This window comes from Clostridium thailandense (assembly GCF_019207025.1).
GTDB lineage: Bacteria > Bacillota > Clostridia > Clostridiales > Clostridiaceae > Clostridium_AM > Clostridium_AM thailandense.
In genome coordinates this window covers 1-57,671 of the sequence record NZ_JAEEGC010000039.1, presented here as the reverse complement: position 1 = coordinate 57,671, position 57,671 = coordinate 1, and the positions used below count along the sequence as shown (strand labels likewise).

The following is a 57,671-nucleotide window of genomic DNA, read 5'->3' as shown; positions in this document are numbered from 1 at the left end:
CCACGCAGAGTAACAATAAATTTAGCATATACTCCTAAGGAACGACGTAATAGCTTCATGTGTGTATCAAGAGTTCTATCATCACCAAAGTAATCATATCCCCATACCTCACTAAGAAGTCTTTCTCTAGGAATTACTATATTTTTATTTCGGATAAGACAAAAAAGCAACTCATACTCTTTTGGAGCCATATCGATAAGCACCCTATCAATTAATACCTTATATGCTGTCATATCTACTTCAAGACCTTCTTTTTTGAAAGTAACACGATCTTCATCAATTTCAGGTTGTATATTCTTCTTCACTCTTCTGAGAATTGCATTAACGCGCAGCATAACCTCTTTTGAGGAAAATGGCTTAACTACGTAGTCATCAATACCAATTTCAAAGCCATGAATTTTATCATACTCTTCTCCACGAGCAGACAACATAATAACTGGTACATCATATATTTTCTTTATTTCTTTAACTGCTGAAAAGCCATCAAGCTCTGGCATCATAATATCCATAATAATAATATTAAACTTTTCCTTACGACAAGCTTCCACAGCTTCCATACCATCACTGGCCTCCATCACTTCATGGCCCTCAAAAACAGCATATCTTTTAAGTACGGCTCTTAATCCGCTTTCGTCATCACATATCAGTATTTTTGCCATCAAGACTCACCTCCGTCTTTATTATAGCATTATAGATAACCCAAACAGAAAGTTAACTTATAAAAAATATTTATTGGTAACAGTTAACACAAATTAAATATTTTTTTAGAGGACAGAGGACAATTGACATAGGACAGTGAACGGAGGATTTTTCTCCGCTGCACTACGAAAAACCTTTAGTTCATCAGATATATTAATTCTACTTCAATGGAGTAAGATTACCACCATCAGATAATGTGATTGTCTTACCACCAATCCAACTGTTAGCACTGTTTGTTGCATCGTAATAAATAGTGTGTCCATTTGACTGGATGTTTGCCAAAGAAGAATCAGAGTCAGCTAAAGCCTGTACATAAGAATCTGAATTTACAACCCACTTGCTTGTAGCATCAAGATTAATTGTTACTTTTGCCAGTTTGTTATCAGTGTTGATACTGCCTGTAAAGGTAGTATTATTCTTTAAAGTCATTGAAACTGAACTAATTTTATCACAAATAACCTTACCACTTAAAGTTTCAGTATCTGCTGTAAAGTTAAACTTTCCGCCATTCTTTCCACTAGTACCCCATCTTTCTGTAGCACCTGCAGAGATAAGAGTGTCAGTAGTATTTGTAACTGCAACATTTTTAATATTTGCAACTGCATCAGTATTCGTTATGAAGAATAGTGCACCCGCTTTCGAAGATAATGAACCTCCTGTCATTGTAAAGGAAGCCGTTCCTGTTTCAGCATCCCCAGAAAAACTTTGATAAAGCATTACACCATTTGTCTTTTCACCTGAGATATTTACATTATTCAATGTAATGGAGTTTTTCCCTTCTACAACTGCTGCCTCTGAACCAGTTGCTTTGATTGTTGCATCAGCTACTGTGATTTTACCTGTGGAATAGATACCAGGGGAATCTTTACCTGTAGTTGCCATAGAACCACCCTTAACATTGATTGTTCCATTTCCTCTATCCGTGGCAATTGAAGCACAGTGTGTACCAGCTGTATTGATTGTCACATTAGTAGCATTTACTGTGCCATTCATCGTAGCATCAAGTCCACGTGAAGAATTCTTTGTGGTATTAATAGTAGTATCTGAAACATTGATAACAGAGCCATCACCTGTAGCAAAAATACCGTTGGAACCCTCAGCAGAAGTATTGATTTTGCTTCCACTTATAATAACTTTACTTCCTGCCTTGGCAACCAAACCTGCATTCAATCCATAAAAATTACTTTCATCCTCACTAGTAGTATCTCCACCTGTTTTATTTATTGTAGCATTTGACAGTGTCAAATTACCACTTTTGTTTGCCATAACTCCGGATTGGTTAGCACTTGTAGCAGTATAGGTTTCACCAGATTTTGAAGCTGTTTCACCGCTAACTGAGTAGGCAGCTGTTCCTGTAATAGTCGGTCCATTGCTGCCTATTCCACCACCTGGAGGTGTATCTTTTTGAGCACTATTTGTTGTTGTATTTGATGCTGTACTATTTGAACTCGAAGATAAAGCGCATCCAACAAAGGTCATTACACTTAAACATGCAGAAAGAATTAATATCATCATTTTCTTTTTTATCATTTTAAACACACTCTCTTTCATCAAGGTTTTACATTCATTTACTATGTTTTAAGTATACGATCCCTTTGTGTCTTTTAATTGTGCTCAAGCTGAACTTTATCTGAACTTTTATTTAATACAACATTACTTAAAATAAAAACCAGTATTTTTATGTCATCTAAATTGATAACATAAAAATACTGGTTGTTTATACCATTCTTTTATTAATCTAACATATGGGTATAATTTCTTTTCTTCTTTGATATAGTAAGACATCAAATATCCAATCTCCATAGACTTTGTTACGAATATAAAGCTAATGTCTTTAATAAGGTTTCTGTATTGATAGGTTTTCTAATGTAACTTCTAGCACCCAGGGCTATGCACTCATCTTTCACTTGTTGGTGTCCTACTGCTGACATAACGATTACAACTGCTTCAGGATCAATTTTCATTATATCCGTCAATACATGAATACCATCCATCTTAAGCTCAGACATATTCAAATCTAAAATTACAATATCTGGTTTTGCAAATTTGAAGGTCTCTATTGCGTCTTCTTTGTCTGAAGCTTCAAATATGTTATAAATGCCTTTTTTTTCAATAATCTTTTTTACAAACATTCTCATATATGATGAATTATCAACTATTAATACCTTTTTCATATTAAAAACTCCCTTATACACCTGATTTTTTAATATATTCTAGTGAAACAGATCTTTTATTTCATCAAAAAGTCTAACACATTCATCTGTTTCTTTTTTTGAAGCTGCCTCTTCTAGCTTTACTGCTAATTTATAAATAGAAACTACTCTCAGAGTTCCAGAAGAACCTTTCAGTTCATGAGTCAAATCCACTAATTTATCAAAGTCATTGTTGTCAATAGACTCTTTAATACCTCTTAATAAGTCAGGTAGATATTTTATATATTCTTCAAGTAGTTCTTTAGCATCATCTTTTTCAAGTCCTGTGCCTTCAATTAAGTAATGAATGTTATTATCTATCATGTTATTATAACCATCTACAAGCCCTCTATCTTTGGTATTCGCTTCTATCATACTAAACATAATGTCAAAATTAATAGGCTTACTGATATAATCGTCCATTCCCGATTCAATACATTTCTCTAAATCACCTTCCATGGCATTAGCAGTCATTGCAATAATTATAGTATGCTTTTTATCTCCTTCTAAGAGCCTTATTTTAGATGTACATTCGTATCCATCCATAATAGGCATCTGGCAATCCATAAAAACAATATCATAATCTTTTTCTGACACTGCTTTTAATGCTTCACAGCCATCCACTGCCACATCACAAGTCATATTATGGGTTTTAAGCATACTTATAACGATCTTACTATTCATTACATTGTCTTCAACCAACAAAATCCTTGGTTTCAATGTATTTTTAATTTCCTTAACTATGTGTTTCGTTATAACTTGCTTTTCTTCTTTGTCTTCTTTTTTAAGCCCCAATACTATAGCAATACACCCAAGTAAATCATCTCTTCTTACTGGCTTGCCCAAATACGATGAAAATCCATGCTCTTTTGCAATCCTAGCATCTCCTTTTTGAGTTAGAGAGGCCAAGAGTATTAATTTAATATCTTTTGTGAACGGCATTGTTTTTAATGTAGTTGCAAGTTCATAAGCATTCATATCTGGCATTTTATAATCTATAATAGCAATACTTATTTTGTTTTTAGTATTTGCATTTGAAAGAATTGTGGTAATGGCACTGGCAGCATCCTTTGCCTCAAATATCTTAAATCCAGTTCCTTGAAGATATGAACTAACAATTTTTCTATTATTTGTATTATCATCGACTACTAAAATATTTACACCATCAAGCTTTTCAAAGGCAAATTTCTCCTGTGAGGCTCCTTTTACAACTTTTAGTTTTACATCAAATTCAAATGTAGACCCTTTCCCCAATGTACTTTTAACACGAATTTCTCCGCCCATCATTTTGACTAATTCACTAGATATGGCTAGGCCAAGTCCTGTTCCTCCATACTTTCTAGTTGTAGAAGCATCTGCTTGAATGAAAGATTGAAAAATCTTGTTAATATTCCCCTTATGAATTCCAATCCCAGTATCCATTACTTCAAAATTAAGTACTGCTAGTCCATTTTCTTCTCCTAAATAATCAGCTGTAATAGAAATCTCTCCATGCTTAGTAAATTTTACTGCATTGCTTATAAGGTTATTTAATATTTGTCTCAGTCTTGATGGATCTCCGACGACTTCTTCAGGTACACCTGCTTTGATCATAGTATAAAGTTCAAGGCCCTTCTCTGCCGCCTTAGGGACAAGGAGTGAAACAGCATCTTCAATGGTATTTCTCAAATTGAACCCAATCTTTTCCATAGTTAGTTTCCCAGCTTCAATCTTTGAAAAATCCAATATATCATTAATAATATGTAATAATACCTCCGAAGCAGATTTTGCTTCACGTATAAACTCTTTTTGTTCTAAAGATAGATTGGTAGATTCCAATAACTCAAGAAATCCAAATATCCCGTTCATTGGTGTCCTTATTTCGTGAGACATATTTGCAAGAAATTGACCTTTAGCGATACTTGCTGCTTCTGCTTGCTCTTTTGCCTTATATAGTTCAGTTTCAGCAAGCCTCTGTTCTGTAATATCATCGGCAGTACATACAAGATACTTAATGTTACCACTCTCATCCCTCTCAGGCTTACTTTTGATTTTAAGCAACCTATTTTCACCTTGAAAGTTTTTAATCTCAAGCTCTTTTTCTCCTGGCTCATTCTTTTGAAATAATTCCCAATTGTTTTCAGAAAACTTATTTGCAGTTTCTATATCAAATATATCGTATAAGTCCTGATATTCTAAATCACTTTTCTTCTTTCCAAAAAACTTTGCATGAGCTTCATTGGCAGTTACATAAGAAGTAACATTACTTAAAGCCCATATCTGTGATTCTGAATTATTAAGTAAAATAGCCTGTCCATTAATTATCGCCTCATATGACTTTTCCTTTAAAATCTTTGATCTTGTATATGAAAAAGCCTTCGAAATATCTCTTAATACCTCGATTTCATCCTCTTCCCATGCCACAGATTTTGACAAACTTTCATATCCTACAAATCCAGTCAACTTATTTTCACTTCTTAATGGAATTATAAGAAAAGCCTTTACTCCTTCTTTTAAAAAAGCTTCAACTTCAAATATTGCTTCAGCAGGAAATTCCTCTAAATTGTTTATTGCAACAAAATTATTACTCTTAATCTTGCGAATTAACCATGGAAGAGTATAAACTACCTCTTCCTCTTGAGTTTCTCTTTTAGGACTTATACCTATCTTATTCCATTGAGATTCTATTTGCATAAAAGTAGGGTCTTTAGAAAAATAATAGATATAAATTCTATCCAGATCAAAAAATGAGCCGATTTCTTCCAATGATTTTTCTAGCTCAATCTGATAATTAATACTATCTAAATCTAAAAGCTTCTGGAAAGTATTGTTAATTAATTTCAGACAATCATTGGAATACTTAATATTTGTGCAATTGTCTTCACTCCCCATAAAATCCTCCCTAATTTTAAAGTTCACAGGTTTCTGTAATAAAAATAGTTAGTTCTTTTAACAAATCAATTTCATAAGGCTCTAAAAGTAACTTTCCATCCTTATCATATATAACTTTTACCACAGGTCTCGTTGGCATTGAATTGTTTTGCTTTACTACTAAACACTTTTCATTTGAACTTAGAATAACTCCGCTCCCTGTTGGAAAAGCAGCTATGTTCATAGTGAACTTTTTAACTATTTCCGCATCAAAATAAATGTTACTCATACCTATAAGATATTCAATAACTTCATGTACAGGTTTACTTTTTGACCTATTTCTACCTGATATCAAGTTATCAAACACATCACATATAGACACTATCTTTGCAATTTTGTTTATTTCATCACCTTGTAATTTTAAAGGATATCCACTGCCATCACTTCTTTCATGATGCATTAACGCAACTACCTTAACAGACGCATTCCAAATATACTGGTCTCCTAAAAAGTCATAGCCAACCTTTGGATGCATCAGCCTAGCGTATTCATCTAACTCTTCCTTATTTTTAAACTTTTCTAAAAGCTTCTTATCATTCGTAATTTTTATTTTACCTATATCATGTAGTAATGCGCCTGCTGCTATGTCTTTAAGCTTTAACATACTATATCCCATATGGGTTCCTATTATTGTAGACAATACGCAGACATTTACCGAGTGGGAATATATATTATTATCACTTGCACTTATTTCTGCAACATTTATCAAAACATTTTTGTTTGATAATACATCCTCAATCACTGAGTTCACCGACTTCATAACACTACTATTATCAGTTTTTCCTTCACGACAATGACTCTCTATCATTTCCTTAACAGCATGTTTGCTCATCTGTCTTGTCTTGTCAGAAATACTTTCTTCAATAATTACATTTTTTGATATATCATCATCAACATATACTGAACTAATTCCCAATTCTTTAATTTTATCAATATAATATGGTTTTAATTTTACTCCAACATTAAGTAAAACTCTACCTAATTCGTCGTAAATCTGCTTTCCAAGGATTTCATCTCCCTTTAGGTTTGAGACACTAATAACTCTCATATATACCTCCAAGTGAAATAATTAATTCTTTACTGGTTGGCCAAAGATTCTTATAAAAATAAAAATCTTCTGCACTAAAATATAGCATCTCTTTATCTACTAAAACTTAAAAGAAAAATAACATTAGTAACGATTATTATCTAAATATATTAGCACAATCTTATGCTTTTGACCACATAAAGAAACGTATAATCTGTATCACTTAGCAGCAAATTAACTTGAATACAATTAATACTCAATAAAATTTAGGATTTGAACTAAATAGATAATAAAGAAATCGTTTTTACTATGATTAGTTAACATTGACATTAACGTTAATGTTAATTAATATATAGAATGTAATTTAGGAGGCATGATAATGGACGTGAAGTATTATCAAATTGATGAAGTAGCAAAAATCACTGAACTTACTAAAAGGACTATTAGATATTATGAGGACATGGAATTATATACTACCATCAGAACTGATTCAGGTTATAGGCTATACACTGAAAAAGAAATTAATACTATAAAAGAAATTAAGGATTTGCGAATTAAACTGGGATTAAATTTAGCTGAAGTTAAACGAATAATAAAATTAAAAAAAGCTTTAAATGATATTTTTGAAGGTAAACAGACAGATATTGACGATATAAAAGATTCAATGTCAAAAATCATTGAGTTGGTCAACCTTGTAAAAGAAAGAGAACAAATATTAAAAAGAGTTGAAGAAAAATGTAATGATCACTTAGTAAAATTAAATTCAATACTGAACCAAATACAGGAGGAATAAGAATGAACAATAGTAGATACAAATGGATTGCATTAAGTTGCACTACCTTAGGTGCCTTGCTATCCGTTATGAGCGGTAGTACTTTAGTTATAGCTCTACCAATTATGATGAAAGATTTAAATGCAGGCATGGGAATAGTTACATGGATCCTTATGGGATATTTATTAATACTCACTATACTTGTACCATCAATAGGAAGAGCTGCAGATATAATAGGGAGAAAGAAATTGTATGTTAGTGGATTTGCTATTTTTACTATAGCATCTTTTTTATGCTCTCTATCACATACAGGTATGCAATTATTAATTTACAGATTAGTTCAAGGTATTGGCGGTTCATTAATGGTAGCAAATAGTACTGCAATAGTTACTGATGCGTTTCCAAAAAACGAATTAGGAAAAGCTCTTGGTATCAATAGTATGGTTATTAGTGTAGCTAATGTCATCGGACCTATTTTAGGTGGTTTCTTAGTTAACTTTGGTTGGAGGAGCATTTTCTATGTAAATATTCCAATTGGAATTTTAGGAACTCTATGGGCTGCAATTCAACTGAAAGAATTAACTAAGTTACCTGAAAAACAAAAATTTGATTGTCTTGGCACTTTTGTTTTCACTATTGGAATAATGTCATTATTAGTTTCTCTAACACTAGGCAGTTTCTTAGGATGGTTAAATGTTGTGGTCATTGGCCTGCTAATAGCTGCAATAATTCTTATGTTTATATTTGTTAAAGTTGAAAGAAAAGCAGAGTATCCAATGATCGATTTAAGACTTTTAAATACGAGAATACTAGCTTTTGCAAATGCAAGTAATTTCTTTAATGGTGTAGCAAGAGGAGCAGTCACCTTCTTACTTGTATTCTATCTACAAGGAATTAAAGACATGGATCCAATTTTAGCAGGAATATACTTAACTCCATTAGCTATTTCTATGGTTATTATTTCTCCAATAAGCGGAATACTTTCTGATAAATATGGATCAAGAACCTTAAGTTCCATAGGACTACTTATTTCAGCTGTTGGACTTATAGGCTTTATGACTATAAACTCAAATACTTCAATTACACTGCTTATTATATATATGCTAATTATGGGACTTGGTTCGGGATTATTCTTTTCACCTAATACTAATGCAATTATGGGAGCTGTACCAGCAGATAAAAGAGGTGTTGCCGCAGGGGTCAGAACTATGTTAAATACTTCTGGAAGCGTAATAAGCATAGCTCTCTCTATGGCTATAATATCTTCCAGTGTTACTCCAGAAGCAATGCAAGCTTTATTTGTAGGAACTCAGGTTGGTGCCCAAGGTATTGCTATAGGAAAGTTTATTGGTGGTCTTAGACTAGCCTTCGGTATCTCATTTGGTTTTAGTGTACTAGCTGCTATTCTATCCTATTTAAGAGGTCCAGAGCCAAAGTGGGATTCAGAATCAGAATTAGTGTCAGCATAGCTGATTAAATCAAAAGTATCTTCATTATTTTTAGAAGATACTTTTTTTGATAACATAAAAACTTATTATCTGTACAAAATAATTTAAGAGGTGGTGATTATAAAATGGATAATAAAAACATTGACTTTGATTCAGAGAAAAAAAATGATTTTTCAAGTTCTACCAATCAGAGTAAATTCCCTATCTCTAGTAAATATAAAAATGTTGAACCTCTTCCAGAATCATCACGCCCAAGACGTGATGGCCCTGGAGGAGAAGATGGAGAGTAATTTGTACTAAGTTAAATAAACAAGTGGCGATGTGTATAGTTACTCACGATCGCCACTTGTTTATTTAATTTTTGTCCTGATTTAATTTTCTCTATAACATCATTAATTCCTTTAAAGTTACATTAGCAACAATTCTAAAAGCTTTCTGAACTGTTTAATGTATTTGAATTTGTTTTTTTATCAAATTTAATTGATGCATTAATTAGGCATCCTATTATTATAGCAATTGTTAAAAAGTATATACTTACATTAGAATTTACAGCAACAGTTAACCATCCTACAAAATATGGTCCTACGAATCCGCCTAAATTTCCTAATGCATTTATAAATCCACGTGCACCGCCAGCTTCATCTGAACTAAAAATAAGAGGAGGCATCGACCAAAAACTACTGTTATATCCTTGTAAGAAAAATCCACATAGTATCAAAAATGTATATGAAACCCACATGTTGCTTTTAAATTGAACAGATAAAAATAATGATATTGCTAATCCAAGCATAGGTAATGCTGTAAAGAGCTTACGATTCATAGTCTTATCTGATAAAACTGAGAAAATCCATATTCCAAAAAGTGTTCCAATATAAGGAAAAGCAGATAAAATACCTATTTTACTTATTCCCGAATTTGTAAGCTGTTTTATCAATGTTGGAAGCCATAAAAAGAAGCCATATATTCCTACTTGATAACAGAAATAACTTGAAGTAAGTTTCCACAATTCTAAATTTGAATAAATACTATTGCCATTGTTAGAAGTCTTATTACTACTTTTTATTCTAGATTGTTCTTCTTTTAAGCTATTTATAATCCAATCTTTTTCTTCTTCAGATATCCACTTTGCATTCTCAGGACGATCACTTATTAATGGATACCATATTAGTATAAGTATAAGCGCTAAACATCCCTCAATTATAAACACCCATCTCCAACTTGAAAACGATATAATCCAGCCCGATATAGGTCCTGTAATAATAGATGCTATAGCAAAATTCATCATAAAAAATCCGTTTGCTCTTCCACGTTCTTTATTTGGAAACCAGTGAGAAATGATAACAAGAACTGCCGGCCATACTCCTCCTTCTCCAACTCCAAGTAAGAATCTTAAAACCAAAAGTTGCCAGGTTGAAGTTACAAATCCACTTGCTACTGAAAGCACCGCCCATGCAATAAGCGATATGCTTATAAATTTTTTCGCACTTTTCTTCTCAGCATAATTTCCGCCAGGAATTTGAAGTATCATATATCCAACGAAAAATATTCCCGAAGCTAATCCAGCTATAGTTGAAGTCATACCTAAAGCTTTGTCCATTCCTCCGGCTATTGCAAAACTTATGTTGGTACGATCCATAAATGCAACTATATATACAAGAATACATGGTGGAATAATATGTTTCCATCGTTCATTTGGAATCTTTTTATCATTAATATAACTCATAATTAATTTACGTCCTCCCTCATAACTTTTCTCAAGGAAAACCATAAAGAAGGTTCTCCTTAAGTTTTAAATATAATCATGATATAAATTGAATATTTCAACTTTTAACGTATAGGCTCCTATTATAATCTGTTGTACTCTTCAATTACATTGTCTAAAAGCCTCTCTGCCTTTTTATATGTTTCTTCTTGTATCTGATCAAATGGAAAAATAGCCCTTGTGGAAATCCCTATTCCACGATGCACCATTAACTTTTTAAATAAAAGAGAAAAATTTGAATCCATATCATAAAGTGGCATAAGCTTATGAATCAAATGAGACAAGCGTAATGATCTATCAAAGTCCTTATTATTAGTAGATTTAACCAAATCACTCCATATCTCTGGAACAATATTAGAAAGACCTCCAATACATCCATTACCACCAGATGAAATATTGTAAAGGAATTGATCGTCAAATCCAGAATACGCAGTAAATGCATGTCCTTCTGCTTCAAGACAAATCAAATTTGTATGATTTGGCTCTGAAACAGAATCTTTTATTCCAACAATATTGTTGTTTTCTTCTAAAAGCTTTCTAACTGTTTGCGGTGTAATAGAATGTCCTGTTCTAGCAGGAAAATTATAAATATATAATTCTCCATTCAATGCTTTAGCCAAAGTATTATAAAAAATAAATATTTTCTCCTGATCTAATCCATAATAATATGGTCCGATAACCATAGCTGCAGTATATCCCATAGAATGTATTTCATTAGATAATTCTACTGTATCCTCAAAATTCATACACCCTGTACCTGCATATAATTCAACACGTCCATTAGTATATTCTGAATAAAACTTAAAAAAGTCACCTTTTTCCTTCTTCGTTAGGCCTGTGAATTCTCCAGTTGAACCAAGGACAAGAATACCATCTACACCTCCTTCAATTAAAAAATCAATAACTTTTTTATTTGCCTCATAATCTGGATTTTCATGTTCATCAAAGATTGTTACCACAGGGGTAATTATTTTATACATATTAAAATATCCTTTCTTGATTATTAAATTATATATAGCTAATTAAAATTCTGAATTTCTCTATTAGCACAAAATTTGTGCTAATTATCTTTCAGAATTATTAGACATAAATTCTAAAGCATAAATTGCCTTAAAGGTCATCATATTTCATGATTGCTCCCTCAGAACCCGATGCTGCAATCTTACAATATAATCCTAAATATCCTCTCTTGAATTTTGGTTCTGGGCGTTTCCACTCTTTTAATCTACTAATTATTTCTTCTTCACCTACCATTAGATCTAAACTACGTTTTTCAACATCAATTTCTATTTTATCTCCATCTTTTATAATTGCTATTGGACCACCTTCTGCTGCTTCTGGAGATATATGACCAACAAAACACCCATTGTTCGTTCCACTAAAACGTCCATCTGTTATTAATGCTGTAGATTTTGACAATCCACGACCATATAAATATTTCATTGCTTTATACATTTCACGCATACCAGGTCCACCCTTCGGTCCTTCATAACGAATTACAACTACATGACCTGGATGTATTTTACCTTCTAAAATTGCTTCTTCTGCCTCTTCTTCTGAATTAAAGCAAATAGCTTCTCCTATGAAATGATGTAAACTCTTGTCGAATGCTCCTGGTTTTGTAATCCCAGTATCAGGTGCAATATTTCCACGAAGTACAGCAACTCCACCTTCATATCCGAATGGTTCCTGCATGGTTTTGATTATATTTGGATTTTCTGGATATTGATATATATGTTCTTTGATATTTTCCGATACCGTATGGCATGTCACAGTCATTTGGTTAGTATCAATAATTGTCCTCATTTCTTCCATTAACTTTATAACTCCACCTGCTTGATAAAAATCAATCATATTATATTCAGATGCAGGATTAATTTTGGCAAGCTGAGGTGTTGTCTTTGATAACTTATCAAATTCATCTAGTACATTAATGTCTAATTCAGCCTCATGAGCAATAGCTGTAAGATGCATTACAGCGTTTGTACTACCACTCATTGAAAGGCATATCTTAATTGCATTTCTCACGCTTTCTTCTGTAATAATGTTACGAGCTGTAATTCCTCTCTCTACCAAGTCAACAATCTTAATGCCTGTTTTTTCTGCAATAGCAAGACGTGCTGCAGATGCTGCCGGTATTATACCTCCATCTGGTAATGTCATACCCAATGCTTCAGATAATGAGCACATTGTATTTGCAGTTCCCAAATACGAGCATGAACCACAAGTAGGACACGCAAGGTTTTCTAAAGATACATATTCTTTCTCTGTAATTTTATTAGCAGTTAGCATCCCATAAGCTTCCGTACTTGAAGTTTGATCCGACTTACGTCCATCAAATACAATACCGCCTTCCATAGGACCTCCTGGTAACAATATACACGGTATATTAAGTCTTGCTGCTGCCATCAACATTCCTGGTACAATCTTGTCACAAGAACCTAATAACACAATACCATCGAATAAATTAATTTGAGCCATAGACTCAACTGAGTTTGCAATAAGTTCTCTTGACGGAAGAATATAATGCATTCCATCATGCCCTTGTCCCATACCATCACATCCGCCGATCACTCCAAACTCAACTGGTGTCGCACCTGCACGATATATGCCATCTTTCACTCGTTGTGCAACTTGACGCAAATTAAAATGACCAGGAACACATTCACTCCATGCATTGGCAATTCCTATCATAGGTCTTTTTAAATCATCTGTTGAGAATCCCATTGATTTCCACGTAGCCCTGTAATATTGGTTCTGTAATCCACAAAGAATTTTCTTACTTCTCTCCACAGTCTTACTCCTCCTCATCTAATGTGATACATTTTCAAATTTGTCTAAGCAATTTTCTTAAATAATTCTATTAGTTTTTCTTTACTGAAAAATACTGGATTTGCACCAGCACAAGCATCTTTCATAGCATTTTCAGCTAATGTATCAAAGTCTGGATTAGAAACACCAACTTCTCTTAATGATTTTGGGATTCCAACTTCTTCAGATAAGTTCTTAATACGTTTTATTACGTAGTCTACACATTCTTCGTCTGTTTTATTATTTAAATCATATCCTATTGTTTCAGCTATAATCCTAAATTTCTTAGGCGCTCCTTTGGCATTTTCTTCCTCAACTACTGGTAAAAGAATTGCATTACAAACACCATGAGGTAAATCATACAATCCTCCAAGCTGATGCGCCATTGCATGAACATTACCTAAGCCTGCATTACTAAATGCGATACCATTTAAATAACATGCATAACACATTTGTTCTCTAGCTTCGATATCTTGTCCATTTTTTACTGCTCTAGGTAAAAACTCAAATATTTCCTTAATCGAATATAGTGCTGTAGCATCCGTTACATCATTAGCACCATTTGCAACAACTGCCTCAACAGCATGTGTCAACGCATCCATACCAGTAGCAGCAGTTAGAGCTGGCGGCATGCTTACCATAAGTTCTGGATCATTTATAGTCATAACTGCTAAAGCATTGTTATCTACCATTATCATCTTGACATGACGTTCTTCATCTGTAATAACATAATTGATTGTAACTTCAGCGGAAGTCCCTGCAGTAGTTGCAATTGCCACGATCGGCAAAGATTTTTTAGAAGTTTTATTTATTCCTTCATAGTCGTTTATCTTTCCACCATTTGTTGCTAATACGGCAATTGCTTTTCCACAATCTTGTGGCGAACCACCTCCAATGCTTATTACAATATCACAATTCTCTTTTTTTAAAATTTTCAGGCCATCTTCAACGTTTTTTACTGTAGGATTTGGTTTTGCTTCATTATAGACAACATAATCAACTCCAACATCCTCAAGTATTTTTGTTACTTTTTCTACAGTTCCATTCTTAGTTAAAAATTTGTCAGTTGAAATGAAAGCTTTTTTGCATCCCATTCCCTTAATCTGATTCCCAGCATCACTTAAACTTCCTTTTCCAATTAAATTAATTGGCGGTACATAATAAATCATAACTTTCCTCCACTCATTATTAAATTTTTCATAGAAATAGTATTTGCATTATAACGCATGTACTTTAATTTTCTTTACATTTTGTGCGTATTTACGTACTCGGTTTGTAAATAAGTACTATCATGATTAAAATTACCACTTTTTTATGTTTATGTCAATCTCTATTTTGACTTTAATGCAAAATTTGTTATAAATATGAGTAATCAATTTTTAACTTGTTTAAGTTAGTAAAATAGACTAAAATACATATTATAGAAATATTATTTTCATTTTGATATAATATTAATAAAAAATATATGGATAAATAGGTGAATAATTATGACATCTACTGAACATAGACCAACAGAACGTGTACTAGATATACTTGAACTTCTATCTACAAATAGTGAGGGAATGACATTAACAGAGTTATCAAAAGCACTAGGTGCTCCTAAAAGTAGCATCATGCCATTGTTACATACTATGGCATCAAGAAAGTTTATTTATATGCAAAAGGAAACTTCAAAATATTTCATTGGTATTGCTACTTTTTCAGTTGGATCATCATATAGTAAACATATGAATACTTTAGAATTAATAAAAATAGAAATGAAATATATAGTTTCCATGAGTAATGAGACATGTCAGCTTGGTATACAAACTAGAAGCAATTTACTTTATATTGCAAAAGAAGATTCATCTGAACCAATTCGTCTTGTATCTTATGTTGGCAAACAGCTTCCACTATACTGTACTGCAATAGGTCGCGCTATACTTGCAGAAAAGTCAAGAGAAGAAATATATAGATTATATCCAAAAGGCCTGACAGCTATTACACCAAATACTATTACTGATTTTGATAAATTATTTAAAGAATTAGATGACACTCGCGCTAGAGGATATGCAATAGAACATGAAGAATCGACTCCACTTGTAAACTGTGTTGGAATATCTTTATGTAATAAAGAACAAATTATCGCTGCTTTAAGTGTATGCATTCCAACCTTTCGTTTTTCAGAAGAAAAACTGCAGAATATAATCGAACTGTTAAAATCATCAAAACAAAAATTAGAAGCATATTTTCATGACTATGATATTGATTCAAGTAACTTATCATGATTGAATTTTATTAATATTCATTGAGACTGCTTTATTAAGGATCTCTTTCACTTAGATAACCAAAACATAAAGTTGATTTATACGAAAATATGTATTTCCAAAGTGTTGAGCTTTAGATTGACAAAAGTTTTTATAGTGCCGAAAGCTTGGAAACATATCCCGGAGTGTAAATCAACTTTATGTTTTGGGTCTCTATATTTTAAAATCTCCAAAAAGTATTAAAATCCCTTGAAATTAAGGGATTTCTATTGTATAAATATTATATTTAATTCTTAACCAAGATTATTCTCATTGATTTTATAAAGAAGGGCTCTTCGTGAGATCTGAAGAAGTTTTGCCGCATGTGTATGATTTCCACCTGCCCGCTGTATAGCTTCAGATATATGACGTTTTTCAGCTTCTAACAATACTTCTCTCAAAGGTTTGAAGTAACCAGTCTCTTCAGGCATCTCAGTATTTTCTTCTATTTCTTCTATCTTTATACTAGGTGGAAGATGCTCTGGCAAAATAACGGGCGTACTGCTCATTATAATAGCGTGCTCCACTGCATTTTCTAGTTCTCTTATATTTCCTGGCCAAGAATAATTTCGAAAAACATCCAAAACTTCTGGTGCAAAAAACATTCCAATTCTCCCTATTTCTGCCGAGAAACGTTTTAAAAAGTAATCAGATAACAAGATTATGTCTTCTCCTCTTTCACAAAGTGAAGGAAGACATATTGAAACTACATTTAACCTATAATACAAATCTTTTCTAAAGTGATTTTCTGATATTTCTTTAGTGAGATCACGATTAGTTGCTGCAATAATGCGTACATTGGTGTGAAATGTTTTTGTTCCCCCAACACGTTCAAATTCTTTTTCTTGTAAAACTCGAAGAAGTTTCACCTGAAGGCTTGGACTCATTTCTCCAATCTCATCTAAAAAAAGAGTTCCTCCTTCTGCTAATTCAAATTTACCTGGCTTTTGAAAAAGAGCACCTGTAAACGCCCCTTTCTCGTGACCAAATATTTCACTTTCTAGCAATCCTTCTGGAATTGATCCACAATTTACTTGAATAAAGGGATTATCCCGCCTATCACTAGCATAATGAATTGTTTTAGCAATCATACCTTTACCTGTTCCACTTTCCCCAGTTATCAATACAGTAGCTTTCGAATTAGCAACTCTGCCTATAACCTTATATATTTCTTGAATCTTTGGACTTTCTCCAACAATTTTTTCTGGAACAGCCGGCATCATGTTTTTTTCTCTTACTTCTTGTTCAAGATATATTACCTCTCTTGTTAACTGCTGCATACGAATCGCTCTATTCACAATAATTTTAACCTCTTCAAGATTAAAAGGCTTTAATATATAATCGTAAGCTCCCTGTTTCATTGCATCAACTGCAATTTCAGAACTTCCGAATGCAGTCATAAAAATAATTGGCAGATTAGGTCTAATCTTGTGAATTTCGTAAAAGGCCTGTAACCCATCCATCTCTGGCATACGTATGTCAAGAATAGCTAAATCATAATTATTTTCCTTAGACATATCGAGCGCCTCTTTCCCATTTTGAGCGGTATCCACTTGGTATCCAACTTTACTTAAAGCTGTTTGGAGTACCATTCTCAAACTTATCTCATCGTCAGCTATTAAAATACGCCCGTTTTCTGACATGTTGTGCTTCCCCCTTTCTTATATTGCAATTTTTCATATGGTAGATAAATTGCAAATGTACTTCCAACACCAACGATACTCTCAGCACGAATATATCCATGGTGAATCTCTATAATTTTATTGCTTACAGCAAGTCCTAATCCAGTTCCTGTATCCTTAGTAGTAAAGAAAGGGTCGAAAATTTTAGGTAGACTTTCTTGATCTATTCCTTTTCCTGTATCTTCTACTATGATCTCAAGTCCATCAGATCTTTTTTGAGTTTTAACTGTAATTTTTCCTCCTTTTGTTGGAAGAGCTTGTACTGCATTAAGCAGTAAATTAACCAAAACTTGTTTTATAAGCTGAGCATCAACAAGAATGTCATCAATTGATAAATCTAAGTATTTTTCTAATATAACAATATCTTTTTTTAAACTTGGATTAAGTAAAGAAAGTGCATCTGAAACAAGTTCGTTTATGTTTACACGCGTTACACACTGTTTTGAAGGTTTAGCGAAATACAATAGATCTTCAATTATAACATTAAGTCTTTCAACTTCTTTCAATGCAATATCTCCAAATGCTCTTGAAGAATGTTCCTTTGGCAATTCATCTGCTAAGATTTGTACAATACCTAAAATAGCAGATAAAGGATTACGGATTTCATGCGCAACACCAGCTGCTAATTCACCAACTGCCGCAAGACGATCGACTCTTCTTACTCTGTCCTCAAAAGCTTTATGTTCTGATAAATCTTTAAAGACCACAACTACACCTAATACATTTTTATTATTATGCAACATGGAAGTGCTAACGCTAATAGGTACTATAGTTCCATCGCAGCGTGCAAATTCAACTTCATAACCAATAAAATTTTGGCCTGTTGTTAAAGTCTCTAAAAGTATATTGAAAACATCTTCATTGCTAGAAAAAAGATTGGTATAGTCAACACCAATTACATCTTCATTTAATCTCATAATAGATTTGGCAGCATTATTTATAGCCATTACTTTCTTATCATAGTCAATGGTAATAATTCCGTCTACCATACTCTCAATAATAATTTCTGTATGCGAACGAGTATTCATTAAACTTTGAGCCATTCCATTAATAGCAGAAGCAATCTCTCCAAATTCTCCATCAGTTTCTGGCAATCTATATCCTAAATCAGTACGAAGACTAAGTAATCCTTGAATAATGCCATGAACAGAGTTAGAAACTCTATTTGCTAAAGGCATACTGATACTGAGCCCCAATATTAAGGCAATGGCCAAGGCCAGATACATTACAGCTTCCATAGCTTTTATTTGACTATCTATGCTCTTAGTCATTTCATTGGCCCATGCATATCCAACTACCTGATTATTACGTATAATTGGAACCATAACATTTAAAATGTTTCCTCTGACCATTTTTCCACTTGCAGTCATAGCTATCCCTTTTGCCATAACCTGTCGCCCTAAATGTTCTTTGCTAATTGATTCTCCAACGGTTGAACTATATTCAGAACTTGGAGCATATGTAATAATGCAATCAAGTTCCCTAGAATAGTACCCTGCTCCTACACCTGGATTCCCTAAAACAATTTTCTCTGTAATTCCAGACAACTTTTGATTAAGTATTCGTACCTTTTGGTCTCGAGAAGCATTTTTATCGTTTAAAGGAATTAAAGATTGAAAATCTCCTGACATATTTGCATCTAGTGCCTTTGCTATACCCAAAAGCTTACTCTCTTTCTCCGAGTTCATAGCTTGTTCAGCACGATGAATTAATATATACCCACTTATTATTAATGGCAATGTAACTGCAAGCGCTAAAATAATCATAAGTCTGTAACGCATACTAAAATTTCGTATTAGAATCTCCTCCAAACCTTAATTCTTTAAACTCTAAAAATTCATATGTATATTATCATACTTATTGATTTTCTTGTAAATAAGAATTTTAGCCGAAACTAAGTTTTAGTATCTTTCGACTATTATAGCGGTGCCCATTCCACCACCTATACATAAAGTTGCTAGTCCATACTTGGATTCTCTTTTTCCCATCTCATATAATAGCGTAGTAAGTATTCTTGCTCCTGAACATCCAACTGGATGTCCTATTGCAATAGCTCCTCCATTTACGTTAACTTTGCTCATATCAAAATTTAAGTCTTTTGCTACTGCTAAACTCTGAGCCGCAAAAGCTTCATTTGCTTCTATTAAGTCTATATCTTCTATTGTTAGATTTGCTTTTTCTAGAGCCTTCTTTGTTGCATGAAATGGTCCATATCCCATAATAGCTGGATCCAATCCCTTTGATCCATAGGAAGTTATTTTAGCCATTGGTTTTAATCCAAGCTCTTCTGCTTTTTCAGCACTCATAATAACCATAGCTGCTGCCCCATCGTTTATCCCTGAAGCATTTCCAGCTGTAACAGTTCCCTCTTTTTTAAAGGCTGGTTTTAACTTTGCTAAAGATTCTGCAGTTGTTCCGAATCTAGGGAACTCATCTGTATCAAATACTACTTCACCTTTTCTAGTTTTTATAACTACAGGAACTATTTCATCTTTAAATCGTCCTTCTCTTATAGCAACTTCTGCCTTCTGTTGAGATGCTGCTGCAAATTCATCCTGCATTTCTCTTGTTAGCTTCCATCTCTCAGCTATATTTTCTGCAGTGATTCCCATATGATATCCTTGAAATGCATCTGTAAGAGCATCATTTACCATTGTATCTACAATGGCTCCATTGCCCATTCTTTGTCCCCATCTTGCAGCTTGCAGTACATAGGGTGCTGCTGACATGTTTTCCATACCGCCAGCTATTACAACCTCTGCATCTCCAGCCTTTATCATTTGTGCCGCTAAGCTAACTGCTCTTAATCCTGAACCACAAACTTTGTTTAAAGTAAATGCAGGAACCTCTTCTGGCAGACCAGCCTTAATTACAGCTTGTCTTGCAACGTTTTGTCCAAGACCTGCCTGAACAACATTTCCCATTACTACTTCATCAACTAATTCCGGTTTAACGCTTGCTCTACTAAGTGCTTCTTTAATAACTATAGCCCCTAATTCTGCTGCTGGAACGTCTTTTAAAGCTCCTCCAAATTTTCCAACTGCAGTTCTTACTGCACTTACAATAACTACTTCTTTCATTTTTATCCTCCTATATATATCCAATAATAACATTTAACTTACAAAAACATTTTAGAGGACAGAGGACATTTGACAGAGGACAATGAAGGAGGATTTTTCTCCGCTACACTACGAAAAATCTTTAATTTATATAGATTAGCAAAACAAGCCTAAAAAATAAATTTAGTTTTCTGACGTAAGGAAGAAAACTTTCCTTCACTGTCCTCTGTCCTCCGTCCTCTGTCATTTGTCCTCTAGCGCTTTTATCCAATGTAGTTTTTCTAATTGTTCCTATGCTTCCATTACCTTTAAATTTTCATCAATTACTAACTCAGCCTCAGTAGCTGCTATTACATCTTCAACAGTTATTCCTTCAGCAATTTCTCTAAGTACAAGACCATTTTTTGTTACTTCCATAACTCCCATTTCTGTAACAATAAGACTAACCTTACCTGCAGCTGTAAGTGGCAATTTACATTTCTTTAATATTTTTTGCTCTCCTTTAGCTGTGTGCATCATCGCAATAATTACTTTTTTTGCTCCACTAACTAAATCCATAGCTCCACCCATACCTGGAACCATTTTTCCTGGAACCATGAAGTTTGCGAGGTTTCCTTTTTGATCTACTTCTAAAGCTCCTAAAACAGTAGCATCTACATGCCCACCTCTGATAATTCCGAAGGATGTCGCACTATCAAAGAATGCTCCTCCTTCTTTAATAGTTACAGGTTGTCCACCTGCATTTACTATGTCCTTATCTTCTCTGCCTTCTTCAGGTACTGATCCTAAACCTACAAAACCATTTTCCGATTGCAATACTACATCTATGCCTTCTGGTATATAGTTAGCAACCATTGTAGGAAGGCCTATTCCTAGGTTTACTACATCTCCATCTTTTAATTCCTTTGCTATTCTCTTAGCAATGATCTGCTTAGCTGTTTTGCTATCCATTAATTTTCACCTCCAACTATATAATCCACAAATATACCTGGTGTCATTACATGGTTTGGGTCAAGTTCTCCAACCTCTACAAGTCTTTCTGCACCTACTATAACCATGTCTGCCGCAGTTGCAATTAATGGATTGAAGTTTCTTGTTGATCCATTATAAAAAGTGTTACCTTTTTTATCTACTATAGATCCACCAACTATAGCTATATCTGCTCTTAGCGGCAATTCCAAAAGATATTCCTTATCGTTAACTTTTATTTTTTCTTTTCCCTCTTCTACAATAGTTCCTACCCCTGTTTCTGTTAAGAAACCTCCTATACCTGAACCGCCACATCTTATCTGCTCTGCCAGCGTACCTTGAGGCACCAAGTCTACTTCTATTTCTTTAGCATTCATCTGCCTTCCAGTTTCAGGATTCAACCCGATGTGAGATGCAATAACTTTTTTAGCTTGTCTATTTACTATTAGTTTCCCAATTCCCTTATCTGGAAATCCTGTATCATTTGCTATTATCGTTAAATCTTTTACCCCCTTTTTAACCATTGCATCGATAATAGGCTCTGGAGTTCCTACTCCCATAAAACCGCCTATCATAATAGTCATTCCATCTTTTATATGTTCCATTACCTCATCAATACCTATTAATTTATTAGTCATACTATCCTCTCCTTAATTTTTTTAATTCCAGCTCAGATTTAAATTCATGATTGTGAAAACTGTAGTATAATTTTATAGTGCTAAATTAAAGTTAAGCCAATTCCAAAAATTATAAAACCTACAATTAGAGTTGTTACACAAAATCCCATAATATCACGAACTTTAAGTCCTGCTATTGATAAAGCTGGCAAGGCCCAAAATGGTTGTGCCATATTCATCCATGCTTCACCATAAGCAATTGCCATTGCTGCTTTACCAGGTGCTACACCAAGTTCTTTGGCGGCTGGCATTATAAATGGTCCTTGAACAACCCAGTGTCCACCACCGGATGGAACAAAGAAGTTAACTATACCTGAACTTATATATGCTAAGAGCGGGAATGTATGTACATTTGATATGCTAACAAATCCATTTGTTATTATACCGCCTAAGCCAGACAAATCCATCATTCCTTGTATTCCAGCATAGAATGGAAATTGAACCATTATACCAGCTGTTCCTTTTGCTCCATTAACTATCGCCTGCATATAAGATACAGGACTGCCATGAAGAATAATTCCAGCAAAAAACATGATCATATTTACAGTATTGACATCCATTGTCCCGCCATGTACAAAATAGTAAATCAAATATGCAAATCCAAGAGCTCCAACTAACCAAGCAATAATTTTGCTATTTTCAATACGTACCGCGAAAGTTTTTTCCTCTACAGCAATACTAGTAGCTGCAACTTCATCCTCATTTAGTAAAGTTGGATCAATCTCTACAACATCTTCATCTTTAGGCATCATCATTTTCGTCATTAAAGGTAATACAAGTATCAATGCAACAACAACAAAGATATTAAATGGTGCAAAGATGGTTTGATTTAAGGGAATCAGTCCGCAAACCTTTTCCATCGGATTTCCTTTAGTGGCTGCTAACAGTGGAATTGAAGCAGATAAACCTTCATGCCATGTCATAAATCCAATATAAGAGCTTGCAATTAATAATCTATAATCTGTATGAGGCACTTTTTTTGCAACTTCCTTTGCAAGTAAAGCCCCAACAATTAGTCCAAAACCCCAGTTAATAATATTAGCAACAGCTGCAGCAAATGTAACAAGTACAATAGCTTGAGTTGGTGTTTTTGGTAAGCTTGCAATTTTTTTAAGAATACGTTTAACAGAAGGTGAACTAGCTAGAGCACTACCAGTAACTAAAATTAATGCCATTTGCATAGCAAAACCCAGTAAATTCCAAAAACTCTTACCCCAGAATCCTATCATTTCAATTGGTGTATGATGAGTGAATACAATTCCTGAAACAAACATAATTAATGTTAAAATCATTGCAAAAACAAGTGGGTCAGGAAGATATTTTTGTACAATAGCTGTGAAAAATCTTGATAAAGTTTTAATCATATATTTAAGCCTCCTTGAATTTATGGTCGAATAACAAGCTTGTTTGATTCATACGCTTTATTAACATAGCAAAATGTGTGCCAAACCCACCTTTACAAAAATTTTTTAAAAATTAATATTGGCAAAAGGCACTTTTCACTTGTCTAGAAGCCACATTCAATAATAAAAAGTCTATACTTATTTAGTTTCTGAAAATAAGTATAGACTTTTTATATAATGAGATATGTGAAAAGTCATGCACACTACATGTGCATGACTTTTCACACTTAAAAAATTCGGCTATAAATATACCTACTACATTACAGGTGATGTAAGTAGTGGATACTGTTTTAAAATTCTCACTAGAATGTTCAATCCTTTTATAAGCTGTTCATCATTTTTTACCATACCCAAGGAAATTCTTACTGCATTAGGTGGCAATTGATTTCCAACATAAAACTTATAAGCAGATATTACTCTTACTTTTTCCATCAAAGCTATATTTTCAAAGTCTGCTGAGGACCACCCTTCTGGAAGGTTAAGCCATAAAAACATACTATTTTCAGTAGTTTGAAAAGAAAAATCCTTAAGTATAGTCTTTGCTAGCTTAAGCCTATGGGCAATTATCTTTCTTTTCTTATTTATGATTTCTAAAGCAGCGCCACTCTCAATTAAACGCGAGACGAGTTCTGCGCTTATGGCTGGTGCCATCCAAACAGTGTTTGTAACAGTCTGAGTAAATTTGCATAAAAATCTATCAGGCACAGCAGTAATAGCTATTCTAAGTCCAGGAAGAAGGGCTTTTGACATACTACAGATAAAAATACCATTATCAGGCACAAGAGTGGTAAGTGCTGTCCTTTCAGTACTATTGGTAAAATTGTATATATCATCTTCAATCAAAATTAATCCATATCTTAGGATGATATCTGCAATAGCTCTCTTTCTCTTCACTGACATAGCAGTTGCTGTTGGATTCTGCATATTTGGCATAAGATAAATGCCTTTTATCTGAGATCTCATACATATATTTTCAAGACTTTCAGGAATCATACCCTCTTCATCCATTGCAATTGATTCAAGTTTAATTTGACTTAACTGAGCAGCATTCTTAAAACCGGTAAATGTGAGTGAATCCACAGCAATCCTATCTCCGTGTTCAAATAGTCCCATTAGACAGCAGTTAATAGCGTGCATAGCTCCCGCACATATTACAATTCGGTCAGGGTCCAACTCAAACCCATATTGTTTTATCCATTTTACAGCAACTTCCCTATGCCTACGAAGGCCTTGACTTGGCACATAATCAAACAGTGAATCCAATGTCTTGTTCTCTGCAACGGAAACAAGTAAATTTGATAAATCATAACCTTCAACCTTTGTAGAACCTACTAGTCCAAGTTCTATAATCTCATCATCTCTGTTAAGAATCCCAGGTAAAGAAGTATCTATTTTTTCATTTTGTAATACATAAGTTCCACTTCCTACAGTACCTGAAATAAGTCCTCTATTTTCTGCTTCTTTATATGCTCTTGAAATTGTAGTTAGGTTAACTCCTATTATCTTTGCAAGTGATCGCTGCGGCGGCATCCTCTCACCTGACTTAAGGATGCCAAGCTGAACGTCTCTTTCGATTGCATCTGCAATTGCAATATACAGCACCTTATCTGTATCAATGATTTTAGGATTCCACATAATTTTCCTCCATTTCAAATTGTATGACAAACAATAATCCATTGACTTAACTGTTATTACCGATATAATAAAGATAAATACAGGATTTGTACTAATTTCAAAAAAGATATTAACTTACAAACTAACGTCATACAATAATTATATCATTTATTTTTTCGTCATACAATTTTGAAAGGAGATTTAATTATGAAACAATTCTTAATCCGTTTTCTGCGCTTAATATTAGGGCTTTTCCTCTATTCACTTGGCATTGTTGTAACTATGAATGCCCATATAGGATATGCTCCCTGGGACGCTTTTCATGTTGGACTTGGAAACGTCACCGGAATAAGCATTGGAACTGCTTCAATTATTACTGGAATAGTTATTGGAATAATAACAATAGTGCTTGGAGAAAAACTTGGACTCGGTACAATTTTAAACATGGTACTCATAGGTATATTCCTTGATATTATTATGGAATTTCATATAATACCAGTGCTTAATAATATGTTCCTAGGAATTATAATGCTGGTTGCAGGATTGTTTATTATCGCCCTCGCCTCCTATTTTTATATTGGATCAGCTTTTGGTGCAGGTCCTAGAGACAGTTTAATGGTAGCACTTACTCGCAAAACAGGACTGCCAATAGGTATCTGCCGTGGATCAATTGAGCTTATAGCAGCACTCGTGGGATGGTTTCTTGGAGGTATGCTTGGTGTTGGAACAGTTATTTCTGCCCTGGTAATAGGCTTTTGTGTCCAGACAACTTTTAAGTTGCTTAAATTTGATGCAACAGTGGTTAATCATGAAACTTTGGATGTGACTTTTAAAACGCTAATTCACAAATTTCAATCCAACTATCTTTAAATCTTCTTAAATACGATCACATTTACTTCAAAAAATACTAAAAGAGGCTGTCATAAAACTAAGTTAGTTTCATTGATTGTGGTGAAAGTCACTATCATGCTTGTCTGCCGCGTTAGCATAAAAAATATGCTAATGCGGCAGCTTTTTTCCAAATGAAAGTATACTTAATTATCACATGCCTCTATCTTTATGCTATTAATCAGTTTAATATTTTTTAATTTAAAGACGTTCGATTTTTATCATATGCAATAAAAATCGAAAATATATATTAATAAGAGAATTGTTGAATTAGGAATAAGCAATTCTATATGAATTTTTGTAACTACAGAAGTACAACTAAAAATTTTTCAAAAAATTTTAGTTGTACTTCTGTAGTTATAATAAAAAGGGGGTTGATGTTATAAGGCTTCAAGGGAATAATGTAGTAAAATAGGTACAAGTTGACAATAAAATGAAAAAGTAGTAATATTGTGTTAATTTAAAATATTGAGAAAATTACACCGATAAATTTAATTAAGATTTTTTTATTAAATAATAATTAAAGGGCAAATTTAATTTTTTAACTGCATCATAGAGAATGTATCTATGCATATATTGTTTGCCTATAATATATATTTAAAAAGCTTTAAGTCCTAACGAGCTAGAAGTTTTATAAGCAGATAAAAGAGATTAAATAGAAGAAGGGGGATATTAGAGTGCCAATTAATGAGAATTGCTGCTGCTGTGGAAATGCCGATGAGGATGAAAGGATGGAAAACGTTTCAAAAATTATCGAAAAATTTAGGGATGTAAAGGGAGGACTAATACCTGTACTTCATGATGTACAGCAGCTATATGGGTATTTACCTGAAGAAGCTCTTAGGGTTATTTCTGATGAATTAGATATTCCAATGACTGAAATATATGGTGTAGCATCTTTCTACCATTTCTTTTCTTTAGAACCTAAAGGAAAACATATTATTAGGGTATGTCTTGGTACTGCATGTTACGTTAAAGGAGGACAGACAATACTTAATAGGTTATCTCAAGAATTAGAGGTTGAAGTAGGTAAAACTACTTTAGATGGTAAATTTACACTTGAAGCAACTAGATGTCTTGGAGCCTGTGGACTTTCACCTGTAATGACCATTGATGATAAGGTATATGCAAGAGTAACTTTAGACGATGTCAGAAGAATTCTTGATGAGTATACAAAAATGGAGGGATAGAATGAAAACTTTGCAGCAGTTAGAGGAAATAAGAAAAAAGACCTGGGCGAGGGTTAATCAAGGCAAAGATAGAAAAAATCCTAGAATAGTAGTAGGTATGGCTACTTGTGGTATAGCAGCAGGAGCGAAATCTGTGATGGAAGCTATATTGGACGAGCTTAAGAAACTAGGAATTGAAGATATAGTGGTTGCTCAAACAGGATGCATTGGAATATGCAGATTAGAGCCGGTGGTAGAGATAATTATGCCCGGTGAAGAAAAGGTAACTTATGTAAAAATGACTGCTACCATGGCTAGGAGAGTAGTTAGAGAACATATAAAAGACGGTAAGGTAATAGATGAATATACTATGCATGTTATAGATGGCAAAGTATTAAACGATTATACAATAATAAATGGCTGATGGGAGGGAATAGGATGAATTTATTTCGTGCTCAGGTGCTGGTGTGCGGAGGCACTAGTTGTGCTATAGAAGGCGCAATGGATATTGCCAATTCTGTAAAAAATGAGTTGAAAAATCATAGAATAGAAAATGAAATCGAAGTAATAAGAACAGGTTGCCTTGGACTTTGTGATCTAGGGCCTATAATGATTGTTTATCCTGAGGGAACATTCTATAGTAAAGTAAGTATAAAAGATGTACCTGAAATTGTGCATGAACATCTTGTAAACGGAAGAGTAGTAAAAAGATTGGCTTATTACGAATCCCTTGATGATTATGGTATAAGATCTTTAAACAATGTTGAATTTTATAAAAAGCAGATGAGAATAGCACTTAGGAATTGCGGGGTTATAGACCCTGAGAATATAGATGAATATCTTGCTGTTGATGGTTATAAGGCATTAGAAAAAGTTTTATCTAAATTAACGCCTCAAGAAGTAGTAGAAACTTTAAAGAAATCTGGTTTGAGAGGAAGAGGAGGCGGTGGATTCCCTACAGGACTAAAATGGGAATTTGCTGCCAAACAGGTGAGTAATGAAAAATATATAATTTGCAATGCGGATGAAGGAGATCCTGGTGCTTTTATGGATCGTTCAGTCTTGGAAGGAGATCCACATGCGGTATTGGAAGCTATGGCTATTGGGGGGTATGCTATAGGTGCGGGACAAGGTTATATATATATTAGAGCCGAATATCCATTAGCCGTTGAAAGATTAGAGTCAGCTATAAAGCAAGCTAAAGAATACGGACTTTTAGGTAATAATATTTTAGGTACAGAATTTAGTTTTGATATTGAAATAAGGTTAGGTGCTGGAGCTTTTGTATGTGGAGAGGAAACTGCCCTCATGAACTCTATAGAAGGTAAAAGAGGAATGCCAAATCCAAAGCCGCCATTCCCTGCTGTAAGTGGATTATGGTGTAAACCAACAGTTATAAATAATGTTGAAACCTATGCAAACATAGCTCAAATAATATTAAAAGGTGACAAATGGTTCTCTGGTATAGGCACTGAAAAAAGTAAAGGAACAAAAGTCTTTGCTTTAGGAGGAAAGATTACCAATACAGGTCTTGTAGAAGTTCCCATGGGAATTACTCTTAGAGAAATTATTTATGATATAGGTGGCGGCATACCTAACGGTAAAGAATTTAAGGCAGTTCAAACTGGTGGCCCTTCTGGCGGATGTATTACAGTTGAAAATCTAGATACTAAAATTGATTATGACAATTTAGTTGCTCTAGGGTCAATGATGGGTTCTGGTGGAATGATTGTATTGGATGAAGATAACTGTATGGTAGACGTAGCAAGATTTTATCTTGATTTTATAAAGGATGAATCCTGTGGTAAATGCACTCCATGCAGAATAGGAACCAAAAGAATGCTTGAAATATTAGAAAAGATAACTGCTGGGAACGGTACCTTGGAGGATCTGGATAAATTGGAAGCTTTGGCGAAGAAAATCAAGGTTGCATCTTTATGTGGACTTGGGCAGACAGCTCCAAATCCTGTCTTGGCTACATTAAAATACTTTAAAGATGAATATATTGCACATGTTGTAGATAAGAAATGTCCAGCAGGCGTTTGTACTGCATTGGTAGAGTATAGTATTAATCCTGAACTATGCAGAGGCTGCAGTCTGTGCGCTAGACAATGCCCTGTAAACGCAATTAGCGGAACGATTAGGCATCCTTATAGCATAGATGAAAGTAAATGTATAAAGTGTGGAGCTTGTGCAAATAAGTGCCCGTTTAAAGCAATTGAAAAAAAATAATTTCTGCAGATAGGGAGTGAATAAAGTGGAGATGGTTAAGTTTAAAATTGATGGAAAAGAGCTTCAAGTTCCAAAGGGAACCACTGTACTGGAAGCTGCAAGAAGTATTGGCATAAAGATACCAAGTCTCTGTTATCTTAAAGATGTGAATAAAAGCTCGTCCTGCAGAATATGCGTAGTCGAAGTAGGACCTAAACTTATCGCCTCTTGTACGCTAGCTGCAGAAGAAGGAATGGAAGTTAAGACTAATACCCCTGCGGTAAGAGAAACTAGGCGAATGGTGGTTGAACTTTTGCTGTCAAACCATAAAAGAGAATGCACTATTTGCAGTAGGAGTGAGAATTGTGAACTTCAAAGTTATGCTAAAGAACTTAATGTTAGAGATATACAATACGAAGGAGAAAGAGTAATAAAGCCGCTAGATTTATCCTCAACATCTATAGTTAGAGATGCAGAAAAATGCATATTATGTGGAAGATGTGTAAGCACCTGCTCTAATATACAAACTGTAAATGCCATTGGATTTGCTAACAGAGGCTTTAATACAAAAATTGAAACAGCTTTTGATAAAGCTCTTGGTGATACAGTTTGCATAAATTGCGGTCAATGTATAATGGCTTGTCCTGTAGGCGCTCTAACTGAAAAAAATGATATAGATAATGTATGGAGAGTATTATCTGATAAAGATAAGTATGTTATAGTTCAAACAGCTCCAGCTGTAAGAGTAGGTATTGGAGAGGAATTTGGAATGCCAATAGGTTCAAGAGTCACAGGCAAAATGGCTTCAGCCTTAAGAAAATTGGGATTCTATAAGGTGTTTGATACAGACTTTGCTGCAGACCTTACCATAATGGAGGAAGGTACAGAACTGTTAAGCAGGTTAGAAAAAGGCAAGAACCTTCCACTAATGACTTCCTGCTGCCCGGGATGGGTTAAGTTTGTAGAGCATTTCTATCCAGATATGTTGGATAATTTATCTACTTGTAAATCCCCTCATGAAATGGAAGGTGCACTAATCAAAACTTACTTTGCTAAGGAGATGGGAATAAATCCAGAGAAGATTGTAGTAGTATCTGTAATGCCTTGTGTAGCAAAAAAGTTTGAAAGACAAAGAGAAGAGCTTTCTAATCAAAATATGCAGGATGTTGATTATGTTCTTACTACAAGAGAATTAGCTCAAATGATTAAGGAAGCAGGTATCGATTTTATAAATCTTGAAGATGAAATTTTCGATAATCCGCTGGGAGAATCTACTGGGGCCGCTGTAATATTTGGAGCTACAGGTGGCGTCGCCGAAGCTGCTCTAAGAACAGTCTTTGAAATTATTGCAGATAAAGAATTAGATAATATTGATTTTGAAGTTGTTAGAGGGGTTAATGGTATAAAGATATCTGAAGTTGAACTTCCAAATGGTAAAAAAATCACTGCAGCAGTGGCTCATGGGCTTGGAAATGCTAGAACTCTACTCAAAATGGTGAAAGATGGAGAAAGAAAGATTGATTTCATTGAAGTTATGGCGTGCCCAGGCGGCTGTGTAACTGGTGGGGGACAGCCTATAGTAACCGCAAAGGATTTGGCTGTTAGAAATATTAAAAATGAAAGAGCACAAGCAATTTATGAAGAAGATAAAGAAATGCCGATTAGAAAATCACACAAAAATCCATATATAGCTAAAATTTATAAAGAATTCCTTGAAAAACCCAATGGAGATCTAAGCCATCAAATTCTTCATACTCATTATGTAAAGAGAAATAAGTTCTAAAGCAAATGTTTTACAAAGTTTATTTTAAATTAACAAGGGTTTAATAGTTTTTAAAGATGGACTTTATTCTGTGAATTTAAATTTAGTATATCATTATAAGTTAATATTATAACTTATAATTTTATAAATATATATTAATGGAGGTATCGTGTATGTTTTATAATAGTGATGCAGAAAGAAGAGGTCAAACAGAAATTTTGGATAAGGCGCAGAATCTTTTCCCGGATAGAGAAAAAAAGATATACGAGAGAGTAATATATGTAAAAAATCATGCTTCTAAAAGTACTTACTATTGTTATCTTATAGAAGAAGTGTTATATCAATGTTGTGTTAATAAAACGAAATCACTTACGTTAACTGGTGATGAATTAGCCGATGTTGTTGGAGTTATATCCGAGATGGTTAGTGAAAAATATATAGCCGAAAATGGGAAAGGTACATTTACTATTTCTAAAAATAAATTAGAGGGAGAAATTTCCTTTGGCCTTGGTGAAGAGAATTTTGTTAGTATGTTAGAAAAATATGAGGGAACTTTTTTAAAAATATTAAAAGAATTAAATGATTAAATAAACAGGGCTGTTGTACTTATAGGCTGGAATGACCAAAAGTTAACTTGCACTCCGACTATGTTAACTTTATAGTTTTAAACCCTATAATGCAACCACTCCCTTTATATTGTATCAAATTTACAATTTATGTATTGTGGAGATAAAGGGTGCCCCTTGAACTCCACTATTTTTATTTAATATCACTAAGAATCTTATACCATACATTCATACTCTCTAAATCACCAGATATATTAGTATTATTTATTAAAGTACCTCCATAATTATAATTTAATTTTGAAAAAGTAATATTCATCCCATATGATAAAGATCTTGCAATAGTAAATGCCACATAAAAATTTCTTTGTCTCATTTTTTCTTCCATTTTAGCTAGCAAAAACACACTAAACCCATGCCCTCTATATTGTGGTAATGTTGCAAAATCAGTCATTTCAACACTTTTAGATGAATAATCCATTTCTGTAGAAGCTAAAGATACAATTTTATCTTTAACTCTTATGGAAAAGTAAATAAAATTCTTATTCATAGTCTCTTTAACGTATTTTGGGTCATGAATAGGAAATGGATATGTTTTAAATACTTCTTTGTATATTTTACACATTTGATCTATATCATTTTCATCACAAATATGAAAATGATAATCTTCGTTAATTTCTATTTGTTTCTTAATTTTATCTTTTGTTTGAGAGAGATTAATTATTTTTTCTATTTTATTACTTTCCTTTATAATAGTCCTGTCTTTACTAAAATATTTACTAATGAAAGTCACATCTTCAACACCATTATAGAATCCAGGAATATTGGCTTCTATAATATATCCGGCCTTAATAAATTCATCTTTTAATGAATAAGGTATTTTTCCGACTATTTTAGTATAACATTTCTCCTTAGCTCTTTCTTCTAAAATAGCTATTATTTGAGGATAATCATTTTTGTCTAATTTCATTAAATAAATTCTATTATTATATTTACCATGGTTAATGATTGAATTACCTATTTTCTCTGTTTTATCATAATTAATCTTCATCATTATCTTCTCGTCTTTGTAATCTATTATTATTTTGTGGAATCAATGATATAGTATCAACTGAATCCAATAAAAGTTTCTCTATACCTATAGCTTTATATTTATCAGCTTCATATGTTTTCATCATGAGCTTACAATCTTCACAGCCTTTAATGCAATCGTGGTTTTTATAGCTATCAGGCTCTTTATATGATGTGATTATACCTTCATAATTTCTTAAAATTACTTTATTTGGTGCAAAGGAAATAAAGTAATTTGGCATAACTGGTATCTTACCGCCTCCACCCGGAGCATCAATTACATATCTTGGAACTGCAAATCCACTTGTATGCCCAATCAAACGCTCCATAATCTCTATACCTTTAGAAACAGGAGTTCTAAAATGAGCTAAACCCTCAGACAAATCACATTGATATAGATAATATGGACGAACTCTATTTTTTACTAATTGCTGGCAAAGCTTCTTAATGATCTCTGGACAATCATTTATTCCAGCCAGCAGAACACTTTGATTCCCAAGAGGAATTCCTGCATCTGCAAGCTTTCTAAGTGCTTCTTTTGAGTCTTCTGTAAGTTCTCTTGGATGATTGAAATGAGTATTTATCCATATAGGATGATGTTTTTTTAACATATTTACTAAGTCACCTGTTATCCTATATGGGAGAACAACTGGTACTCTAGATCCTATTCTAATCACTTCTACATGAGAAATTTTTTGAATTTCAGTTAATATCCAATCTAGATTTTCATCACTTAGTAATAATGCATCTCCTCCAGATAACAAAACATCTCTTATTTGAGGAGTGTTCCTTATGTAATCAATTCCTTTCTTTAATTCTTCTTTATTAGGAATGGATGATACATCTCCCACTTTTCTTTTTCTTGTACAGTGTCTACAATACATTGCACAAACATTACTTATATGAAATAGTACTCTATCTGGATACCGATGTGTTATTCCAGGAACGGGGCTATCTTTATCTTCATACAATGGATCTTCCATATCATGATTCCCAACCATTGATTCGTTTATAGAGGGAAAAGCCTGCAAAAATATTGGGTCATGTTTATAATCATCTGGATCAATTAATGATAAATAGTATGGTGTTATAGAAAGAGGAAACGTTGAGGTAATTTTCTCTAATTCTTCTCTTTCTTCATGAGTAAATTTAATATTTAGAAGTCTTTCAAAAGCACTAATCGTTTTTATTGAATTTTTCAGTTGCCATTTCCAATCTTTCCAATACGAAAGATTTTTATTTTTATAATTTTTTTCAAGTTCTTTTAATTTTTCTTCTATTACTAATTGCATTATATTCCTCCTCTTAAATAACTATTTAAATCTATTTTTATTATTGTAGTTATATGAAAATTTATACTAGTCATCAATTAGTGTTTTTAAATTGTCTTCTCTACCTACATATTTAACTGATTCATTTCGTATAGAGAATTAAAGACTTTTTATAAATGAAATTATCTCTGTACTAATCTCTTCTGGTTTCTCTTGCTGAACTCAATGCCCACAATCTTGAAGAAAGATAGTTTGACGAAGATTTGGAACTAAATTAGACATTTCAGAAATTATTTGATCCATTCCAGGAATACTAAGACCAACATCACGATCTCCTACTATGAACAAAGCAGGAATTATCCCTTTTACTCCATTAAAATTAAGTTATTAACTACCTGTTTTTAAAACAATTTGTGTATGCTATGATTATAATGTACTAAAATTAATACTTCAACCAACAAAAATACTATAGTGTTGGCTGCTTAATAAAAACATAATTATGATATGAATTTGATGAAAATATATACTATTTAAGTTAGGAAGGGAAAAATGTGATATCAAAATCTCAAAAAAATGATAGTCAAGTAACCAAAACTCATAACTTAATTCAAGAAGCGTTTCTTTCATTAGCTAATGAAAAATCCTTCGAAGATATAACCGTTAAGGATATCTCTAAAAGAGCATCAGTAAATCGCTCAACCTTTTATGCTCATTTTGAAGATAAATATAATCTATTAGATTCTTTTATAACTGATAAGTTTATGACAATTGTATCTAGTAGAATTCATTCGTATACAAAGTTAACTGAAGAAACTTTACGAAATTTAATACTTATTATGTGTGATTACCATCAATCCATAGGTAGCAACTATACAAGATTGTATAAATCTGCAACTGTACTAAATTGTTGACACTCTTGACAAAGTGTTAGATATATTCTTCTAATCAACCGTCAATTGCAATATTATATATTCAAAGTAACTGCAAAAATATAACTGTTCCTACATCTATAACTTTTTCCCATATATCTCTTTTACCATCCTTTATGTTAACATGCTGTGCTTGTCTGGACTGTCTAATACCTGTTGAACACCAAGTAGAAAAATGTTCTCAATTATTACTGTATAGATTGTATCCGCCAAAACGTCTTCCTAGTTTACTCTCTGCTCTTTTAATTATTTCATCTTAATATAATTGATTTACCTTCATGTTGAGCACGAGTTTGCAATCTCATGATTATACTTTCTAAGAAATCCCTAAGATTACACTTTTGCTTATTAAGTTCAATTGCTCCTGCATCTAATTTAGCTAGTTTTAATAAATTTTGAATTAAGTTTTCCATTCTTTCTAATTCACTCTTAATCTTCAAATTAAAACTGCTAACTACATCATTATTAACATTTTCATCTAATATAATTTCGTTATACATTATATATCCATAATTTCTGTAATCTTTCAAATATATTCAATAACTAATTTTGCTTTTAAAACAAAAACAGCATTAGTACTAATATTAATGCTGTTTCTAATTTATAATTTTAAAAAACTTATCTCTTCCAGTATATGTGATAAGTATCTTTAGATTTTTATGCTCTGTAATTACTTTAATTTTGGTATTATATTACTTAGGCTGTTCCACTTTTAAGAGAATTTCTCCACAAACTCTTATTTTAAAACTTCTCTGATTAAATCAATATCCTCTATACTTAATCCAGTTAATTCACTTATTATTTCGTTATCCATTCCTTTTTTTATTGCTATTTTAGCTGTTTCAATAGCTTTTTCTTTTTTACCTTCATCCTTTAAACTTTTACCAAGTTCAGTCAATTTTAACTCCTCCTTCACTTTTTCTAAATCTTTACCTTCTAAAAATTTACTTGCAAAGGCATATAGAATTGATTCAACATCATATCTATATTGCTTATCTACGTTTTTTACTAGCTTTATAGCATTTAATATCTTTTCACCTTTAGTTAATATTCCCGACATAATAGGTGTAAAATTTTATATCTCCAGAATAAACAACATATGTTATCACATCTTTACCTGTTTGGAAGCCTAGTAAAGCTTCATATGCTCTAAATCTTCTTAAATCATTAATTCCTTTATTAGTAGTCTAAAATTCAAAGTGTATATATGTGTCATCTTCCATTAAAAATGTATAATCCATAAACATATTTTTAGCTTCCAATACTACTATTTCTGTAGACCCTATTTCTTTTACTTTCTTATTAATACCAAAGAATTTTAGTCCTTCTTCTGCAAATATATCCATTGCCCGTTTCATTATCATATCTTCATAATTAATAACTTTCATTCTGCACCTCCTTGGTATACAACATATACTTCAATTATATACTATTGCTTTAGGCAAATAAACTCTAATATAAAATTACACTTAATTTTTAAATAACTTTATTAGAAATGTAAATTTAGTGGAGCTATCCTCTCTCAACAAAAAACACAACCACCTGTAAGCAGCTATTTAAGCCACTTACAGGCGGTCATCAATATGTATGGTGGAGGCCGAGGCTTAACCTCTGAAATCCACTATACTATCTATAAATAAATTTTTTCTATTTTACAGCTATGATTTTTCGTTTTTGAGTCGTAACATATTGCAACTAATAGTGCATTTCCATACTCTTTAATGAATTTTTGAAAATACTCCTTTTCTTTCATTTGCTTAACTGCTATATCTACAGTTTCATCTTTCTTAAGCTCAAGAACAAATGGAACATCTGTCTTTCTCGTAGGATGAAAAATAAAATCAGCAAATCCATTACCAGTCTTTTCTTCCCTTTCAATTCTATAAGTATCCCTTGCACTCAAATATGCTAAAGTTACTACACATGACAGGCTATTCTCATCATTATACTGCAATATCGGTATTTCTGAATTATGAATTTCATGTAAAACTTGTGCTACTGACTCAGTATCCTGCAACACTGTTGCCTTCAACATATTTCTAGAATTTTTTATAATATCAGATACATAACCAAAAGATTCATCTTGAAGAGCTTTCTCAAATTCCCTCATTAGCTCTTTATTAGGTATTTTTAAATATCCATCATAATATGATAAAAAACCTAAAATTATCATAGCTGAATATATTTCTATTTTAGTTTTTGGCTGCTCTTGTCCGGCTCTAAATTCTTCATTTATTATAATATCTATATTATAACCTGATACCATTTCAATTACATCTTCACGTACATCCATAGTATTATATTTAAGATATTCTTTGACTTCATCCATAGCTCCAGTATTAGTCCAATAACTTATACATTTTCCATTTTGAAGAGCTTTAACTACTGAACGTGGATTATATATTTTATCACCATCTTCATTTATGTATCCATTATACCAAATATTTATTTCGTCAAAAGAAATCTTTCTTTGCTTGTCACATAATTCTTTTACTTCTTCCTCTATAAAGCCAAAGTATCTTCCATAAAGCATATCATTTAACATAGTATACTCATCAAACATATTTAAAGCTGATGTACTTGAATGCTTCTTTATTGGCAGTACTCCTGTCATATAAGCTAATGCAACATATACTTTATCCTTTAATAGATTTCTTAAAAACTCTAAAAAATCGTTTTGGTTTTCTTTAAATAAATTATTATTAAATATATAATCCCATTCATCAATAATAAATATGAATTTATCATTTGTTGCATCTAACATATCACTTATTGTAAAATACTTTTCTGGATTAACTTTCGGATATTGTTCTACAATATCGTTTATGATTGAAGTTTTTATCATTTCTATATAGTCAATGTAGGTATTTCCTCTATCCGACAGCTTATTAAAAGATATGCTTATTACATTGTATTTATTTAAATTTTTTAAATAACTTCTACTATTACTTATTTTTAGATTATCAAAAATGTCCTTACTATCAACACTTTTGCTATAGTAAGCTCCCAGCATGTTAATAACACTTGTTTTTCCAAATCTTCTTGGTCTTGTTATACATATATATTTACTCTTACTAAATATCTTTTCATTTATTAAAGATATTATTTCTGATTTATCTACATAATATTTTTCATTGTAAAGTTCTATGAAATTTTCTAATGGTCTATTTGTATTCAAGTATATAGCCATACTACTTCTCCTTTAATAAGACTTCTCTTATTTTTCTTCCTTATTGAAATTTTCTAAAAACTCCATAGCCTCTTCGTAATTAAAATTACTTAACTTATTACTTTTTTTCTCTTCATTATCATCTTTAAAATAAGCCCACCAGCTCATGCATCCTATTGCATCTGTAATAAATACGAACATCTATATTTTATTCTCTTAAAATCATATTTTTTCCTACACAAACTAATCTTTAGTATAGCTGATTATATATTAATTATACTTTATTAATGAAGATTTTCGTGCAAATCTTAGTTGTATTATTCATTTGGTAGAGGTTATCCTCACCCAGCAAAAAACACAACCGCCTGCAAGCAGCTATTTAAGCCACTTACAGGCGGTCATCAATATGTATGGTGGAGGCGAGGGGTGTCGAACCCCTGTCCGAAAGCAGTAATACCTAGGCATCTCCGAGTGCAGTCTGTACTTTAACATTCCCTCACCCAAACGCCAACAGACTGGCTTTTGGGGTTAGTAGCTTCATAATTTCCGTTCTCTACTCAAAGCTTTGTAGAGCTCGGTTCACCGCTGTCGACGCCCTATCCTAAGCCGCGGTACTCAAAGGTAGAACGTAGCAGACTAAGCTGCTAATGCAAAATTATCGTTTGCGTTTATCTTTATTCCCATAGTTTTTTAACGCGGGCCCACAGGTTCCCTCGACTCGCTTCCTAAATACAACACACCCCCGTCGAAACCAAGTACGCCCCCTTGTTTAATTAAGTATCAGGTAAAATTAACTTTCTGATACCAAGGGCAACATTGTATGTTGCTACGCAAACTAATATTAAATTTTCAAGGTCTATCGTCAGTATCATTATCTGATGAATACTATATTACATCAAATTTAATTATTAATCAATAGTAAATATTAGATAATTAAAACCTAATTGTAAACTTTAGAAACATCTCATTCCAATATTAATTATACACCTAAATCCGATAAATTAATACTTTTAGATAGTTCTAGTATTTTGATTTTTCTTTCATCTGTCTATCTATATCTCTCTTAGCAGCCTTTTCCAACATAGCATCTCTTTTATCATAGTTCTTTTTTCCCTTAGCTACTGCTAAGTTTACTTTTATTCTTCCACTCTTAAGATACAGAGACAGTGGAATTAATGTATATCCTTGTTGTGTGGTATAGCCTAAAAGTCTAGAAATCTCTTTTTTATGGAGGAGCAATCTTCTAGCCCTTAGGGGATCCCTGTTAAATATATTACCCTTTTCATAAGGACTTATGTGCATATTGCACACAAAAATCTCTCCATTTCTTATTTCAGCGTAACTATCTTTTAAATTTGCTTTTCCTGCTCTTATAGATTTAACTTCTGTTCCAACAAGTTCTATTCCCGCTTCCATACTCTCTTCAATAAAATAATCATGCCTTGCCTTTCTATTTTCGGCTAAGGTCTTGTTAGGTGATGTATTTTTAGCCATAAAAACACCTTCTTCAGATTTTGTTTGTAGTACTAAATTATATTATAATAGTAAGTTTGTGTCAAGTTACTATTGTTTTAAAATTATTTAAGTCTATTTTACATTTATCTAATATAATTTTACCATATTTTAGTGAGACTGTGATATAATTTTTATCAACAAATATAATTAAGAATTGGGGGACTTATATGTATAACATAGTACATTTAGAACAGAGTGAATTTATCAAGAAAATGGTAAAACATACGCTTTTAGAAAACGGATTTAACTGTGTTTCTGTCGATACTGCTTCAGAGGTATACAATATATTATCTAATGATAATCAACAAATAGATCTCATAATAACCTCTTTATTAATAACTGATGATACTATCGAAAACTTTATGAGAACTATTAATGCCAGTTCCAAAAAACATGTGCCTGTATTTGTTGTAACTGGCAATGACATAGGAGAAAGCAAAAAAAGAGTTTTGAATTTAGGTGTTTCAGATTATATAACCAAGGATTGTCTAGTGGATGAATTAATAAAACATATCCAATATATACTTGCAGACGACGAACTCATGAGATGCTTACAGGAAGCTAAAATAGCTGTAATAGATGATAATAATTTTGATCGGACTTTAATTAAAGATACTTTAGCTGAATATAAAATATTTAATATAGATTTCTATTCTTCTGGGAATGCCTTAATCGAGAGCGGAAAAAAATATGATTTATACCTTGTAGATATTGTATTAGAAGGAGAATTTGGCAAGAACATCATACTAAGATTAAGAAGGGATAACATTGATTCTTCTATTATAGTAGTCTCTTCCCTGACTAATAATAAGACCTTAGCTAGTATGCTTAATGCAGGTGCAAATGATTACATCAGAAAACCCATTCAAGAGGATATATTTATAGCTAAACTTAAATCTAACATAAGAACCTATTCACTCATTAAAAAAATCAAAGATCAATATAAATCTTTATAACTATATAGAGAAACCGCCTGATATAATTCTACAATATCAAGCGGTTTAACTTATTCTATTCCGGGAGTTCTGTTATCTTAACTTTCTTTGAAATTCTTCTGAAAGTACTACCGCTGATTTTTCATCATTGTTTTCCGGATCACTTAACCCTTGCTCATTTGTTTCTATAGATTCCATGTCTGCTTGTTTTAGAGTATCATCTTCTTTTACCAAATCGAAGTATATTTCATGTGCAGACATATCTACCCTAGCTACTCTAATTTTAACTTCATCTCCAAGTTTATAAATGTTTTTAGTTCTCTCTCCAATTAGGCTCAAATGTCTTTCATTATATACATAGTAATCATCATCCATGGTGCTAAGGTGCACAAGCCCTTCAATAGTATTAGGGAGTTCAACAAACATTCCAAAGTTTGTTACAGAAGATATTATACCTTCAAATTCTTGACCTATTTTTTCACTCATATATTCAGCTTTCTTTAAATCATCTACTTCTCTTTCTGCATCTTGAGCCGTTCTTTCTGTCTCTGAAGACTGTTTTGATGCATATTCTACCTCTGCAATTAATCTTTTGGATCTTTTTTCATCTATTTTTCCATTAATGAATTCTTTTATTATTCTATGTATTATAAGATCTGGATATCTTCTTATAGGCGATGTAAAATGACAATAGTATTTAGCTGCAAGACCAAAGTGCCCAACACAATCTGGTGAATATCTTGCCTGCTTCATAGAACGAAGTAATAATGTACTTACTACTGTTTCTTCTTTTTTGCCTTTTACCTTTTCTATAATATCTTGAAGTGCTTTAGGATGAACTTCTTGACCAAATCTTACTGCATAGCCTAAATTATGAATAAATTCACTAAAGTGAGTAAGTTTCTCTTCATCTGGATCTTCATGAATTCTATATACAAAAGGAACATTAACCCAAAACATATGCTCGGCTATAGTTTCATTACAAACAAGCATAAATTCTTCAATTATTCTATTTGCTATAGCTCTTTCATAAGGTTTTATATCTATTGGTTTTCCCAGTTCATCAAGAATTATTTTGCACTCTTCAAAGTCAAAATCTATGGCCCCTCGACTTAGTCTCTTTTTATTAAGAACTTCACACAGTTCTTCCATAAGCTTAAAAGTATCTATTAAATAATCGTATTTTTTCATAACCTCTTGATCTTCATCTCTAAGTATTTTTGTTACATCTGTATAAGTCATTCTCTCAGAAGTTTTTATAATACTTTCCATAATCTCATGATCTACAACCTTACCTGTTTTATCAATTTCCATAAAACAGCTTAACGTGAGTCTATCAACTTTTGGATTAAGACTGCATATGCCATTTGAAAGCTTTTTAGGAAGCATAGGAATAACTCTATCTATCAAATACACCGAAGTTCCTCTCTTCAAAGCCTCTTTATCTAAAGCATTTTTTTCCCTTACGTAATTAGATACATCCGCTATATGAACTCCAAGATAATAATTACCGTTTTGGAGTTTTTCTATGGATACAGCATCATCTAAATCTTTTGCATCCTCACCATCTATAGTAACAATTTTTAAATTTCTTAAATCTTTTCTTCTTTTATATTCTTCTTCTGGTATTTCATCTGGTATTCCTGCTGCATAGGATTCTACTTTTAAAGGAAACTCCTCTGGCAATCCATACTTTTTAATTATAGTTAGTATATCAATACCCTTGTCGCCTTTTCTGCCCAATATCTCTTTAATCTTACCTTCGGGATTTCTTCTTTTATCCGGCCATGTGGTTATTTCCGCTATTACTACATCTCCTGTTTTTGCTCCACTTCTGAACTCTTTGGATATAAAAATGTCTTGATATATTCTCTTTTCTTCTGGTACTACAAAGCCGAAGTTTTTGCTATCCTCAAATATACCTATTATAGTTTTATTGCCTCTTTCAAGAATTCTTATTATTTCACCTTCACACTTTTTGCCTTTGTTCTCTTCTCTCGTTACTTTTACAACTACCTTATCTCCATGCATTGCACCATTTATATATGATGATGGTACAAATACATCTGGGCGTTCTTCTTCTGGTATTACAAAGCCAAAACCTTTTTGATGACCTTGAAGTCTTCCAACTACTAATCCCATTCTATCTGGTACTCCATAATGTTCAGTGCTGGTTTTTACTATTTGACCATCTTTCTCCATACCTTTTAGTATATTTTCAAATTCTTTTCTTTCCGATTTTTTTATGTCAAAAACCTTTTCTAATTCGATTATATCCATAGGTTTGTATGCTTGCTCTCTCATAAAGCTCAAAAGCACTTCTCTTATATTCATGTTTATCACCTCGTATCTTTAAAATGAACTTTTATTTATTATAAAACTAATTATTATTATCTTTATAATAATCTAACAAAAATATTCAATATTGCATATTATTTTTCATTAGACTACAAAATATATTAGCATTGATTTATATGATTTTTATTCTTATATTATAGTAAATTTATCCATAGGTCAACTTATTTATACAAAACAAATAGAGCAGCCTTAGAAAGCTGCTCTATGTATGTAAATCTAAAATTTTACTTTACTATGTTTTGCAATATACACAACACCGCAAATATAACTGCACATACAATTGTAATTTTTGATAACATAGCTTCAGATGTTCTTGATTTATTCTTAGAGTAAAATGACTCTGTAGTTCCACCACTTACTAATCCGCTTAATCCGTTGGTTTTACTTGGTTGTAATAACACAACTACTATTAATATTATTGCTATTACACTTTGAGCAATAGTTAAAGCAACACGCACTCTTCTCCACCTCCTGGCATTATAACATCTTACATTTTAACATATAGTCACAAATATTACAATGATTTAGAATACCATATTAATAGAAAATTTAAAATATACCCTTGCTAATTTAACCTTCACTAAAGCTAAACAATTTAAGCATAAAAGAACAAATTAGATAACTTCATTTTTAGAAAATATGCTTACCTAATTTGCTCTTTTATATCTATTATGCCTTCTTTATATTATAAAATGCATTCAGTCCTCTATATTCTGACATATCACCTAACTCTTCTTCTATTCTTAAGAGTTGATTATATTTTGCAACTCTTTCCGATCTTGCTGGTGCTCCGGTTTTTATTTGTCCTGCATTTACTGCCACAACCAAATCCGCTATAGTTGTGTCTTCTGTTTCTCCTGATCTATGAGAAATAACGGCAGTATAACCTGCTCTTTCTGCCATCTCTATGGCATTTAAAGTTTCTGTAAGTGTTCCGATTTGATTTAATTTTATAAGTATTGAGTTAGCAACCTTCTTTTCTATACCAGTTTTTAATCTATTTGTATTGGTTACAAATAAGTCATCGCCCACAAGTTGAATTTTTCCACCTAACTTTTCAGTTATTATTCTCCATCCTTCCCAATCTTCTTCTGCCATGCCATCCTCTATTGAAATTATAGGATATTTATTTACAAGATCCACATAATAATTAGCCATTTCCTCAGATGTCAAAACTTTTCCTTCACCTTTCAAATTATACTTACCGTCTTCATATATTTCAGATGAAGCAGGGTCTAAAGCTATATATATTTCTTTTCCTGGCGTATAGCCAGCTTTTTCTATAGCCTCAACTATAACCTGAATTGCTTCTTCGTTTGATTTTAAATTTGGTGCAAATCCACCTTCGTCACCAACACCTGTATCATAGCCCTTTGATTTTAATAATGATTTTAAAGTATGATAAACTTCTGCACTCATTCTTAATGCTTCACTAAAGGAAGGTGCTCCTACTGGCATTATCATGAACTCTTGTAAATCTACATTATTATCAGCATGTTTTCCACCATTTATTATATTCATCATTGGTACTGGAAGAACCTTTGCGTTAACTCCCCCAATATATTGATAAAGACTAATTCCAAGACATTCTGCTGCTGCTCTAGCGCAAGCAAGAGATACTCCAAGCATTGCATTTGCTCCAAGTTTTCCTTTATTATCTGTTCCATCAAGTTTTATCATTGCTTTATCAATTAAAACTTGATCAAATATATTCATTCCTATAAGTTCTTCAGCTATGTAATTATTTACATTATCTACAGCTTTTAGAACACCTTTCCCATTATATTTTGTCTTATCACCATCTCTTAACTCCACTGCCTCAAACATTCCAGTAGAAGCTCCTGATGGTACTGCCGCCCTTCCTACTGTTCCATCTTCTAGTACAACCTCTACTTCAACTGTAGGAAAAGCTCTTGAGTCAAGAATTTGTCTTGCCATTACATCTACGATTTCCACATAATTTCTCATCATAATTTAAAAACCTCCCTAATCTTTTCATTTTTATTAAAGACACTTTTTTAACTCCTACCTTATTAATATAACCATATAGCTTGTTTATTATAAAAACTCTATAGAAATTTAAGCCTCATATAATTATACTTAGAGCGGATATCTATAAAAACAAATACGATATTGCTTATCAATTAATATTTATTATCTTTAATGTAAATATACCATATTATCCTTAAAATTACAATAAAAATACGCCTTAAAATACTATAATAAACTAAAAACCTTAGTACTTAAATTAATATGAATTTCAGTACTAAGGTTCAGTTTTCTTTATGTTTTAAAAATTAATTTTAAAACAGTTCTTAATAAATATTCAAAGTGATTTACTTTATTAAACTCTTTCCTGTCATTTCCTTCGGAATTTCTAATCCCATAGTTTGAAGCATGGTTGGAGCTATATCCGCTAATATTCCACCATTTCTTAGAGGCTTAGCATCTGCTGCTACATATAAGAATGGCACAGCATCTGTTGTATGAGCTGTCATAGGTTTACCTGTAGAAAAATCTATCATTTGTTCTGCATTACCATGGTCTGCAGTTATAAATACTGATCCATTCTTTTCTAGTATTTTATCTACTAGCTTACCTAAGCATACATCAACCTCTTCTACAGCCTTTTTAGCAGCCTCAAAAACTCCTGTATGTCCTACCATATCTGGGTTTGCAAAATTTAATATAATCATGTCATATTTATCTTCATCAAGTCTATTTAATAGTTCTTCAGTAACCTTATAGGCACTCATTTCTGGCTGCATATCATAAGTTGCAACCTTTGGTGAAGGTATAAGTGCTCTATCTTCATTCGGATTTGGTTCCTCTACTCCTCCATTGAAGAAGAAGGTTACATGAGCATATTTTTCAGTTTCAGCTATTCTTAACTGATTTTTTCCCATTTTACTTATATATTCTCCAAGAGTATTTGCATAACTTTCAGGTCCGAAAGCTACCTTTACACCTTGTAATGTTACATCATATTCTGTCATAGTTACAAATGTTAAATCTAAAGTTTCTCTTGAAAAACCATCAAAGACTTTATCATTTATCGCTCTTGTTAATTCTCTAGCCCTATCAGGTCTAAAGTTAAAAAAGATTACAGAGTCCTTATTATTTATATTAGCTTTTCCTGCTGTAGTAATAACAGTAGGAAGTACAAATTCATCAGTTTTATTATCAGCATAGGATTTCTCAACAGCTTCTATAGCACTTGGTGCTTCTTCACCTTTTCCGAGTACTAATGCATTATAAGCTAATTGAACTCTCTCCCATCTTTTATCCCTATCCATAGCATAGTATCTTCCTGATACTGTTGCTATTTGTCCAACCCCAATTTCCTTCATATAGCTTTCTATTTCTACTATATATTCTTTAGCTGAAGCTGGAGGTACATCTCTTCCATCAAGGAAAGCATGAATATATACTTTTTGTACACCTTTTTCCTTTGCAAGTTTTAATAGTCCTTTTAAATGGTCAATGTGTGAATGAACTCCACCATCAGATAAAAGTCCTAATAAATGAAGTGATGAATTATTTTCTTTTGCATTGTTTACTGCTTTATTCAATGCTTCATTTTCAGCAAATTCTCCATCCTCTATTGACTTTGTTATTCTAGTCAACTGCTGATAAACTATTCTTCCTGCTCCTATATTTAAGTGTCCAACTTCTGAATTTCCCATTTGTCCTTCAGGGAGACCAACACTTAGTCCACTAGCTCCTAATTCCGTATGAGGATAATTATTAAAATATCTATCATAATTCGGCTTATTTGCTGCTTTAACTGCATTTCCTTCTACTCTGTCCGAAATTCCAAATCCATCAAGTATTACTAATGCTACTGGTTTCTTACTCATTACTAACCTCCAAAACTTTTTATTAGAGGACAGAGGACAATTGACAGAGGACAATTCACCTTCACTGTCCTATGTCCTCTGTCAACTGTCCTATTATTTTTTAGTAGTTTACTATTGCTGCAAAATCTTGTGCTTTTAGACTAGCTCCTCCAACTAATGCACCATCTATATCGCTTTGAGCCATTTGAGCTTTTATTGTATTTGGCTTTACAGAACCACCGTATTGAATTCTTGTCTTTTCAGCAGTTTCTTTTCCATACATTCCAGATATTACGTTTCTTATATAAGCAATTGTCTCATTGGCTTGTTCATCAGTAGCTGTTTTACCAGTTCCTATAGCCCAAATTGGTTCATAAGCTACAACTAATTTTTCTACTTGTGCATTTGTTAGTTCTGCTAAGTCTAGTTTTATTTGTCTTCCTAAAACTTCTTCAGTTACGTTTGCTTCTCTTTCTTCTAAAGTTTCTCCACAGCAAACTATTGGAGTTAAATTATGTTCAAAAGCCTTTTTAGTTTTCTTATTTACTGTCTCATCAGTTTCATTGAAGTATTGTCTTCTTTCACTATGTCCAATTATTACATATTCAACACCCATAGTTTCAAGCATTGCTGGTGCAACTTCTCCGGTAAATGCACCATTTTCTTCGAAGTACATGTTTTGAGCTCCAACCTTTATATTTGTTCCTTTAGTTGCCTTTAATATTGCATCTAGAGCTACAAAAGGTGGACACACAACAACGTCACATGCAGCGTCCTTTACTAAAGATTTTAATTCTTCAACTAATTTTAATCCATCTTCTATAGTGTTATTCATTTTCCAGTTTCCAGCTATTATTGCTTTTCTCACTTTTCATTACCTCTATTCTATTATATTTTAACTCTTAATAATCTTACTTTTATCAGAGGACAGAGGACAATTGACATAGGACAGTGAAGGAGAATTTTTCTCCGCTACACTACGAAAAACCTTTAATTTCACTTTCGGTAAATAAGGTTTAATTAAGTTATGTTTAATTAAACCGATGATGTTTCGCTTTAGCGAAACGAATCCACAAGAAATAAATTAGTTTTCTGACGTAAGGAAGAAAACTCACCTTCACTGTCCTCTGTCCTCTGTCAAATGTCCTCTTGAAAATAATAAATCATATTACTTTTTACTTGTCGTTTAAAGCATCAATTCCAGGAAGTACTTTTCCTTCTAAGAATTCAAGAGATGCTCCACCACCAGTTGAAATATGAGTCATTTTATCTCCAAAGCCTAATATGTTAACTGCTGCTGCAGAGTCTCCCCCACCTATAACAGTTGTTGCATCTGCTTCAGCCATAGCCTTAGCTACTGCCACTGTGCCTTCTGCAAAGTTTTTAAATTCAAATACTCCCATAGGTCCGTTCCAAACAACTGTCTTAGCTTCTTTAACCGCTTCTGCATATAATGCTTCTGTTTTTGGTCCGATATCTAGGCCCATGTATCCTTCTGGTACATTAGCATCTTCAGTCACTTTAGCTTCTACATCTGCAAACTCTGCGGCTACTCTGTTATCTACTGGAAGTAATAATTTAACTCCCTTTTCTTTTGCTTTAACCATCATTTCTTTAGCATACTCTATTCTCTCTTCATCAAGCATTGACTTACCTATTTCAAAACCTTGTGCCTTTAAAAATGTATAAGCCATTCCTCCACCTATGATTAGTGTATCAACTTTTTCAAGTAAGTTGTTTATAACTGCTATTTTATCTACAACCTTAGCTCCTCCAAGAATTGCACAAAATGGTCTTGTTGGATTATTTACTGCTTCTCCTAAAAATTTTAATTCTTTTTGAATTAAATATCCACATACTGCTGTGTCAACAAAATTAGTTACTCCAACAGTTGAACAGTGAGCTCTATGAGCTGATCCGAATGCATCATTAACATATATATCTGCAAGTGAAGCTAAGTCTTTTGAGAAAGCTTCTTCATTCTTTCCTTCTTCTTTTCTAAATCTAGTATTTTCTAAAAGAACTACATCACCTTCTGCCATCTTTTCTACAGAAGCTCTTGCATTTGCTCCAACCACTTCATCATCTGCAGCAAAAACAACTTCTTTTCCAAGCATTTCTGAAAGTCTTTTAGCAACTGGTGCTAATGTTAATGCTGGATCTGGTCCCTTAGCTTTTCCTAAGTGTGAACAAAGTATAACTTTAGCTCCGTTTTCTATTAAGTATTTTATTGTAGGAAGTGCTCCAACTAATCTATTTTCATCAGTGATTTTTCCATCTTTCATTGGAACATTAAAATCACATCTTACTAACACTCTCTTTCCCTTAACCTGTATATCTTCTATTGTTTTTTTATTGTAAGCCATTTTATTTACACTCCTTTTTATCAAATATTAAAAGTTCAAAGAACAAATAAAGCAGTATAACTAGAAATTTATAATTATTTTTAGTTATACTATATACTTTGTACTTTGTTATTTTAAATAAGGTCTGGCCTTATAGCCATAACTACAAAACCAGACCCTATTATACTAATGCTTATATTTAAAATTCAGTATCTTTAAAGCATTCAAATTATAAAACTACTTTAAGAAATTAGCGAAATATTTTATAGTTCTAACCATTTGGCTAGTGTATGAATTTTCGTTATCATACCATGAAACTGTTTGAACTTGGTATAAATCTTCTCCGATTTTAGAAACCATAGTTTGAGTTGCATCGAATAAAGAACCATAATTTATTCCAATGATATCAGAAGATACTAGTTCTTCTTCAGTATAACCGAAAGATTCATTTGAAGCAGCTTTCATGGCAGCGTTAACTCCTTCAACTGTAACATCTTTTCCTTTAACGACTGAAACTAAAATTGTTGTTGAACCAGTTGGAACTGGAACTCTTTGTGCAGAACCGATTAATTTTCCTTTTAATTCTGGGATAACTAATCCAATAGCTTTTGCAGCTCCTGTTGAATTTGGAACTATGTTTACAGCTGCTGCTCTAGCACGTCTAAAGTCACCTTTTCTATGTGGTCCATCTAATACCATTTGGTCTCCAGTATAAGCATGGATTGTTGACATTATACCTGATTGAATTGGTGCATAATCATTAAGTGCTTTAGCCATTGGAGCTAAACAGTTAGTTGTGCATGATGCAGCTGAAATTATATGATCCTCAGCAGTTAATATATCGTGGTTTACATTAAATACAACTGTTGGAAGATCAGAACCCGCTGGAGCTGAAATAACAACTTTCTTAGCACCTGCATTGATGTGTGCTTGAGATTTTGCTTTAGATACATAGAATCCAGTACATTCAAGTACTACATCTACTCCTAGTTCTCCCCATGGAAGTTTTGAAGCATCAGCTTCTGCATATATTTTTATCTCTTTTCCATTAACAACGATAGAAGATTCTTTAGCTTCTACTGTTCCTGCATATCTACCTTGAGATGAATCATATTTTAATAAGTGTGCTAACATCTTAGTATCTGTTAAGTCATTTATTGCAACAACATCATACCCTTCTGCACCAAACATTTGTCTAAATGCAAGACGTCCTATTCTTCCAAAACCATTAATAGCTACTTTAATCATTGTAATTCCTCCCGAATAAATATATTTTTATATTAAATTTGATTTTATAAATTAGCATCTATTTAAAAAAACTCATTAGTTCTCTAGCTGCGCCTTCATCAGTAATCAATACTCCATTAGGATTATTTGATTCTGTAGCCAGTATCGCTTCTGCTTTACTTTTTCCTCCTGCTACAGCTATCAACGTTTCTATTTTTCCAATTTCTTCGTTTCTTATTCCTATACTTGGACTTGAATGAACTATTTCACCATCTCTAGTAAAATAATATCCAAAGGCCTCTCCAACAGCGCCTCTAGTTTTTATATCTTCTGTTTCTTTATCTGAAAGCCCTCTTCGCTTAGCCATTAAGTCAGCTCTTCCTACGCCATAAATCAATATATTAGCATTATAAATATTATTTAATATTTCTTTAATATCCGTTTCCTGTATCATTGTATCCATAGCTTTATGACTTAAGTTATCTGGAACATGTAACAACTTATAATTTCCGTCAAATTTAGATGCAAGCTTAGCAGCAAGAGTATTTGCCTGAGTCTCTACGTTTCTACCCATTCCACCTCTAGCTGGTACCACTAGTGTACCTTTTAATCCTGAAAGTTTAGGCATATTGTCAATCACTTGTTTGATAGTAGATCCTCCAGTTATTGCAATAATAGTATTATCCTTAATGACACTTTTTAAGTAATTTGCAGCTGCCTTGCCTATCTCGTTAATTACTGTGCTATCTTCATTTAGATCTCCCGGAACAATTATTACATTTCTAAGCTTTAGATTTTCCTTTATGATCTTTTCTAATTCAGATAAACCTCTTAGATGATGTATAAAATCTTTAAGTTTATCAATTATCTCTTCACCTTCACTTGTTATTGTCATACCTGGAGTACTTATTTCAATAAAGTTTTTGGCTTTTAAAAAGTTTATCTCTGTCCTTACAATTCTTTCGCCTATTCCTAAATTGTTAGCTAGTACTCTTCTTCCTATTGGCTGATTGTAATATATAGTTCTTAAAATATTATATCTTTTTTCTAATAAATCCACTAATTCTGGTACTATTTTTTGCTGTAACTTTAAAACTTCTTCCACCGTTAACACCTCTCTGGCCATTTAGCGTCCCAGTACTAACTTTTGTGTCCCACTTATATTATAAGACAAATGAATTTATTTTTAAATAGTATTTTCAAAAAAAATATGAATAAATTGTGAATAATCATCTGAGGAGAAACTAAAATCGTTTTCTCCCCTTAGATGACTTTATTCCTAGCTCCTCTCTATATTTTGCCACAGTTCTTCTTGAAATATTCATTCCTTCTTTATTTAGCAAATTACATATAACTTGATCTGAAAGAGGTTTTTCCTTATCTTCTTTATCTATTAAATCCTTTATAGCCTTTTTAATTATTTTTACTGATACGTCTTCCCCATTGGTTGATGATGATATAGCCGTAGTAAATAAATCCTTTATTTTTACAGTACCTCTACTTGTATATATGTATTTATCTCTTATAGCTCTACTTATAGTTGACTCATGCATTTCTAAATTTTCTGCTATTTCCCTTAAAGTCATAGGTTTGAGATATTCTTCACCATAGTCAAAATAGTCTTTTTGAAGCTCTAAAATCTTTTCTAGAACCCTGTATATAGTGCTTTTTCTATGTTGTATGCTTTTTATCAGAAATAAAGCGCTATTCAGCTTTTCCTTTACGTACTCTACAGCATCTTTGTCTTCCTCTTTTTTTATTATTTCTTTATATATTTCGTTAATACTAAGCTTAGGTAATATACTATCATTCATTATTATATAATACTCATCATCTATTTTTTTTATGTAGGCATCAGGTGTTATGTATTTAACTTCCTCTCCTGTATAAAATCCTCTTGATGGCTTTGGATGAAGAGACTTTATTATATCTCCGTATTCTTGAGCTTCTTTTACGTTTATACCTAATTCTTTTGAGATTAAATTATATTTATTTTCCGCCAATAATTCTAAGTAATTATCTATTATGGCATATATTTTTTCATCATCTAAAGCTTTCTTATATATCTGTATTTTTAGACATTCTTTTAGATCTCTTGCTCCTATTCCATCTGGTTCAAGAGATTGTATTGCTTTGATACAATAATCGGTAAGTTCAGGTGATATCTTTAGTTCTTCACTTATCTCTTCATCTTTTATGTCCAAATATCCTCTCTCGTCTATGTTTTCGATTATGTATAAACAAATTGCCTTTACATAACCTTTTTCATCTAAATCTCTTATTTGTTCTTTCAAGTACTCTTTTAAAGATCTCTTTTCAGAAATAAAATTAAAAGGAGATATTTCTTCATCATCATTTTTTTCATAACCGTGATGGCTGTAGTTATCAAACTCAAAATACTTAATTAATTCTTTATAATCAACTTTATTTTTTTCTTCATTGTTTGTATCAATATTTTTAGCATCAAGTACGGGATTCTCTTGTAATTCCTTTTCTACATGTTCTTGTAATTCAAAGCTTGACATCTGAAGAATTTTAACTGATAACTGCATCTCTTGTGTCATTATCAATTTTTGTTCCTGAGTTAAACTTAGGCCAAAATCCATATTCATTTTTTCACCCCGTTTCTTTCTATAGTATAAATTATTCACTTTATTATATCATGAAAAACTATTCTATATAAATTTAAAATTCTTTAAATTATATTATATTGATTCTATAATCTTAATTTCATATAAATTTAAAAAGACTGAATGTAAAATGCACTCAGCCTAATGATATTAACAATATATTTTGTTCTTCTATATAGATGGTGCTGTAAATTTACTAACTTCATCTCTTGTCGCAGGAACAGTAAACTTTCCAGCTTTTATTGCTTCTGAAAATTTATTAACTAAATCTAAAACATCTTGTGGAGTATTCTTATTTGAAGTACCAGCAATACCTACACCATTATCTTTTAATCCAAGCTCTACATGCTTTCCACCCTGGAACTTTCCGTTAACAACATCCTGCACGGCATTATATGTTGCTATATCAACTCTTTTAACCATACTTGATAAAATTATACCTGCATATTCCGGAACTGTTACTGCCTGATCCATATCCACACCTATACCCCAAACTGTTTTTCCTGAGTCTTTAAGTTCTTTAGCTGCTTTAAACATTCCTATGCCAACTCCACCCGCAGCATGATATATTACATCACAACCAGAACCATATAATGATTTTGCTAATTCATATCCTTTATTAGTATCGTTAAAGCTATCCGCATATTTAACCATTGTTCCTGGAGCTTTGCCATCTGCACTTATTAACCCTGTTGCAGCTTCTGGATTTACAGCTTTTACTCCTGCAGCAAAACCTGCTTCAAATTTATTTATTAAAGCCTGATCTTTTCCTCCTATAAATCCAACCTTATTAGTTTTAGTCATTTTACCAGCTATAATTCCCATTAGGAAGGATCCTTCCTGTTCCTTAAAGGTTATTGATTCAACATTTGGCGAATCAACCACTGTATCTATTATAGCAAAATTTTTGTCTTTATGTTTTTCAGCCACATTTTTCATGGCCTGCTCCATTTGGAATCCAACTCCAAAAGTTAAGTTTGAGCCATTACTAACTAAAGCTTCTAAGTTTGCTTCATAATCTTCCTTTTTAGTAGACTCTATCGGCTTATAGTCGATTCCAAATTTCTTTTGAGCTTCTTTTATTCCAGTGTCTGCTGCTTGGTTAAAGGATTTATCATTTAATCCACCTTCATCTGTTGAAAGACCAACCTTAATCTGACTTGACTTAGGAGTACCCTCAGTTATTGGTTTTGATTCCTGCTTTGACCCACAACCTGAAAATAATGATACCGACACCACTGCCGCAGAAAACATAGCTATAAATCTTTTTTTATTCATTAACAATTCCCTCCTAAAAAATTAGTTTCTGTTAGTATTATTTTTATTGTGCATTAAAATATTCTATGTGCCTTAATATTTTTAAACAACTTCCAACCTAGACTTTCATTCTTTTATGGAATTTAATATAAAAGCATCTTGCATATCGTTTATATTTTATGATTCTTTTGCTATTTTATAATTAATTTTTAATATTATTTTAAAAATATAAAAAGAGGCTATCGCACTATAAAGAAATACATCAGAAAGTTAACTTTCGACGCTTCTTCTATATAGTTCAATAACCCCTATATTGTCTACTACTATTTCATTTTATTATTTATATCCAGCTTCTACAAGAACATACTCTGCTTTTCCACCATCATCATCTGACACAAGTATAACGGGTCCTGTACATCCCATTCCACTTTCTGAATAGATACCTTTCCTCCACAACGTCTTACAAGCATTCTCAAGCTCTAATATATCAATTCCAGGTATGACATAAGTAACTACTTTCTTAGGCGGCATTTCTATTTCCTCTTTATTTGCTGGCTTATCTTTAGCCAATAATTTTTCTATTATATCGCCTAAACTAGATTCTTTTGCCTTCTTAAACTCATCTTTCGCCTTTAATAATACCTTGTTTTTAGCACAAAGCGAACAGTATCTTAAGGCTTCACAGATTAGTGGCGCTCCTGATGCACGAGATACTATATTAACCAGCTTATCATAGTCTTCACCGATTCCTGGACCATAACCATAACCAACAGTCTCATAATTTCCACAAGTTGTAAATGCTGAAAATATTTTTATTAATAAATTTCCAGTTAATGAATCACAAACCATTATATCTGGAGTTCCTGCTAGAATGTCATTTCCTCTCATTATAGCCCCGCCATCAGCTCTTAATGAGTTCGCAAACTCAAATTCATAACCATTAGCCTTTAAATCCTTTAAAGCACGTTCTACTCCTCTAGCTCCATCCAAATTCAATATGCCTACTGTAGGTTTTTCTATTCCCACTGCCTTTGCCACTGCAATACCTGATATAGCATTTCTAATCATGCCTTCTACTCTATTTGTTGATGTAGTTCCTGTTGTAGTAGCAATTATTAGCTCTTTGCCTTTTCCTGGAGTTACAACTCTACCAACTGTTGATACTCCTATTGGAAAATCAAAGTGTTGAGTCACACAGCCATCTATTTCTTTTTTTTCTAAAAGTTCTACCATTTTTTTATGACCTTCAGCTGCATCTTCTACTTCTATAACTTCAAAATTCCTCTCTGTCTTAGAACCTATCAAAATTATATCGAAATCGCCATATTTACTTTTAGCCATCTCTGCCGCTCTTATCATTTCTTCAACGCCATGCTCTGATCCAAAAGTAGTTAATCCTATTTTCACTCTTTTCTCAAAGCTTCCGCTTTTTATGCCTTCTGCTATTTCATTAAAAACTTCTGCTACTATTTTTTTAGTTGCATCCACGTAAAACCACCTCCTAACTATTTAAGTAGTTCTTCAGCAAATTTTTTCATTCCTTCAGCTATCAAATTCTTTATTTCATCTTTTGAAACAGCTGATGCTTCTTCAACTTTACCAATATTCTTTTCAACAAGTATTGAAATACCATCGAATAAATTTGTCATTCTACCTAAGAAAAGACTACCCTTACCAATTACCATAAAATTATTTAACTTTCCACTTATTATGTTTTCTATTCCATGACCTATTATTGGAACTCCTGATGGAATATGTCCCTGAGTTGGAGCAAATCCTGGATATCCATGAGCTTTTACGAAATTAGGTAGTTCCTTTCTATCTAGCTGACCACTCTTAACTGCTAAGGCACCTATCATTTTGTAATTTTGTGTTGGAACATCTCCTGCTCCAGCAGGCTCAGTTATTTCTGGTGTTTGCATTTCTGGTGCATATTTATCTACATCTGTAATTTTCATTCCATTTTTTGTTAGCGGATCTAATACTAATGCTTCTATAACAGCTTGTGGAGCTGCTCCATGACCTATTGTATGCTTACCTATGATGTCTGTTCTCAATACTGGGCTTACTCTATCATTTTCTGATATTAGAACAGCAAATCCTCCTATACAATCCTCAAGTGCTGGTAATCCCTTTTTAACATGATCTCTTCCATTCATACCTAATTTTGCAGTACATCCACCTGCAAATATTATTACATTTCTGTGTATTCCCGATTTAACAAGAGCCGCTGCTGTTACTAGCGCATGAGTTGGACCTGCACAGAAGCCTCTCACATCCATACCAGTAGCCCCTTTGATGCCTGCTATTTCTCCGCAAGCCTTGGCAACGTTTCCTCCACCTCTCTGATTCATATCGCCTATAGCTTCTTCAGAGCATTCTATCAAATAATCTACTTCATTTACATCTATACCAGAATTTTTTACAAGATGCATCAATGCTAAAACACCAGATGCTTTAACAACAAGATTTTCTAACATTACATGTGATGAAAGGTTCTCATCAAATTCATGAGCTCTCTTAATGCATCCTACTAATTTTCCATCTTCATATAGTCCCTCTGCTATACCGTTATCCACAAAATTTTGAATTACTGATATTTCTTCGCCTTCTTTTAGAAGTTCTGCTTTTTCCTTTAAAACAGGGTGTGTAGTAAACTTTTCTTTTACTGCTAGTGTAAAATCCTTTTCGAGGATCACCAAATCAAAAACATCAGAAACCTTTAGCAATCCGTAGAACTCATCTTGTGGCATTATTTCTCCAAACTTACCAAACCTAGAAGCACCTTCTACCTTTGAATTAAACCACGGCCTTGGCAATTCTCCTAGTTGATCCGGATTCATGTTGCCTATATAGGTTTGATTAGGCGCATATCCAACAACTTCATCAAAAGATCTAAGATGATTCTTTAATTCCCTTAAGTAAGGGGAATCCGGATTTGTCTCTTTTTCCAAAGTTTGAGTAGTACCATTGTGTAATACCATATCTGGTGAATTAACTAAAATATAAGAAGCTTTTTTTATAACTGGAAAACTCATTGTAAAACCTCCCTTAAATTTAATTGAGAATTGAGAATTAAGAACTGACAATCTTCAATATCTTAATTCTCAGTTCTCAAGTTTGTTCTTTAGTCACCTACCGCCGAAAGTAGACTTACACTCCGGGATATGTTTCCAAGCTTCAGCACGATAAAAACTTTTTATCAATCTAAAGCTCAGCATT

Annotated in this window: 47 protein-coding genes, 1 other RNA gene and 1 pseudogene (1 of these 49 running past the window's edge); 12 read left to right on the top strand and 37 right to left on the bottom strand. The window is 32.7% G+C overall.

Annotated elements, in window-relative coordinates; genetic code table 11:
• From I6U48_RS09840 to I6U48_RS09820, 5 genes are all read right to left on the bottom strand, one after another.
• Window positions 1-659: the 5' portion of a response regulator transcription factor gene (locus I6U48_RS09840; RefSeq protein ID WP_218320235.1), read on the bottom strand. 25 nt of this gene lie to the left of the window's left edge; the window shows 659 of its 684 coding nt (coding positions 1-659); the start codon lies at window positions 657-659; the stop codon falls past the left edge of the window.
• A gap of 199 nt (window positions 660-858) precedes the next feature.
• Window positions 859-2,229: an autotransporter outer membrane beta-barrel domain-containing protein gene (locus I6U48_RS09835; RefSeq protein ID WP_246615278.1), complete on the bottom strand. Its 1,371-nt coding sequence runs from the start codon at window positions 2,227-2,229 to the stop codon at window positions 859-861.
• 281 nt (window positions 2,230-2,510) lie between these two features.
• Entirely contained in the window at window positions 2,511-2,873 is a 363-nt protein-coding gene (locus I6U48_RS09830) for a response regulator (protein WP_218320234.1), read from the bottom strand.
• A 39-nt stretch (window positions 2,874-2,912) separates the two neighbouring features.
• On the bottom strand, window positions 2,913-5,762 hold the full coding sequence (locus tag I6U48_RS09825) for a response regulator (protein WP_218320233.1): 2,850 nt from the start codon (window positions 5,760-5,762) through the stop codon (window positions 2,913-2,915).
• 16 nt (window positions 5,763-5,778) lie between these two features.
• A complete protein-coding gene (locus tag I6U48_RS09820) occupies window positions 5,779-6,849 on the bottom strand; it encodes an HD-GYP domain-containing protein (RefSeq protein ID WP_218320232.1) in 1,071 nt (356 codons plus the stop codon).
• A 358-nt stretch (window positions 6,850-7,207) separates the two neighbouring features.
• Here I6U48_RS09820 and I6U48_RS09815 point away from each other — a divergent pair, with 358 nt between their 5' ends.
• The 3 genes from I6U48_RS09815 to I6U48_RS09805 all read left to right on the top strand — a co-directional run bounded on the left by I6U48_RS09815 (window position 7,208) and on the right by I6U48_RS09805 (window position 9,338).
• Window positions 7,208-7,621, top strand: coding sequence for a MerR family transcriptional regulator (locus I6U48_RS09815; protein ID WP_218320231.1), 414 nt, complete (start codon window positions 7,208-7,210; stop codon window positions 7,619-7,621).
• A gap of 2 nt (window positions 7,622-7,623) precedes the next feature.
• Window positions 7,624-9,069: an MFS transporter gene (locus I6U48_RS09810; RefSeq protein ID WP_218320230.1), complete on the top strand. Its 1,446-nt coding sequence runs from the start codon at window positions 7,624-7,626 to the stop codon at window positions 9,067-9,069.
• Window positions 9,070-9,173: 104 nt separating this feature from the next.
• Window positions 9,174-9,338, top strand: coding sequence for a hypothetical protein (locus tag I6U48_RS09805; RefSeq protein WP_218320229.1), 165 nt, complete (start codon window positions 9,174-9,176; stop codon window positions 9,336-9,338).
• A 134-nt stretch (window positions 9,339-9,472) separates the two neighbouring features.
• On the opposite strand, the gene I6U48_RS09800 is transcribed toward I6U48_RS09805, so the two are convergent.
• The 4 genes from I6U48_RS09800 to I6U48_RS09785 form a co-directional block, all read right to left on the bottom strand.
• Window positions 9,473-10,771, bottom strand: a complete 1,299-nt coding sequence (locus tag I6U48_RS09800) for an MFS transporter (protein WP_218320228.1) — start codon at window positions 10,769-10,771, stop codon at window positions 9,473-9,475.
• Between the two features lie 122 nt (window positions 10,772-10,893).
• A complete protein-coding gene (locus I6U48_RS09795) occupies window positions 10,894-11,790 on the bottom strand; it encodes a dihydrodipicolinate synthase family protein (RefSeq protein WP_218320227.1) in 897 nt (298 codons plus the stop codon).
• A gap of 130 nt (window positions 11,791-11,920) precedes the next feature.
• Complete coding sequence (gene ilvD / locus I6U48_RS09790; protein WP_312890955.1) at window positions 11,921-13,603, bottom strand: dihydroxy-acid dehydratase; 1,683 nt, start codon at window positions 13,601-13,603, stop codon at window positions 11,921-11,923.
• Between the two features lie 44 nt (window positions 13,604-13,647).
• A complete protein-coding gene (locus I6U48_RS09785; RefSeq protein WP_218320225.1) occupies window positions 13,648-14,790 on the bottom strand; it encodes an iron-containing alcohol dehydrogenase in 1,143 nt (380 codons plus the stop codon).
• A gap of 318 nt (window positions 14,791-15,108) precedes the next feature.
• Between I6U48_RS09785 and I6U48_RS09780 the strand changes: the two genes are divergently transcribed.
• Window positions 15,109-15,888, top strand: a complete 780-nt coding sequence (locus tag I6U48_RS09780; protein WP_218320224.1) for an IclR family transcriptional regulator — start codon at window positions 15,109-15,111, stop codon at window positions 15,886-15,888.
• Between the two features lie 272 nt (window positions 15,889-16,160).
• On the opposite strand, the gene I6U48_RS09775 is transcribed toward I6U48_RS09780, so the two are convergent.
• The 7 genes from I6U48_RS09775 to I6U48_RS09745 all read right to left on the bottom strand — a co-directional run bounded on the left by I6U48_RS09775 (window position 16,161) and on the right by I6U48_RS09745 (window position 25,331).
• Window positions 16,161-17,549: a sigma-54-dependent transcriptional regulator gene (locus I6U48_RS09775; RefSeq protein ID WP_218320223.1), complete on the bottom strand. Its 1,389-nt coding sequence runs from the start codon at window positions 17,547-17,549 to the stop codon at window positions 16,161-16,163.
• Window positions 17,525-19,399, bottom strand: coding sequence for a two-component system sensor histidine kinase AtoS (atoS, locus tag I6U48_RS09770; RefSeq protein WP_281421810.1), 1,875 nt, complete (start codon window positions 19,397-19,399; stop codon window positions 17,525-17,527). Before atoS ends, I6U48_RS09775 begins: the two co-directional genes overlap by 25 nt.
• A 90-nt stretch (window positions 19,400-19,489) precedes the next feature.
• Window positions 19,490-20,668 carry an acetyl-CoA C-acetyltransferase gene (locus tag I6U48_RS09765; RefSeq protein WP_218320222.1) on the bottom strand — a complete coding sequence of 393 codons (1,179 nt, stop codon included), beginning with the start codon at window positions 20,666-20,668 and terminating at the stop codon, window positions 19,490-19,492.
• Window positions 20,669-20,938: 270 nt separating this feature from the next.
• Entirely contained in the window at window positions 20,939-21,598 is a 660-nt protein-coding gene (locus I6U48_RS09760) for a 3-oxoacid CoA-transferase subunit B (protein ID WP_218320221.1), read from the bottom strand.
• Entirely contained in the window at window positions 21,598-22,254 is a 657-nt protein-coding gene (atoD, locus tag I6U48_RS09755; RefSeq protein ID WP_218320220.1) for an acetate CoA-transferase subunit alpha, read from the bottom strand. The genes I6U48_RS09760 and atoD overlap by 1 nt, the downstream gene beginning before the upstream one ends.
• Before the next feature lie 80 nt (window positions 22,255-22,334).
• Window positions 22,335-23,657 (bottom strand): TIGR00366 family protein, encoded by a 1,323-nt coding sequence (locus I6U48_RS09750; protein WP_218320219.1) that lies wholly within the window; start codon window positions 23,655-23,657, stop codon window positions 22,335-22,337.
• 294 nt (window positions 23,658-23,951) lie between these two features.
• Entirely contained in the window at window positions 23,952-25,331 is a 1,380-nt protein-coding gene (locus tag I6U48_RS09745; RefSeq protein WP_218320218.1) for an aminotransferase-like domain-containing protein, read from the bottom strand.
• A 186-nt stretch (window positions 25,332-25,517) separates the two neighbouring features.
• Between I6U48_RS09745 and I6U48_RS09740 the strand changes: the two genes are divergently transcribed.
• The 6 genes from I6U48_RS09740 to I6U48_RS09715 all read left to right on the top strand — a co-directional run bounded on the left by I6U48_RS09740 (window position 25,518) and on the right by I6U48_RS09715 (window position 31,927).
• Entirely contained in the window at window positions 25,518-26,180 is a 663-nt protein-coding gene (locus I6U48_RS09740; protein ID WP_218320217.1) for a DUF6198 family protein, read from the top strand.
• Between the two features lie 695 nt (window positions 26,181-26,875).
• Entirely contained in the window at window positions 26,876-27,388 is a 513-nt protein-coding gene (gene nuoE / locus I6U48_RS09735; RefSeq protein WP_462677128.1) for an NADH-quinone oxidoreductase subunit NuoE, read from the top strand.
• A 1-nt stretch (window position 27,389) separates the two neighbouring features.
• Window positions 27,390-27,791 carry a (2Fe-2S) ferredoxin domain-containing protein gene (locus I6U48_RS09730; RefSeq protein WP_218320216.1) on the top strand — a complete coding sequence of 134 codons (402 nt, stop codon included), beginning with the start codon at window positions 27,390-27,392 and terminating at the stop codon, window positions 27,789-27,791.
• 14 nt (window positions 27,792-27,805) lie between these two features.
• Window positions 27,806-29,599, top strand: a complete 1,794-nt coding sequence (gene nuoF / locus I6U48_RS09725; RefSeq protein ID WP_218320215.1) for an NADH-quinone oxidoreductase subunit NuoF — start codon at window positions 27,806-27,808, stop codon at window positions 29,597-29,599.
• A gap of 25 nt (window positions 29,600-29,624) precedes the next feature.
• Window positions 29,625-31,361 (top strand): NADH-dependent [FeFe] hydrogenase, group A6, encoded by a 1,737-nt coding sequence (locus I6U48_RS09720; RefSeq protein ID WP_376774543.1) that lies wholly within the window; start codon window positions 29,625-29,627, stop codon window positions 31,359-31,361.
• A 152-nt stretch (window positions 31,362-31,513) separates the two neighbouring features.
• Window positions 31,514-31,927 (top strand): hypothetical protein, encoded by a 414-nt coding sequence (locus tag I6U48_RS09715; protein WP_218320214.1) that lies wholly within the window; start codon window positions 31,514-31,516, stop codon window positions 31,925-31,927.
• 172 nt (window positions 31,928-32,099) lie between these two features.
• Here I6U48_RS09715 and ablB read toward each other — a convergent pair whose 3' ends face one another.
• The 3 genes from ablB to I6U48_RS30060 form a co-directional block, all read right to left on the bottom strand.
• The gene (gene ablB, locus I6U48_RS09710; RefSeq protein WP_246615276.1) at window positions 32,100-32,957 is read right to left on the bottom strand and encodes a putative beta-lysine N-acetyltransferase; all 858 of its coding nucleotides are present in this window, start codon (window positions 32,955-32,957) and stop codon (window positions 32,100-32,102) included.
• The gene (gene kamA, locus I6U48_RS09705; RefSeq protein ID WP_218320213.1) at window positions 32,944-34,266 is read right to left on the bottom strand and encodes a lysine 2,3-aminomutase; all 1,323 of its coding nucleotides are present in this window, start codon (window positions 34,264-34,266) and stop codon (window positions 32,944-32,946) included. The genes ablB and kamA overlap by 14 nt, the downstream gene beginning before the upstream one ends.
• A 201-nt stretch (window positions 34,267-34,467) precedes the next feature.
• A complete protein-coding gene (locus I6U48_RS30060; RefSeq protein ID WP_281421809.1) occupies window positions 34,468-34,593 on the bottom strand; it encodes a hypothetical protein in 126 nt (41 codons plus the stop codon).
• A 203-nt stretch (window positions 34,594-34,796) separates the two neighbouring features.
• On the opposite strand from I6U48_RS30060, the gene I6U48_RS09695 reads away from it, so the two are divergent.
• Entirely contained in the window at window positions 34,797-35,156 is a 360-nt protein-coding gene (locus I6U48_RS09695) for a TetR/AcrR family transcriptional regulator (RefSeq protein WP_218320212.1), read from the top strand.
• Window positions 35,157-35,425: 269 nt separating this feature from the next.
• On the opposite strand, the gene I6U48_RS09690 is transcribed toward I6U48_RS09695, so the two are convergent.
• From I6U48_RS09690 to smpB, 6 genes and pseudogenes are all read right to left on the bottom strand, one after another.
• A complete protein-coding gene (locus I6U48_RS09690; RefSeq protein ID WP_218320211.1) occupies window positions 35,426-35,674 on the bottom strand; it encodes a histidine kinase in 249 nt (82 codons plus the stop codon).
• Between the two features lie 236 nt (window positions 35,675-35,910).
• Window positions 35,911-36,562, bottom strand: a pseudogene (locus I6U48_RS09685) (hypothetical protein).
• A gap of 242 nt (window positions 36,563-36,804) precedes the next feature.
• Window positions 36,805-38,364, bottom strand: a complete 1,560-nt coding sequence (locus I6U48_RS09680; RefSeq protein ID WP_218320210.1) for an AAA family ATPase — start codon at window positions 38,362-38,364, stop codon at window positions 36,805-36,807.
• 27 nt (window positions 38,365-38,391) lie between these two features.
• Complete coding sequence (locus tag I6U48_RS09675; RefSeq protein WP_218320209.1) at window positions 38,392-38,544, bottom strand: hypothetical protein; 153 nt, start codon at window positions 38,542-38,544, stop codon at window positions 38,392-38,394.
• 210 nt (window positions 38,545-38,754) lie between these two features.
• Window positions 38,755-39,108: a transfer-messenger RNA gene (gene ssrA, locus I6U48_RS09670) on the bottom strand.
• A 255-nt stretch (window positions 39,109-39,363) separates the two neighbouring features.
• Window positions 39,364-39,837 (bottom strand): SsrA-binding protein SmpB, encoded by a 474-nt coding sequence (gene smpB, locus I6U48_RS09665; protein WP_218320208.1) that lies wholly within the window; start codon window positions 39,835-39,837, stop codon window positions 39,364-39,366.
• A 188-nt stretch (window positions 39,838-40,025) separates the two neighbouring features.
• Here smpB and I6U48_RS09660 point away from each other — a divergent pair, with 188 nt between their 5' ends.
• Entirely contained in the window at window positions 40,026-40,814 is a 789-nt protein-coding gene (locus tag I6U48_RS09660; RefSeq protein WP_218320207.1) for a response regulator, read from the top strand.
• 72 nt (window positions 40,815-40,886) lie between these two features.
• Here I6U48_RS09660 and rnr read toward each other — a convergent pair whose 3' ends face one another.
• The 12 genes from rnr to grdC all read right to left on the bottom strand — a co-directional run bounded on the left by rnr (window position 40,887) and on the right by grdC (window position 57,487).
• Window positions 40,887-43,127, bottom strand: coding sequence for a ribonuclease R (gene rnr / locus I6U48_RS09655; RefSeq protein ID WP_218320206.1), 2,241 nt, complete (start codon window positions 43,125-43,127; stop codon window positions 40,887-40,889).
• A 248-nt stretch (window positions 43,128-43,375) separates the two neighbouring features.
• The gene (gene secG / locus I6U48_RS09650) at window positions 43,376-43,609 is read right to left on the bottom strand and encodes a preprotein translocase subunit SecG (RefSeq protein WP_218320205.1); all 234 of its coding nucleotides are present in this window, start codon (window positions 43,607-43,609) and stop codon (window positions 43,376-43,378) included.
• A gap of 211 nt (window positions 43,610-43,820) precedes the next feature.
• Window positions 43,821-45,119 carry a phosphopyruvate hydratase gene (eno, locus tag I6U48_RS09645; RefSeq protein WP_218320258.1) on the bottom strand — a complete coding sequence of 433 codons (1,299 nt, stop codon included), beginning with the start codon at window positions 45,117-45,119 and terminating at the stop codon, window positions 43,821-43,823.
• Between the two features lie 368 nt (window positions 45,120-45,487).
• Entirely contained in the window at window positions 45,488-47,011 is a 1,524-nt protein-coding gene (gpmI, locus tag I6U48_RS09640; protein WP_218320204.1) for a 2,3-bisphosphoglycerate-independent phosphoglycerate mutase, read from the bottom strand.
• Between the two features lie 100 nt (window positions 47,012-47,111).
• Window positions 47,112-47,858: a triose-phosphate isomerase gene (tpiA, locus tag I6U48_RS09635; RefSeq protein WP_218320203.1), complete on the bottom strand. Its 747-nt coding sequence runs from the start codon at window positions 47,856-47,858 to the stop codon at window positions 47,112-47,114.
• A 307-nt stretch (window positions 47,859-48,165) separates the two neighbouring features.
• The gene (locus I6U48_RS09630; protein WP_218320202.1) at window positions 48,166-49,356 is read right to left on the bottom strand and encodes a phosphoglycerate kinase; all 1,191 of its coding nucleotides are present in this window, start codon (window positions 49,354-49,356) and stop codon (window positions 48,166-48,168) included.
• A 216-nt stretch (window positions 49,357-49,572) separates the two neighbouring features.
• Window positions 49,573-50,583 carry a type I glyceraldehyde-3-phosphate dehydrogenase gene (gap, locus tag I6U48_RS09625; RefSeq protein WP_218320201.1) on the bottom strand — a complete coding sequence of 337 codons (1,011 nt, stop codon included), beginning with the start codon at window positions 50,581-50,583 and terminating at the stop codon, window positions 49,573-49,575.
• Window positions 50,584-50,641: 58 nt separating this feature from the next.
• Window positions 50,642-51,667: a sugar-binding transcriptional regulator gene (locus tag I6U48_RS09620; protein WP_218320200.1), complete on the bottom strand. Its 1,026-nt coding sequence runs from the start codon at window positions 51,665-51,667 to the stop codon at window positions 50,642-50,644.
• Between the two features lie 139 nt (window positions 51,668-51,806).
• Window positions 51,807-53,168, bottom strand: a complete 1,362-nt coding sequence (gene rpoN / locus I6U48_RS09615) for an RNA polymerase factor sigma-54 (protein ID WP_218320257.1) — start codon at window positions 53,166-53,168, stop codon at window positions 51,807-51,809.
• A 195-nt stretch (window positions 53,169-53,363) separates the two neighbouring features.
• Window positions 53,364-54,470 (bottom strand): BMP family lipoprotein, encoded by a 1,107-nt coding sequence (locus tag I6U48_RS09610; RefSeq protein WP_218320199.1) that lies wholly within the window; start codon window positions 54,468-54,470, stop codon window positions 53,364-53,366.
• Window positions 54,471-54,785: 315 nt separating this feature from the next.
• Window positions 54,786-55,937, bottom strand: coding sequence for a glycine/sarcosine/betaine reductase complex component C subunit alpha (gene grdD, locus I6U48_RS09605; RefSeq protein WP_218320198.1), 1,152 nt, complete (start codon window positions 55,935-55,937; stop codon window positions 54,786-54,788).
• A 17-nt stretch (window positions 55,938-55,954) separates the two neighbouring features.
• On the bottom strand, window positions 55,955-57,487 hold the full coding sequence (grdC, locus tag I6U48_RS09600; protein WP_218320197.1) for a glycine/sarcosine/betaine reductase complex component C subunit beta: 1,533 nt from the start codon (window positions 57,485-57,487) through the stop codon (window positions 55,955-55,957).
• Window positions 57,488-57,671: the final 184 nt, after the last annotated feature.

What these genes read in the sequence shown, in the direction of transcription:
- I6U48_RS09835 (WP_246615278.1), bottom strand. Translation starts at nt 2,229, where the DNA reads ATGATAAAAAAGAAAATGATGATATTAATTCTTTCTGCATGTTTAAGT.
- I6U48_RS09830 (WP_218320234.1), bottom strand. Translation starts at nt 2,873, where the DNA reads ATGAAAAAGGTATTAATAGTTGATAATTCATCATATATGAGAATGTTT.
- I6U48_RS09825 (WP_218320233.1), bottom strand. Translation starts at nt 5,762, where the DNA reads ATGGGGAGTGAAGACAATTGCACAAATATTAAGTATTCCAATGATTGT.
- I6U48_RS09820 (WP_218320232.1), bottom strand. Translation starts at nt 6,849, where the DNA reads ATGAGAGTTATTAGTGTCTCAAACCTAAAGGGAGATGAAATCCTTGGA.
- I6U48_RS09815 (WP_218320231.1), top strand. Translation starts at nt 7,208, where the DNA reads ATGGACGTGAAGTATTATCAAATTGATGAAGTAGCAAAAATCACTGAA.
- I6U48_RS09810 (WP_218320230.1), top strand. Translation starts at nt 7,624, where the DNA reads ATGAACAATAGTAGATACAAATGGATTGCATTAAGTTGCACTACCTTA.
- I6U48_RS09805 (WP_218320229.1), top strand. Translation starts at nt 9,174, where the DNA reads ATGGATAATAAAAACATTGACTTTGATTCAGAGAAAAAAAATGATTTT.
- I6U48_RS09800 (WP_218320228.1), bottom strand. Translation starts at nt 10,771, where the DNA reads ATGAGTTATATTAATGATAAAAAGATTCCAAATGAACGATGGAAACAT.
- I6U48_RS09795 (WP_218320227.1), bottom strand. Translation starts at nt 11,790, where the DNA reads ATGTATAAAATAATTACCCCTGTGGTAACAATCTTTGATGAACATGAA.
- I6U48_RS09785 (WP_218320225.1), bottom strand. Translation starts at nt 14,790, where the DNA reads ATGATTTATTATGTACCGCCAATTAATTTAATTGGAAAAGGAAGTTTA.
- I6U48_RS09780 (WP_218320224.1), top strand. Translation starts at nt 15,109, where the DNA reads ATGACATCTACTGAACATAGACCAACAGAACGTGTACTAGATATACTT.
- I6U48_RS09775 (WP_218320223.1), bottom strand. Translation starts at nt 17,549, where the DNA reads ATGTCAGAAAACGGGCGTATTTTAATAGCTGACGATGAGATAAGTTTG.
- I6U48_RS09765 (WP_218320222.1), bottom strand. Translation starts at nt 20,668, where the DNA reads ATGAAAGAAGTAGTTATTGTAAGTGCAGTAAGAACTGCAGTTGGAAAA.
- I6U48_RS09760 (WP_218320221.1), bottom strand. Translation starts at nt 21,598, where the DNA reads ATGGATAGCAAAACAGCTAAGCAGATCATTGCTAAGAGAATAGCAAAG.
- atoD (WP_218320220.1), bottom strand. Translation starts at nt 22,254, where the DNA reads ATGACTAATAAATTAATAGGTATTGATGAGGTAATGGAACATATAAAA.
- I6U48_RS09750 (WP_218320219.1), bottom strand. Translation starts at nt 23,657, where the DNA reads ATGATTAAAACTTTATCAAGATTTTTCACAGCTATTGTACAAAAATAT.
- I6U48_RS09745 (WP_218320218.1), bottom strand. Translation starts at nt 25,331, where the DNA reads ATGTGGAATCCTAAAATCATTGATACAGATAAGGTGCTGTATATTGCA.
- I6U48_RS09740 (WP_218320217.1), top strand. Translation starts at nt 25,518, where the DNA reads ATGAAACAATTCTTAATCCGTTTTCTGCGCTTAATATTAGGGCTTTTC.
- I6U48_RS09730 (WP_218320216.1), top strand. Translation starts at nt 27,390, where the DNA reads ATGAAAACTTTGCAGCAGTTAGAGGAAATAAGAAAAAAGACCTGGGCG.
- nuoF (WP_218320215.1), top strand. Translation starts at nt 27,806, where the DNA reads ATGAATTTATTTCGTGCTCAGGTGCTGGTGTGCGGAGGCACTAGTTGT.
- I6U48_RS09715 (WP_218320214.1), top strand. Translation starts at nt 31,514, where the DNA reads ATGTTTTATAATAGTGATGCAGAAAGAAGAGGTCAAACAGAAATTTTG.
- ablB (WP_246615276.1), bottom strand. Translation starts at nt 32,957, where the DNA reads ATGATGAAGATTAATTATGATAAAACAGAGAAAATAGGTAATTCAATC.
- kamA (WP_218320213.1), bottom strand. Translation starts at nt 34,266, where the DNA reads ATGCAATTAGTAATAGAAGAAAAATTAAAAGAACTTGAAAAAAATTAT.
- I6U48_RS09690 (WP_218320211.1), bottom strand. Translation starts at nt 35,674, where the DNA reads ATGTATAACGAAATTATATTAGATGAAAATGTTAATAATGATGTAGTT.
- I6U48_RS09680 (WP_218320210.1), bottom strand. Translation starts at nt 38,364, where the DNA reads ATGGCTATATACTTGAATACAAATAGACCATTAGAAAATTTCATAGAA.
- I6U48_RS09675 (WP_218320209.1), bottom strand. Translation starts at nt 38,544, where the DNA reads ATGTTCGTATTTATTACAGATGCAATAGGATGCATGAGCTGGTGGGCT.
- smpB (WP_218320208.1), bottom strand. Translation starts at nt 39,837, where the DNA reads ATGGCTAAAAATACATCACCTAACAAGACCTTAGCCGAAAATAGAAAG.
- I6U48_RS09660 (WP_218320207.1), top strand. Translation starts at nt 40,026, where the DNA reads ATGTATAACATAGTACATTTAGAACAGAGTGAATTTATCAAGAAAATG.
- rnr (WP_218320206.1), bottom strand. Translation starts at nt 43,127, where the DNA reads ATGAATATAAGAGAAGTGCTTTTGAGCTTTATGAGAGAGCAAGCATAC.
- eno (WP_218320258.1), bottom strand. Translation starts at nt 45,119, where the DNA reads ATGAGAAATTATGTGGAAATCGTAGATGTAATGGCAAGACAAATTCTT.
- gpmI (WP_218320204.1), bottom strand. Translation starts at nt 47,011, where the DNA reads ATGAGTAAGAAACCAGTAGCATTAGTAATACTTGATGGATTTGGAATT.
- I6U48_RS09630 (WP_218320202.1), bottom strand. Translation starts at nt 49,356, where the DNA reads ATGGCTTACAATAAAAAAACAATAGAAGATATACAGGTTAAGGGAAAG.
- gap (WP_218320201.1), bottom strand. Translation starts at nt 50,583, where the DNA reads ATGATTAAAGTAGCTATTAATGGTTTTGGAAGAATAGGACGTCTTGCA.
- rpoN (WP_218320257.1), bottom strand. Translation starts at nt 53,168, where the DNA reads ATGGATTTTGGCCTAAGTTTAACTCAGGAACAAAAATTGATAATGACA.
- I6U48_RS09610 (WP_218320199.1), bottom strand. Translation starts at nt 54,470, where the DNA reads ATGAATAAAAAAAGATTTATAGCTATGTTTTCTGCGGCAGTGGTGTCG.
- grdC (WP_218320197.1), bottom strand. Translation starts at nt 57,487, where the DNA reads ATGAGTTTTCCAGTTATAAAAAAAGCTTCTTATATTTTAGTTAATTCA.